Annotated in this window: 50 protein-coding genes and 1 other RNA gene; 32 read left to right on the top strand and 19 right to left on the bottom strand. The window is 67.9% G+C overall.

Annotated elements, in window-relative coordinates; translation table 11 throughout:
- Positions 1-10: 10 nt before the first annotated feature.
- A complete protein-coding gene (locus ACOGXE_RS00540) occupies positions 11-1,342 on the bottom strand; it encodes an ABC transporter ATP-binding protein (RefSeq protein WP_419933454.1) in 1,332 nt (443 codons plus the stop codon).
- A 184-nt stretch (positions 1,343-1,526) separates the two neighbouring features.
- On the opposite strand from ACOGXE_RS00540, the gene ACOGXE_RS00535 reads away from it, so the two are divergent.
- Together ACOGXE_RS00535 and ACOGXE_RS00530 are read left to right on the top strand one after the other, a co-directional pair.
- A complete protein-coding gene (locus ACOGXE_RS00535; RefSeq protein WP_419932015.1) occupies positions 1,527-1,934 on the top strand; it encodes a nuclear transport factor 2 family protein in 408 nt (135 codons plus the stop codon).
- A gap of 5 nt (positions 1,935-1,939) precedes the next feature.
- The gene (locus ACOGXE_RS00530) at positions 1,940-3,172 is read left to right on the top strand and encodes a PLP-dependent aminotransferase family protein (RefSeq protein WP_419932014.1); all 1,233 of its coding nucleotides are present in this window, start codon (positions 1,940-1,942) and stop codon (positions 3,170-3,172) included.
- A 48-nt stretch (positions 3,173-3,220) separates the two neighbouring features.
- Here ACOGXE_RS00530 and ACOGXE_RS00525 read toward each other — a convergent pair whose 3' ends face one another.
- The 3 genes from ACOGXE_RS00525 to ACOGXE_RS00515 form a co-directional block, all read right to left on the bottom strand.
- Positions 3,221-4,969, bottom strand: a complete 1,749-nt coding sequence (locus ACOGXE_RS00525; protein WP_419932013.1) for an N-acyl-D-amino-acid deacylase family protein — start codon at positions 4,967-4,969, stop codon at positions 3,221-3,223.
- 94 nt (positions 4,970-5,063) lie between these two features.
- The gene (locus ACOGXE_RS00520; protein WP_419864844.1) at positions 5,064-5,843 is read right to left on the bottom strand and encodes an SDR family NAD(P)-dependent oxidoreductase; all 780 of its coding nucleotides are present in this window, start codon (positions 5,841-5,843) and stop codon (positions 5,064-5,066) included.
- A gap of 7 nt (positions 5,844-5,850) precedes the next feature.
- Complete coding sequence (locus ACOGXE_RS00515; protein ID WP_419932012.1) at positions 5,851-6,228, bottom strand: limonene-1,2-epoxide hydrolase family protein; 378 nt, start codon at positions 6,226-6,228, stop codon at positions 5,851-5,853.
- Between the two features lie 183 nt (positions 6,229-6,411).
- Here ACOGXE_RS00515 and ACOGXE_RS00510 point away from each other — a divergent pair, with 183 nt between their 5' ends.
- The 4 genes from ACOGXE_RS00510 to ACOGXE_RS00495 all read left to right on the top strand — a co-directional run bounded on the left by ACOGXE_RS00510 (position 6,412) and on the right by ACOGXE_RS00495 (position 11,142).
- Positions 6,412-7,800, top strand: a complete 1,389-nt coding sequence (locus tag ACOGXE_RS00510; protein WP_419932011.1) for a CaiB/BaiF CoA transferase family protein — start codon at positions 6,412-6,414, stop codon at positions 7,798-7,800.
- On the top strand, positions 7,797-9,032 hold the full coding sequence (locus ACOGXE_RS00505; protein ID WP_419932010.1) for a CaiB/BaiF CoA transferase family protein: 1,236 nt from the start codon (positions 7,797-7,799) through the stop codon (positions 9,030-9,032). Before ACOGXE_RS00510 ends, ACOGXE_RS00505 begins: the two co-directional genes overlap by 4 nt.
- Positions 9,033-9,093: 61 nt before the next feature.
- On the top strand, positions 9,094-9,849 hold the full coding sequence (locus ACOGXE_RS00500) for an enoyl-CoA hydratase/isomerase family protein (protein ID WP_419932009.1): 756 nt from the start codon (positions 9,094-9,096) through the stop codon (positions 9,847-9,849).
- An 18-nt stretch (positions 9,850-9,867) separates the two neighbouring features.
- Complete coding sequence (locus tag ACOGXE_RS00495; protein ID WP_419932008.1) at positions 9,868-11,142, top strand: CaiB/BaiF CoA transferase family protein; 1,275 nt, start codon at positions 9,868-9,870, stop codon at positions 11,140-11,142.
- 9 nt (positions 11,143-11,151) lie between these two features.
- Here the strand turns inward: ACOGXE_RS00495 and ACOGXE_RS00490 are convergent, their stop codons facing one another.
- Positions 11,152-12,060 (bottom strand): MOSC domain-containing protein, encoded by a 909-nt coding sequence (locus tag ACOGXE_RS00490; RefSeq protein ID WP_419932007.1) that lies wholly within the window; start codon positions 12,058-12,060, stop codon positions 11,152-11,154.
- A gap of 78 nt (positions 12,061-12,138) precedes the next feature.
- Here ACOGXE_RS00490 and ACOGXE_RS00485 point away from each other — a divergent pair, with 78 nt between their 5' ends.
- Positions 12,139-13,461 carry a M24 family metallopeptidase gene (locus ACOGXE_RS00485; RefSeq protein ID WP_419932006.1) on the top strand — a complete coding sequence of 441 codons (1,323 nt, stop codon included), beginning with the start codon at positions 12,139-12,141 and terminating at the stop codon, positions 13,459-13,461.
- Between the two features lie 39 nt (positions 13,462-13,500).
- On the opposite strand, the gene ACOGXE_RS00480 is transcribed toward ACOGXE_RS00485, so the two are convergent.
- The 3 genes from ACOGXE_RS00480 to ACOGXE_RS00470 form a co-directional block, all read right to left on the bottom strand.
- Complete coding sequence (locus ACOGXE_RS00480; protein ID WP_419932005.1) at positions 13,501-15,408, bottom strand: acetyl/propionyl/methylcrotonyl-CoA carboxylase subunit alpha; 1,908 nt, start codon at positions 15,406-15,408, stop codon at positions 13,501-13,503.
- 18 nt (positions 15,409-15,426) lie between these two features.
- A complete protein-coding gene (locus ACOGXE_RS00475; protein WP_419932004.1) occupies positions 15,427-17,049 on the bottom strand; it encodes a carboxyl transferase domain-containing protein in 1,623 nt (540 codons plus the stop codon).
- Positions 17,050-17,126: 77 nt separating this feature from the next.
- Complete coding sequence (locus ACOGXE_RS00470; protein WP_419932003.1) at positions 17,127-18,293, bottom strand: acyl-CoA dehydrogenase family protein; 1,167 nt, start codon at positions 18,291-18,293, stop codon at positions 17,127-17,129.
- 91 nt (positions 18,294-18,384) lie between these two features.
- Here ACOGXE_RS00470 and ACOGXE_RS00465 point away from each other — a divergent pair, with 91 nt between their 5' ends.
- From ACOGXE_RS00465 to ACOGXE_RS00450, 4 genes are read left to right on the top strand one after another with little or no spacing between them, the layout of a single operon-like run.
- Positions 18,385-20,868: a CoA transferase gene (locus ACOGXE_RS00465; RefSeq protein ID WP_419932002.1), complete on the top strand. Its 2,484-nt coding sequence runs from the start codon at positions 18,385-18,387 to the stop codon at positions 20,866-20,868.
- 45 nt (positions 20,869-20,913) lie between these two features.
- Positions 20,914-22,044, top strand: a complete 1,131-nt coding sequence (locus ACOGXE_RS00460; protein WP_419932001.1) for an LLM class flavin-dependent oxidoreductase — start codon at positions 20,914-20,916, stop codon at positions 22,042-22,044.
- Positions 22,041-24,425 (top strand): molybdopterin-dependent oxidoreductase, encoded by a 2,385-nt coding sequence (locus ACOGXE_RS00455; protein WP_419932000.1) that lies wholly within the window; start codon positions 22,041-22,043, stop codon positions 24,423-24,425. The genes ACOGXE_RS00460 and ACOGXE_RS00455 overlap by 4 nt, the downstream gene beginning before the upstream one ends.
- 54 nt (positions 24,426-24,479) lie before the next feature.
- Positions 24,480-25,133: an alpha-ketoglutarate-dependent dioxygenase AlkB gene (locus ACOGXE_RS00450; protein WP_419931999.1), complete on the top strand. Its 654-nt coding sequence runs from the start codon at positions 24,480-24,482 to the stop codon at positions 25,131-25,133.
- A gap of 25 nt (positions 25,134-25,158) precedes the next feature.
- Here the strand turns inward: ACOGXE_RS00450 and ACOGXE_RS00445 are convergent, their stop codons facing one another.
- Positions 25,159-25,848, bottom strand: a complete 690-nt coding sequence (locus ACOGXE_RS00445; protein ID WP_419931998.1) for a TIGR02453 family protein — start codon at positions 25,846-25,848, stop codon at positions 25,159-25,161.
- A 109-nt stretch (positions 25,849-25,957) separates the two neighbouring features.
- On the opposite strand from ACOGXE_RS00445, the gene ACOGXE_RS00440 reads away from it, so the two are divergent.
- The 5 genes from ACOGXE_RS00440 to ACOGXE_RS00420 all read left to right on the top strand — a co-directional run bounded on the left by ACOGXE_RS00440 (position 25,958) and on the right by ACOGXE_RS00420 (position 31,831).
- Positions 25,958-26,209: a DUF6457 domain-containing protein gene (locus ACOGXE_RS00440; protein ID WP_419931997.1), complete on the top strand. Its 252-nt coding sequence runs from the start codon at positions 25,958-25,960 to the stop codon at positions 26,207-26,209.
- Positions 26,210-26,290: 81 nt separating this feature from the next.
- The gene (locus ACOGXE_RS00435) at positions 26,291-27,580 is read left to right on the top strand and encodes an O-acetylhomoserine aminocarboxypropyltransferase/cysteine synthase family protein (RefSeq protein ID WP_419931996.1); all 1,290 of its coding nucleotides are present in this window, start codon (positions 26,291-26,293) and stop codon (positions 27,578-27,580) included.
- Positions 27,577-28,086, top strand: a complete 510-nt coding sequence (locus ACOGXE_RS00430; RefSeq protein ID WP_419931995.1) for a CoA-binding protein — start codon at positions 27,577-27,579, stop codon at positions 28,084-28,086. The genes ACOGXE_RS00435 and ACOGXE_RS00430 overlap by 4 nt, the downstream gene beginning before the upstream one ends.
- 47 nt (positions 28,087-28,133) lie before the next feature.
- Positions 28,134-30,323 (top strand): thioredoxin-like domain-containing protein, encoded by a 2,190-nt coding sequence (locus ACOGXE_RS00425; RefSeq protein ID WP_419931994.1) that lies wholly within the window; start codon positions 28,134-28,136, stop codon positions 30,321-30,323.
- On the top strand, positions 30,320-31,831 hold the full coding sequence (locus ACOGXE_RS00420; RefSeq protein WP_419931993.1) for a glycoside hydrolase family 3 N-terminal domain-containing protein: 1,512 nt from the start codon (positions 30,320-30,322) through the stop codon (positions 31,829-31,831). Before ACOGXE_RS00425 ends, ACOGXE_RS00420 begins: the two co-directional genes overlap by 4 nt.
- A gap of 49 nt (positions 31,832-31,880) precedes the next feature.
- Here the strand turns inward: ACOGXE_RS00420 and ACOGXE_RS00415 are convergent, their stop codons facing one another.
- Both ACOGXE_RS00415 and ACOGXE_RS00410 read right to left on the bottom strand, forming a co-directional pair.
- Positions 31,881-32,996, bottom strand: a complete 1,116-nt coding sequence (locus ACOGXE_RS00415) for a hypothetical protein (RefSeq protein WP_419931992.1) — start codon at positions 32,994-32,996, stop codon at positions 31,881-31,883.
- A gap of 106 nt (positions 32,997-33,102) precedes the next feature.
- Entirely contained in the window at positions 33,103-33,933 is an 831-nt protein-coding gene (locus ACOGXE_RS00410) for a thiamine diphosphokinase (RefSeq protein WP_419931991.1), read from the bottom strand.
- Between ACOGXE_RS00410 and ACOGXE_RS00405 the strand changes: the two genes are divergently transcribed.
- From ACOGXE_RS00405 to ACOGXE_RS00390, 4 genes are read left to right on the top strand one after another with little or no spacing between them, the layout of a single operon-like run.
- On the top strand, positions 33,836-36,115 hold the full coding sequence (locus ACOGXE_RS00405; RefSeq protein ID WP_419931990.1) for a transglycosylase domain-containing protein: 2,280 nt from the start codon (positions 33,836-33,838) through the stop codon (positions 36,113-36,115). The genes ACOGXE_RS00410 and ACOGXE_RS00405 overlap by 98 nt on opposite strands.
- Positions 36,112-36,843: a zinc ribbon domain-containing protein gene (locus ACOGXE_RS00400; protein ID WP_419931989.1), complete on the top strand. Its 732-nt coding sequence runs from the start codon at positions 36,112-36,114 to the stop codon at positions 36,841-36,843. The genes ACOGXE_RS00405 and ACOGXE_RS00400 overlap by 4 nt, the downstream gene beginning before the upstream one ends.
- Positions 36,844-36,885: 42 nt before the next feature.
- Complete coding sequence (locus ACOGXE_RS00395) at positions 36,886-37,407, top strand: hypothetical protein (RefSeq protein WP_419931988.1); 522 nt, start codon at positions 36,886-36,888, stop codon at positions 37,405-37,407.
- A 25-nt stretch (positions 37,408-37,432) separates the two neighbouring features.
- Positions 37,433-38,029, top strand: coding sequence for a histidine phosphatase family protein (locus ACOGXE_RS00390; protein WP_419931987.1), 597 nt, complete (start codon positions 37,433-37,435; stop codon positions 38,027-38,029).
- Positions 38,030-38,062: 33 nt separating this feature from the next.
- Here ACOGXE_RS00390 and rnpB read toward each other — a convergent pair.
- Both rnpB and ACOGXE_RS00380 read right to left on the bottom strand, forming a co-directional pair.
- An RNA gene (rnpB, locus tag ACOGXE_RS00385) (RNase P RNA component class A) lies at positions 38,063-38,450 on the bottom strand.
- 15 nt (positions 38,451-38,465) lie between these two features.
- Positions 38,466-38,909, bottom strand: coding sequence for a hypothetical protein (locus ACOGXE_RS00380; RefSeq protein ID WP_419931986.1), 444 nt, complete (start codon positions 38,907-38,909; stop codon positions 38,466-38,468).
- Between the two features lie 152 nt (positions 38,910-39,061).
- On the opposite strand from ACOGXE_RS00380, the gene ACOGXE_RS00375 reads away from it, so the two are divergent.
- Genes ACOGXE_RS00375 through ACOGXE_RS00365 form a run of 3 tightly spaced genes read left to right on the top strand, consistent with a single transcriptional unit; the run spans position 39,062 to position 40,745 of the window.
- Positions 39,062-39,376: a WhiB family transcriptional regulator gene (locus ACOGXE_RS00375; RefSeq protein WP_419931985.1), complete on the top strand. Its 315-nt coding sequence runs from the start codon at positions 39,062-39,064 to the stop codon at positions 39,374-39,376.
- Between the two features lie 45 nt (positions 39,377-39,421).
- Complete coding sequence (trpD, locus tag ACOGXE_RS00370) at positions 39,422-40,507, top strand: anthranilate phosphoribosyltransferase (RefSeq protein WP_419931984.1); 1,086 nt, start codon at positions 39,422-39,424, stop codon at positions 40,505-40,507.
- A gap of 1 nt (position 40,508) precedes the next feature.
- Complete coding sequence (locus tag ACOGXE_RS00365) at positions 40,509-40,745, top strand: hypothetical protein (RefSeq protein WP_419931983.1); 237 nt, start codon at positions 40,509-40,511, stop codon at positions 40,743-40,745.
- On the opposite strand, the gene ACOGXE_RS00360 is transcribed toward ACOGXE_RS00365, so the two are convergent.
- Positions 40,738-41,631: a serine/threonine-protein kinase gene (locus tag ACOGXE_RS00360; RefSeq protein ID WP_419931982.1), complete on the bottom strand. Its 894-nt coding sequence runs from the start codon at positions 41,629-41,631 to the stop codon at positions 40,738-40,740. The genes ACOGXE_RS00365 and ACOGXE_RS00360 overlap by 8 nt on opposite strands.
- A gap of 81 nt (positions 41,632-41,712) precedes the next feature.
- Here ACOGXE_RS00360 and queG point away from each other — a divergent pair, with 81 nt between their 5' ends.
- The 4 genes from queG to ACOGXE_RS00340 all read left to right on the top strand — a co-directional run bounded on the left by queG (position 41,713) and on the right by ACOGXE_RS00340 (position 45,814).
- Complete coding sequence (queG, locus tag ACOGXE_RS00355; RefSeq protein ID WP_419931981.1) at positions 41,713-42,915, top strand: tRNA epoxyqueuosine(34) reductase QueG; 1,203 nt, start codon at positions 41,713-41,715, stop codon at positions 42,913-42,915.
- The gene (locus tag ACOGXE_RS00350; protein WP_419931980.1) at positions 42,915-44,027 is read left to right on the top strand and encodes a glycosyltransferase family 4 protein; all 1,113 of its coding nucleotides are present in this window, start codon (positions 42,915-42,917) and stop codon (positions 44,025-44,027) included. The genes queG and ACOGXE_RS00350 overlap by 1 nt, the downstream gene beginning before the upstream one ends.
- A 136-nt stretch (positions 44,028-44,163) precedes the next feature.
- Positions 44,164-44,604 carry an SRPBCC family protein gene (locus tag ACOGXE_RS00345; RefSeq protein WP_419931979.1) on the top strand — a complete coding sequence of 147 codons (441 nt, stop codon included), beginning with the start codon at positions 44,164-44,166 and terminating at the stop codon, positions 44,602-44,604.
- 25 nt (positions 44,605-44,629) lie between these two features.
- Positions 44,630-45,814, top strand: a complete 1,185-nt coding sequence (locus tag ACOGXE_RS00340; RefSeq protein WP_419931978.1) for an aminotransferase class I/II-fold pyridoxal phosphate-dependent enzyme — start codon at positions 44,630-44,632, stop codon at positions 45,812-45,814.
- A 27-nt stretch (positions 45,815-45,841) separates the two neighbouring features.
- Here ACOGXE_RS00340 and ACOGXE_RS00335 read toward each other — a convergent pair whose 3' ends face one another.
- Positions 45,842-47,335 carry an FGGY family carbohydrate kinase gene (locus tag ACOGXE_RS00335; RefSeq protein ID WP_419931977.1) on the bottom strand — a complete coding sequence of 498 codons (1,494 nt, stop codon included), beginning with the start codon at positions 47,333-47,335 and terminating at the stop codon, positions 45,842-45,844.
- An 88-nt stretch (positions 47,336-47,423) separates the two neighbouring features.
- Between ACOGXE_RS00335 and trkA the strand changes: the two genes are divergently transcribed.
- The 3 genes from trkA to ACOGXE_RS00320 are packed head-to-tail and all read left to right on the top strand — an operon-like array spanning position 47,424 to position 52,044.
- A complete protein-coding gene (gene trkA, locus ACOGXE_RS00330) occupies positions 47,424-48,767 on the top strand; it encodes a Trk system potassium transporter TrkA (protein WP_419931976.1) in 1,344 nt (447 codons plus the stop codon).
- Positions 48,764-50,479: a TrkH family potassium uptake protein gene (locus ACOGXE_RS00325; protein ID WP_419931975.1), complete on the top strand. Its 1,716-nt coding sequence runs from the start codon at positions 48,764-48,766 to the stop codon at positions 50,477-50,479. The genes trkA and ACOGXE_RS00325 overlap by 4 nt, the downstream gene beginning before the upstream one ends.
- On the top strand, positions 50,476-52,044 hold the full coding sequence (locus ACOGXE_RS00320) for a TrkH family potassium uptake protein (protein WP_419931974.1): 1,569 nt from the start codon (positions 50,476-50,478) through the stop codon (positions 52,042-52,044). The genes ACOGXE_RS00325 and ACOGXE_RS00320 overlap by 4 nt, the downstream gene beginning before the upstream one ends.
- On the opposite strand, the gene ACOGXE_RS00315 is transcribed toward ACOGXE_RS00320, so the two are convergent.
- Genes ACOGXE_RS00315 through ACOGXE_RS00300 form a run of 4 tightly spaced genes read right to left on the bottom strand, consistent with a single transcriptional unit; the run spans position 52,036 to position 55,115 of the window.
- Positions 52,036-52,635, bottom strand: coding sequence for a GerMN domain-containing protein (locus tag ACOGXE_RS00315; protein WP_419931972.1), 600 nt, complete (start codon positions 52,633-52,635; stop codon positions 52,036-52,038). The genes ACOGXE_RS00320 and ACOGXE_RS00315 overlap by 9 nt on opposite strands.
- A 53-nt stretch (positions 52,636-52,688) precedes the next feature.
- Positions 52,689-54,104, bottom strand: a complete 1,416-nt coding sequence (locus ACOGXE_RS00310) for a sensor histidine kinase (protein WP_419931971.1) — start codon at positions 54,102-54,104, stop codon at positions 52,689-52,691.
- A gap of 1 nt (position 54,105) precedes the next feature.
- Positions 54,106-54,786 (bottom strand): response regulator, encoded by a 681-nt coding sequence (locus ACOGXE_RS00305; protein WP_419931970.1) that lies wholly within the window; start codon positions 54,784-54,786, stop codon positions 54,106-54,108.
- Positions 54,783-55,115, bottom strand: coding sequence for a hypothetical protein (locus tag ACOGXE_RS00300; RefSeq protein ID WP_419931969.1), 333 nt, complete (start codon positions 55,113-55,115; stop codon positions 54,783-54,785). Before ACOGXE_RS00300 ends, ACOGXE_RS00305 begins: the two co-directional genes overlap by 4 nt.
- Positions 55,116-55,259: 144 nt before the next feature.
- Here ACOGXE_RS00300 and ACOGXE_RS00295 point away from each other — a divergent pair, with 144 nt between their 5' ends.
- Both ACOGXE_RS00295 and dinB read left to right on the top strand, forming a co-directional pair.
- Positions 55,260-55,766 carry an NUDIX hydrolase gene (locus tag ACOGXE_RS00295; RefSeq protein ID WP_419931968.1) on the top strand — a complete coding sequence of 169 codons (507 nt, stop codon included), beginning with the start codon at positions 55,260-55,262 and terminating at the stop codon, positions 55,764-55,766.
- Positions 55,767-55,780: 14 nt separating this feature from the next.
- A complete protein-coding gene (gene dinB / locus ACOGXE_RS00290) occupies positions 55,781-57,127 on the top strand; it encodes a DNA polymerase IV (RefSeq protein ID WP_419933546.1) in 1,347 nt (448 codons plus the stop codon).
- Positions 57,128-57,285: the final 158 nt, after the last annotated feature.

Here is a 57,285-nt window from a genome sequence, read left to right as displayed (position 1 = left end):
GACCGGAGGCTCAGTCGGCGAAGAGCTCCAATTCGGCAGGCGTCGCTGACCCTTCGGCCGACGTGGGGGAGCGCAACTCGGCTTGTTCCAGGGCCTCGGTGTAGACGCTATGCGCAGACGGGCCCATCGAAGCAAACGCCATGACGTCGGTGCCGATGAACTCGACGGCGACAGGGTCGCCTCGACGAACGGCGGGATCGGGACCGCAGCGCACGCGTAGCCGAGTGCCGTCAAGGTTTGCCACCACCATCGAGTCGTGGCCGTAGAACTCCACCAACTCGACCTCAGCGCCAGTCCCTGCGGCCAACCGAAGCTGCTCGGGGCGGAGCATCACATCCACGGTGCCGGACGGGGCACCTGCATCTAGCGCACCGTTGCCGCCGCTAGATGCCGTGCCGCCCACCGAGAGGCGGCCGAGCGCTGTGTGCACGACGCCGCCGGTGGCCTCGCAGCGCAGCCACGATGCGGTGCCCACGAAGTCGGCTACGAACGGATCGACCGGCCGGCGGTACAGCTCGTCGGGTGTGTCGACTTGCATGAGGCGGCCGTCGCGCAGCACGCCGACTCTGTCGCCCACCACGAAGGCCTCGTCCTGGTCGTGGGTGACGAACACCGCCGTGATGCCCAGCTCGATCAGCAATCGCCGGACCTCGCTGCGGACTTCTTCGCGCAGTGAGGCATCAAGGTTGGAGAACGGCTCGTCGAGCAGCAATACCCCTGGTCGTGGGGCCAACGCTCGGGCCAGGGCCACCCGCTGCTGCTGCCCTCCTGACAGTGTCGACGGCAGGCGGTCTTCGAACCCGGCCAGGCCCACGAGTTCAAGTGCTTCGCCGATCCGGCGCGGTGTTCGCTTGGCGCGTTCGAGCCCGTAACCGACGTTGCGGCCAACGGTGAGGTGCCCGAACAGCGCCCAGTCCTGGAACACCATCCCCACCCGGCGCGACTCCGGCGCCACCCAGGTGCCGCCGCGTCCTGGCGGGCCTGCCACGAACCTGTCGCCGAGCTGAACGGTGCCCGCGAGGGGACGTTCCAGCCCCGCGATCAGGCGAAGCAGCGTCGTCTTGCCGCAGCCGCTCGGGCCGAGCAGCGCAACCGACTCGCCGGGCTCCACCCGCAGCGACAGATCGCGCACCGAGTACGCGCTCGCAGCCGGCCCGTCCGGGGCGTCATCGTCGCCAGGTGCGTGTACGTCCTGGAGGGGTCCGTAGGAGTGCGTGACGTGTTCGAGGACGATGGATCGAGCCCCGGGCCAGTGGCGATCTCGGCTGTTGCCGAGCCGTGCGTCCGACTCGGCGGGTCCGGTACCTCGCCCGCGTCGCTGTGACCGAAATGCCCGGACCATGCGCACCGACACGAGTATATGCAACTGCGTCCCGAGGTATCCAGATAGGTGAATGCCAGCTGATGACAATGCCTGCTGCCTCTTGGTAGGCATAGCTAACGCCGCTGAACGCCGATGCCGGCTGTTCGATGCCGAAGTAGGTTCACATCGAGATGCAGGGTGAACCTTGGGGAATGCTGTGACCGTGACGAACGATGACCGGGTGGAGATCAGGGATCTGATCTCTCGCTACAACAAGGCGATCGACACCGGCGATGCTGATGGCTACGCCAACACGTTCACACCGGACGGGCAGTTCATCGGGATCGTGGGCACCTTCAACGGCCGTGACGAACTGCGTGCGTTCGCTGCCGCCTATGCCACCGAGGAGCAGTACGCCGACTTCGCCTCCGCACAGCACTGGGTGACCAACGTCGTCGTCGATGCCGTGGAAGGCGATGATGAACGAGCCACGGTGTTCAGCCACCTGCAGATGGTGAAGCCGTCGGCTGACGGCGGGCGGATCCTGCTGGTCGGCCACTACGACGACATCGTCCGCCGAGCCGACGACGGGTGGCTGTTCGAGCAGCGGATCGTGGTCTCGGACGCCTGAGTCCCATGCCCGCGTTCGACATGGCAGGCAAGTTGGCCGAAGGGCTGCCCGCACCGGCGGGCGGGTGGTCGCCGATCCCGAAGTACAGCTTTGTGGGCGGCAACAACGACTCGCCCAGTGTGCCGGTCGGCGGACTGACCGAAGCCGCCATGGCGGTGCTGGCCAAGCACGGATCGAATCTGGCTACCTACAACCTCGGCGGCAACCCGCAGGGGTACGAGGGCTTGCGGAGCTTTGTCGCCCAGTCGCTCGCGACCAACGCCCACATGCCCACCGATCCCGACCAGGTGCTGGTGGTCTCCGGCTCGCTGCAGGCACTCGACCTGGTCAACGCAGCCTTCCTGCGTCCGGGTGACATCGTGGTTGCCGAAGAGGCGACGTACGGGGGGATGATCTCGAAGGTGAAGCGCCGCGGCGCGAGCTGCGTCGGAGCCGAGCTCGACGACGACGGCATCATTCCCGAGCGTCTCGAGTCCCTGCTCGACGAGCTGGCTGCGGCCGGCACGCTGCCGCGGTTCATCTACACCATCCCGACGGTGCAGAACCCCACCGGATCAGTGATGCCGGTCGAGCGCCGGCGGCAGATCCTGGCCATCGCCCGCCAATTCGGCGTGCCGATCTTCGAGGACGAGTGCTACTCGGACCTGCAGTGGAGCGGCGAGCGCCCGCCCACGCTGCGAGCGCTGGACTGTGCCGAAGCGGAGGGACAGAGCGCCGTGATCTATTGCGGCTCGTTTTCCAAGTCGATCGCGCCTGCCCTGCGGGTCGGCTACCTAGTGGCCGATCTGCCCGTCATCCGGCAGCTCGCTGCCCTGAAGGACGATGCTGGTACCGGCGCGCTGGAGCAACTCGTGCTAGCCGAGTATGCGAGCGCCCACTTCGACGACCATGTGAGCCAGCTGCGGAACACTTTGCAAGCGAAGTGCCGAGTGATCCGTCGCGCAGTGAGCACGCACCTTGGTGCCCTCTCACCAGCGGCCATCAAGCTCGGCGGGCCGGTGCAGGTGACCGACCCCAAGGGCGGCATCTTCGTGTGGCTGACGTTCCCGCCCGGCACCGACACGGCGCGCTACCTGGCGCCCGCTGCGGAGCAGGGCATCCAGTTCAACGAGGGTGCGGCTTGGTCGGTCGATCCGGCGTGGGGTGCGTGTCGAATGCGGCTGTGCTTCGGCAGCCTGTCCGACGATGACCTACGCGAGGGCGTAGCGGCTCTCGCCGAAGTGATCGCCGCGGACTAGCCGCGCTGCGTCTGTCCGGCCGCTAGCCGCGCCGTATCTGATCGGCCGCTAGCCGCGGCCGTGACGCAGGAGCATGCCGGGGGTGGCCCCGGTGCACTCTCCGTCCTGGAAGGTCTCCACGCCGTTCACCAGGATGTGGCGGTAGCCATGCGCACGCTGCACCCGACGCCACTCGCCGCCAGGCAGGTCGTAGGTGGCTTCGCCGATCCACTCGGGGTCGATGGCCAGTTCGCCCATGTCGTATACGAGCACATCTGCCGGAGCACCTTCCCGCAGCACGCCCCGGTCCTTGAAGCCCGCAGCGTGAGCCGCCAACGCTGACATCCGGTAGTGGGCTTCCTCCACCGTGAGCTTCTGCTCGTCGCGCACCATCCATGCCAGAAAGTCGGTGGTCCAGGCGCCGCCGGTGAAGAACTTGGTGTGAGCGCCGCCGTCGGACACTCCCGGGATGGTGTAGGGCGAGTCGGTGTACACCGCCGACATGTGGTCCACGTTGAACTCGGGACCCTCGCCCAAGAACTCCGTGCGCAGGTCGGTCTCGAGCGAGAGGTCCAGCATCACGTCGATGTAGTGCTTGCCTTCCTGCTCGGCGATCTCGCCCAGCGACTTGCCCACATACTTCTGCAGGTCCTCCCGCCGGGCCACGCCCTGCACCACCAGCTTGCGAGGCGGCCCGCCCACGGCGCCCTGCGTGTTGGCGAACAGGGTCGAAGCCTCCTCGGTCTCGTGGCGCAGCCGCTCCCGCACTGCGGGGTCGGACATCTTGCGGATCTTCTCGTCGAGCGTGCCAGTGGTGGCCTCCCGCCACGCCGGGCTGGAGTCGTACAGGTTCCACTCGTCGAGCGAGAACGCGAAGCCGGTGCGGATCGACGCACCCTGCCCGAAGATGCGCAGGCCCTCGTCCTGGGCGTCTTGGAGCCACTCCAGCCGTTCCTGGTGCACCCGCGGGTTGCGCTGGCTGACCGGCACGACGTTGTCGATGATCGGCCTGCCGCTCACTTCTGCGAGCTGCCGCTTGAACGCCAGATCGTCAGGATCATTGACGTTGGCGCTGGTGGCCTGGGTGAGCTGGATGAAGCCCTCGTCCCGGTCCCGCAGCACCTCGGCCAAGTTGAAGATGTCGTCGTCGCACATGGTGTCGGTGACCATCGGGCTGCCGTCGAAGTCGGCCTGGGTCGAGTTGGGCCCCAGCCGCTGGATGGAGAAACCGCACAGGCCCGCGTCCATGCCCTCGTGCAGCAGTCGCTGCATCTCCTTGCGCTCGGCGTTTGTGGCCGGCCGGCTCTTGGCGGCTTCGAGGCCCATCACGTAGATCATCAGCGACGCTGTCGGCATGTACTGGAGCACGTTGACGCCTTTGGGCGCAGCGTCGAGCGAGTCCAGGTACTCCGGGATGGTCTCCCAGTCCCACTTCGGCAGCATGCCTTCCTGCATGGCCGCCAGCGGGATGGCCTCGGTGCGCACCATGGTCAGCATCGAGCGCTCCCGGAAGTCGGGCTTGCACGGGGCGAAGCCGAATCCGCAGTTGCCCAGCACCACCGAGGTCACGCCGTGCCAGCTCGAGATCGAGCAGTACGGGTCCCAGCGGATCTGGGCGTCGTAGTGGGTGTGCAGGTCGATGGCCCCGGGCGCCACGATGCAGCCGGCGGCGTCGATGACCTCCCGGGACGGCCTGTCGGCCCGACCGCCGATCTTGGCGATGCGACCGTCGGCGATCCACATATCGCCTTGGTAGCGAGGCACCCGCGCCCCGTCGACGATCGTGCCGTCCTTGATGTGGATGTCGTATTCCTCCACGATGTTCCCCCCTTGGCCCAGCGCTGCAAAAAACCTAACACAGCTTCGTAAATCGGCGGCCGAGCCGGGCGGGGGTGCCTGGAGCCGGCGGGCGTTAGAAGATGCTGAAACCGCCGTCGATCTTGATGACGTCGCCGGTGTGCCAGCGTGAGGCGTCGCTCATCAGGTACACCGCAATCGGGCCGAAGTCGTCAGGCACTCCCCAGCGGCGCATCGGGATGCGCGGCATCACGTTGTCGACGAACTTGTCCCAGTTGAACAGGCGCTCGGTCATCGCCGTATCGATCCAGCCGGGGATGATGGCGTTCGCAGTGATCTTGTAGCGGGCCATCTCGACCGACAGCCCCATCATCATCGCCAGCATCGCTCCCTTGGTGGCTGCGTACGCCTGGCCGCGGGCGGCGCCCTGAATGGCGGTGCCGCTGGAGGTCAGCACCAGGCTGCCGCCCTCGCCCTGGGCGATCATCTGGCGGGTGGCGGCGCGCAGGGTGAAGAACACGCCGTGCAGGTTCACGTCGATGACGCTGAACCAGTCCTCGTCGGAGTGCTCGTGGAAGCCCTGCTGGTTCTGGGTGCCGATGCCGGCGTTGGGGAAGCAGGCGTCGATGCGCCCGTAGCGCTCCACGACCGCCGCCATGGACTCCTCGACCTGCTCCTGGTCCGAGACGTCGCAGCGCAGCGCGCTCGCGGACGGGTTGATCTGCTGCAGCTCGGCCTCGGCTGCCGCGTTCTTCTCGGCGTTGGTGCCCCAGATGCTGACGTCGGCGCCGGCAGCGGCGACGCCGCGGGCGTAGCCGAGCCCGATGCCGCCGTTGCCCCCGGTGATGACTGCGACTTTGCCGGTGAGGTCGAAGCCTTCGTACTGGTACGCCACAGCGGGCTCAGCCCTTGATCTGGCGCATGAACATGCCGTTGTCGAAGTAGTCCCGCCAGAACGTGATCAGCCCGTCGTTGACCTCGAAGATGCCCATCACCGGCAGCTCGATGAGGCGGCCTGAGCCGGTGTGGAAACGGTCGACGCGCTCGTTCATGACCGTGTTGCCGGTGGCCGTCTGTCGCACGACTTCGAACTCCACGGGCCCGTCGCCCTTTGTCAGGCCGCTCAGGAATTCCTTCATGGCATCGGGACCAGTCATGTCGCCGACTGGCACATTGTCGTAGTAGACGTCGTCGGAGACATGAGCGGCTGCGCCGTCGAGGTCCTTTGCTTCGATGCAGGCGATGAACTTGCCGACGACCTCGGTTGGGGAATCTGACATGGCTGTTGTGCTCCAGTCTTGGACGGCTGGCGAGCCCAGCCGCCGGGGCCTCTGGTGTAGCACGCAGCATGATCCGATGCGCAGCCGGGACCCCGGGAGCGGTGCCTCGGCAGGAGCCGGCTCCCAGAGTGGCCGGGAGTAAGGTCAGCGGGCTATGAGACCGCAGCAGGTGAGGTGTCAACCATGACGGGCAGCACTGACCGCCGGCCGCTCGATGGCGTCCGGGTTTTCGAGATCAGCATCGCGGTGGCAGCGCCATGCTGCGGGAAGATCCTGGCCCACCATGGCGCCGAGGTGTTCAAGGTGGAGGCCCGCAGTTATCCCGATGTGGCACGGGCCTTCGGCTCGGCATGGGCACGAGATCCCGAGCTGGCCGACGTGTTCTGCGACACCAGCCCCTACGTGCCCGAGATGTCCTGCGGCAAGCGTTCGGTGGGCTTCGAGCTGAAGCAGTCGGGCGGGCTCGAGGCCGCCAAGCGCTTGCTGGCTACCTGCGATGTGTTCCTCACCAACTTTGCTGCGCCGGGCATTGCCGAGCTGGGTCTCGACTACGCATCTGTTGCCGAGCTGCGCCCCGACATCATCTACGCCGGCATGACGGGCTTCGGCGTTGATCCCGACAAGCCGTATTACCCCTTCCGAGCCTTCGGGCCCAATCAGGCCCCGCTCGTCGGCTGGGATGCCCTCACCGGGTTTCCGCACGAGGAGCCCGCAGGCATTCCGTCCATCGCACCGCCCGACTACATGGGCGGCCTGCATGCCACGCTGGCGATTCTGAGCGCACTGCACGAGCGTGACCAGACCGGCGAGGGACGCTTCATAGACATCAGCCAGCTCGAGACGACGGTGTCGTTCCTGGGCCCGTACCTGGTGGGTCAGGACCTGGGGGTGCCGGAGCCGTTCCGCAACGGCAACCGCGTGCCGTGGTCGGCACCGGCCGGCATCTACCCGTGCGCCGGCGGCGACGTGTGGGTCGCGGTGGAGGTGCAGAGCGACGAAGCGTGGCAAGCGCTCACCGGGGTGGCGGAGTGGTCGGAGATCGATGCCCACGACGGCAGCGGGCAGCCGGCGCTCTCGACATATCCCCATGCGTCCCTGGCTGAGCGACTCGCCAACCATGACGCCATCGATGCGGAACTGTCAGCGTGGACGGCACGGCGCAGCCCGCAGCAAGCGGCGGCCGAGCTGCAGGCGCTCGGCGTGGCGGCGTACGAGGTGCTGGACCACCGCGGAGTCCTCGTCGATCCGCAGGTGCACGACCGCCGGCCATACTCGATCGTCCCGTGCCCCCGCCTCGGCAGAGATCTGTTCGTACGGGACCCGCTGCAGATGAGCGAGACCCCGCCGTACGTGACACGGTCGGGCCCGAACATGGGCGGCGACACCACCGAGGTCATGGCCGAGCTGGGCTACGCCGATGACGAGGTGTCCCAGATGATCGAATCGGGCGACGTGTTCACCGATTCGCGGCCTGAGCTGGTGCTCGAACGGCCATTCGACCGCTGGTACGAGTCGGTGGGCATCGCCGAGTTCTACGACTCCGAAGGCAACGTCACGGGGGGCGGGCAATGAGCGCCGAACAGGCCGCCCCCGAGCGTCGGGGCCCATGGACGGGCACCCGGGTGCTCGACCTGACGGGCCTCTCGGGCGCCTACGGCACACGGGTATGGGCAGCGCTCGGAGCCGACGTGATCTGCGTGGAGCCTCCCCAGGGCAACCCCGTGCGGACGATGCCGCCGCTCGCCCCGGGGCACAGCGGACCCGAAGCCAGCCTGTGGTGGGCGTACTACGCAGCTTCCAAGCTCAGCGTGGTGCTGGATCTCGCCGACGCTGACGATGTCGCTGCGCTGGTGAAGCTGATCGGCTCAGCCGACGTCGTGCTCGACGACGCACCCCCGGCCACCCAGGAGACCTACGCGTGGCTCGCCGACCGCGGCGAGGGCGGCCTCGGCGTGGCGGGCATCGTCGAGCGATTCCCGCACGTCACTTGGGTGTCGATCACTCCGTTCGGCATGACCGGTCCACGGCGTGCCTGGCGCTCGTCGAACCTGATCGGCTGGGCGTCGTGCGGTCTGGCGTCCACGGTCGGCTTTCCCCACGGTCCGCCATTGACGCCCGGCGGCGAGATCGGCGTGCTGATGCACGGCGCGTCGCTGTACGGCGTGATCGGATCGATGCTCGCGTTGCGAGCCCGCGATCAGGCCGCAGCGAACGGCGGTCGTGGCGTCGGCCAGACTGTCGATCTGTCGTTGCAGGACTTCGGCCTCTGGCTGTCTCCCGAGACAGGCGTCCCGCTGTACCTCGACGATCAGGTGCCGAGACCTCGGGCCGGCAACCGGCGGCCGATCACCAGCCCGATGGGCATGTATCCAGCCTCTGACGGCTACGTGGCGATGATCGCCATCCAGCCCGCTCACTGGAACGCCGTCGCCCAGTGGGTGCACGAGCTAACCGGCAATGAAGGCATCCTCGACGACATCTTCGTGGACATCGTGGTGCGGCGCGAGGCGCTCGAAGCCGTGGACGCCTGGGTCGAAGAGCTGACGACACAGTTCACCAAGCAGGAGTTGTTCGTCGAGGGACAGCGCCGGCGGATACCGATCACCCCGGTGAACACGGTCGGCGATCTGCGTACTGATCCCCATCTCGAGGCGGTCGGCTGGTGGCGGAGCGAGGAGCATCCGCTGCTGGGCAGCTACACCGTGCCTGGTTCGCCATTCAACACCGACGGCGACTGGTGGGCCTGGGATCGCGCGCCGATGCTGGGCGAGCACACTGAGGAAGTCCTCGGCGAGCTGAGCTGAGCGACGGCGAGGCCGCGTCAATAAGACTGCGTCGGAAACTGAGCTGCGGGGAGCGGGCGCAATGATCAGGCTGGAGCACGACGGCGCGGTCGGCGTAGTGACGCTCTCGCACCCGCCGCACAATCTCATCGGCGACGAGTTCATCGAGCGCTACTGCACCGCGCAGGATGATGCCGTGGCCGCCGGCGCGCGGGCGATCCTGGTGCGCAGCGATCTGCGTCACTTCTGTGCCGGGGCTGACGTCAAGGCGCTGGGCCCTGGCGACGACGGCGCCGCCAGCGACCCTGCAGCAGTGCTCGACCGGCTCGAGTCGATCCCGGTGCCGACCGTGGCGGCGATTCATGGCGCAGTGCTGGGTGGCGGCTTTGAGCTGGCATTGGCGTGCGACATGATCGTGGCCGCCGAATCGGCGCAGGTGGGCGCCGTGGAGGTGACCTTGGGCCTGGTGCCGCTGCTGGGTGCTATCCAACGCCTAGTGGCCCGAGCCGGCCCGGCCAGGGCACGTGAGATCACCATGCTCGGGCGCCGCTACCGGCCTGCGGAACTCGAACGGCTGGGCGTGGTGAACCTGGTCGTGCCGGACGACGAACTGGAAGAGGCATCGATGTCCTTGGCGCGCCAGCTGGCGGCGGGGCCCACGGTTGCGCTGGGCGTCATCAAGCGCGTGGTCAACATCGCAGTCAACAACGGCACGAAAGCCGCCGACGAAGCATTGAGCGGTGAGCTGGCGACCATGTGGGCGTCCAACGACGTGCGACGCGGTACCAAAGCGATGTTCACCGATGGTCCCGGAACAGCGGTGTTCGAAGGCAACTGAGCGAATCGAGGCAGCGACGTGACCGACGTGACTTCCGAACCGCCCGGCAGCGCAGGTGACGCCGACCCTGCAGAGGCGCCCGCACACGCTGCACCGCTGGAGGGCATCACCGTGGTGGATTTCACGCGAGTGCTCGCCGGGCCGACAGCAACCCGGATCCTCGTCGAGATGGGTGCGTCGGTGACCAAGGTGGAGCCACCGGCGGCCGATATCGCGCGGGCCGCATCGCCTTCCGCGGGACCGACATCGGGGTACTACCTGCAGCTGAACGGCGGCAAGCGGAATCTCAGCATCGACCTGAACTACCCGGAGGGACGCGCTGCAGTCTTTGAGCTGTGCAGCAGAGCAGACGTGATCGTCGAGAACTACCGGCCGGGCACGATGGCGACCTTCGGCCTGGACTACGAGGCCGTGAGCGCGGTCAATCCGATGGTCGTGTACGTGTCGATGTCGGGCTACGGGCAGGACAACCCGTGGTCGGGCCGACCCGCGTTCGCGCCCACAGTGCAAGCCGAGAGCGGATCGACGGCGACGCATCTCGCCCACTACGGCGACCTGTTGACCCGACCCACGACGGATTCGACCAGCCAGGCCGATCTGTACACGGGCGTCCAGGGCGCACTCGCTGCCATCACCGGCCTGTACCAGCGCAGCGTGACTGGCCGGGGAACACACGCCGATGTCTCGATGATGGCCACGATGCTGTCGGTGAACGAGCGGCTGCACATGGAGGCCAACGGGCTGGATCCGCTCGGGGAGCCGACAGCGCTGAGCGCTCCCGAATCGCCGATTTTCGAGTTGGCCGACGGGTCGCTGATCACCATTGCCGCATCGCCCGTGTGGACTCCGGCATTCGGCCGGTACTGCACGATGATGGGCCGCAATGACCTCAAGGCCGATCCGCGCTACAAGACGCCGGAGCTGCGCCGGGAGCACTACGACGAGTTGATGGCCGAGGTCGCAGCGTGGATTCGCACCTTCGGGAGCATCGACGAACTAGAGCACCAGGTCTCAGGAGCCGGCGGTCTGGCTGTCGGTCGCATCCGGACGTCGGGCGAAGCGCTCGACACCGAGTGGGCCGAGGCGATCCAGCCGTACTACAGCGTCGAGGCCGATGGGCGCGAACTGCGGCTGATGCGCGGGCCATGGCGATTCGACGGCCTGTCGACGGCGCCATTGCCGCTGGCGGCAGCGCAGGGGGCGCACAATGCCGAGGTCATGGCAGAGCTCGGCGCGACCGAGGACGAAATCGCCGATCTGGCCGAGCGAGGCGTGCTCCGCTCCAGGGACTGAGGCCGCTGCTCAGCGCGGTGGGTCGAGCAGGGGCTGTCCGGTGGCCGTCACGATGACCGGGTCGCCTACAGAGACCACAGCGCCTTCGGGATCGATGGTGCAGGCGATGCCGAACATGGCATTGCCCTCAAGCATCCCTCGCATGCCTGGCGAGAATCCTTCGGCGCTGTAGCACCAGCGGTGCTCGCGCAGCACCAGGGCGGGCTCACGGTGCCGCTCGCCGGTGTCCTGGTCGATCTGGGGGACGGCACAGCGGGGCCATACCACCCGGGCGGCGAGTTGGGCGGGGCCGATCGAGAACTCCGTCCAGGTGTCCTCGGCCCACGGCTGGTCGTTGGTGACGATCAGGTTGGCACGGAACCGCTCGATGCCGAACGGTTCGGACGCCCGCGCAACGAGATCGTCGAGGGAAGCAGTGCTGGCGACCAGCACGGGCGCGGCGTCGGCGAATCCGGTGGGGCGTCCCCGGAACAGCCGCATCGGCCGTGACGACTCGGGAGTCAACGCTGCGAGCCTGGCCGGGAAACCGAGCACTTCGCTGAAGAACTCGGCGGCTTCGTCTCCCGCATCGGCGCACGCCACTTCGTCGCCGATGAGCGCAAGGACAGTGACGTCGTTGGCGTCGGGCCGCTTCACCTCGATCGTGCCCACGCCGGGTGCGCTGACGGTCAGGCCGCCTTCGATCGGCTCCGGTGTGACCGTGGCGAGCGCCGCGTTCCGGCGCTGGGTGACCGCCTCGCCGAGGGCGCCGTCTGACGCATCGTTCTGGTCGGGGTCCGTCACCACCTGCCATTGCCGGTCGCCTTCGAGCCCCGTTGCGGTCACCGTCGCCGAGTCCAGCTCGATGCGGCGGCAGCCCTTGACGGGGTGGATGGCGATACCGGTGAGCGATCCGCCGTCGTGGCTCTCCGTGGTCATGGTCAGACCCTAGGCTCGCCGCGCACCGCTGTCTCGGAGTCGCGGCGGCCTGGCTGACGTGGGGAGGGACCGGCAGGCATGTCGCGTCGGGGATTCGAAGCTCGCCACCGTCCCAAGATCGGCACCGAAAGAGCCGAACCGCCCCAGTGGCTGCTGGACCACACCGATCTCAACATGCACGCGCTCGGACCCGGCGCCGATCTGGAGGCCACGTGGGTGGCGGCCGGACTCGAACTGCCCAACCGCTCCGCCATGCGCCGGTACCGGCTGGAGCGCGTGCGCGAGCAGTTGCGGGGCGCCGGCTGCGACGCAGCGCTGCTGTATGACCCGCTCAATGTCCGGTATGCCACCGACACCACGAACATGTCGCTGTGGACCATGCACAACGCCGTCCGCTACGCGTTCGTGGCCGCCGAGGGGCCCGTGGTGGTGTTCGAGTTCTCCGACGGGGAATTCCTCGACGCCCATTCCGAGACGGTCGACGAGATCCGCCCGGGACTGTCGTACATCTACTTCAAGGCCGGGCCGCGCTCGGGCGAGACTGCAGACCGCTGGGCGGCAGAGATCACTGGGTTGGTGGACGAGCACGGCGCGGGAGCGCGACGCCTCGCTGTCGATCAGCTCGAACTGCGCGGGATCCGGGCGCTGGAGCGTCGCGGCGTCGAGCTGGTCAGCGCCGGTGAGCTGATGGAGCAGGCCCGTGCGATCAAGGGCCCCGACGACATCCGGGCCATGCGGTGCGCTGTGCACGCCTGCGAAACGGCGGTCGGCGAGATGGCCGCCGTCTTCGAGCCCGGAGTGAGCGAGCTGGATCTGTGGGCCGAGCTGTGGGCCGGCAGCCTGCGGCGCTACGGCGAGTGGATCGAGACCAGGCTGCTGTCGTCGGGACCGCGCACGAATCCCTGGTACCACGAGGCCAGCAGTCGCCGGGTGCAGGCGGGCGAGCTGATGGGTTTCGACACGGACCTGATCGGTGCGTACGGCATGTGCGTGGACTTGTCACGGACATGGCTGTGCGGCGGCGGCAGCCCTAACGGTGCCCAGAGCGACGCGTGGTCGCTCGCACTCGAACAGATCCAGCGCAACACCGAGCTGCACTGCCCCGGAGCAACGCTGCGGGAGATCACCGACAAGGCGTGGTACCCCGATCCCGAGCATTACCGCGGCTACACGGTCATCTCCCACGGCGTTGGGCTGTGCGACGAATACCCGGCCGTCTACCACCGACACAAGTGGGACTCGACCGGCTACGACGGGGTTCTGGAGCCCGGCATGGTGATGTGCGTGGAGGCGTTCATCGGGCCGAGATCAGGCGGCGAAGGCGTGAAGCTGGAAGAGCAGGTGCTGATCACCGAAACCGGCAACGAGGTGCTGACGAGCCTGCCGCTCGAACTGGTCTAGACCCCAGAGCCGTCGGGGTCGTCGGGGCCGTGGCCGCGATCAATCCGGATCGGCCGGCAGGTCGCGCTCGTGTTGTTCGAAGCTGACGAGCACCTGGTTGGCTTCGACGGCATCGCCCGGTGTGCAGCGGACTTCGGCGACGGTGCCCGCCCCGTGCGCGGCAAGCGAGTGCAGCATCTTCATCGCCTCCACCACCACGACGACGTCGCCGGCGGCAACAACATCACCCGTCACCACCGGCACTTCGACCACGACAGCAGGAAACGGCGCAGCGACCGAGTCGACGTCGCCGGTGTCGTCGGTCGCGGTAGGCGCCCAGGCTTCGGAGCGATCTGGCACATCGAACGTGATCGTGTAGCCGCGGAGATTGACGGCCGCGCCCTGCGAGGTCGCGCTGCTGGCGCTCCCGGCCCCGGCCGCAGACATCGCACCGGCGGACACCTCGTGGAGCTCGCCGATCTCATCGCGCAGCACGGCGACGGCGTCCGAGGTGTGCGGGGTGAGCCGGAAGTCGCTCAGCACGGTCCACGGCCCACTCTGGGCTGCAGCACGCTCGTCCAGCAGGCGGACCAGCCATGCGGCTGCGGCCACCGCGGCGGCATCGGCCGTCGGCGGCGGGGCCGGCAATTCGGGCGCGCCGAGCGCATCGATCACGTTCGTGGTCATCTCGCCGTCGCGCAGTTGGGGCGCGTCGACGAGCCAGCGCAGGAATCCGGCGTTGGTGGGAACCGGCCCCACCACAAGCCCGTCGAGAGCGTCTCGCAGCGCGTCGAGTGTCTCATCGCGACCCGGTCGGGTGACGATGAGCTTGGCGATCAGCGGGTCGTAGAACGGGGAGACCTCGCTGCCTGCTTCCACTGACGCATCCCAGCGAACCCCTTCGGGAACGCGTACGTAGCCAACCGGGCCCGCCCGGGGCGTGAATCCGTCCGACGGATCCTCGGCATTGATGCGGGCTTCGATGCTGTGCCCGCCGAACGTGACGGCTGATTGGTCGAGATCCAGCGGCTCGCCGGTGGCCGCTCTCAGCTGCAGCTCCACCAGGTCGAGCCCGGTGATGGCCTCGGTGACGGGGTGCTCCACCTGCAAGCGAGTGTTCATCTCCAGAAAGAAGAACTCGCCTGTGCTGGCATCGACGATGAACTCCACGGTGCCGGCGTTGTCGTAACCGATGCGATGGGCGAGCGCCACCGCCGCGTCATGCAATCGGCTGCGGGTGGCGGCATCCAGATTGGGCGCCGGCGCCTCCTCCAGCAGCTTCTGGTAGCGACGCTGCGAGGAGCAGTCGCGAGTGCCGAGATGGATGACCGTGCCGTGCCGGTCGCCGACGACCTGTACTTCGATGTGACGGGGACGCTCGATGTAACGCTCCACCAGCACCCGGTCATCGCCGAATGAGCGCAATGCCTCGGTGCGGGCCTCAGTCAGCGCGGCGTCGAACCCGTCAGCCGAGCGGACGATGCGGATGCCCTTGCCGCCCCCGCCCGCGGACGCCTTGACCAGCACCGGAAAGCGCATCCGCTCGCCTGCGGAGCTGATGTCGGCGTCGCTGAACCCGGGAATCGTCGGCACACCGGCTGATTCGGCGATAGCGCGGGCTTCGATCTTCGAGCCCATCTGGGCGATGGCGTCGGGATGCGGCCCGACCCAGGTCAGTCCCTCGTCGATGACTGCCCGGGCGAAGTCTGCATTCTCGGACAGGAAGCCATACCCGGGGTGAATCGCGTCGGCTCCGGACTCGTGTGCAGCCGCAACGATTGCTCCGGCGTCGAGGTATGAGCGCTCGAGCGAGGCCGGCCCGATGCAGTGCGCCTCGTCGGCGTCGCGCACGAATGGCGAGCGGCGATCGGGTTCGGCATAGACGGCGACGGTTCGCCAGCCCAGCCGGCGCGCGGTCGCGAACACCCGGCTTGCGATCTCGCCTCGGTTCGCGACCAGCAGCTTCACGGCGATAGATCTTCCCGGCTACATCCGGTAGACGATGCCGCTGCCCGGGGCGGGGGCATCCTGGCGGGCCGCGAGCGCCAGGCAGAGCCCGAGCGCGTCCCGCGTGTCGGCGGGGTCGATGAGACCGTCATCCCACAGACGGGCGGTGGCGTAGTAGGGGTCGCTCTGGCGTTGGTACTGGTCGGCCACTTCGGCTCGCATGGCCGCGATCTCCTCGTCGGTGGTCTCCGTTCCCCGCATGCCGGCGAGCCGGATGTCCACCAGCACGGTCTGGGCGGTCTCGGCGGACATCGTGGCGATGCGGCTGTTGGGCCAGGCGAACAGGAACCTGGGGTTGAAGCCACGCCCGCACATTCCGTAGTTGCCGGCACCGTAGGAGCCCCCGATGAGCACCGTGTAACGCGGCACAGTGGCGTTGGCCACGGCGGACACCATCTTCGCCCCGTGCTTGGCGATGCCGGCTGCCTCGGAGTCGCTGCCCACCATGTACCCGGTGGTGTTCTGCAGGAACAGCAGCGGCACCCGCCGCTGCTCGCACAGCTCGATGAAGTGAGTGGCCTTGAGAGCATCGGGGGAGAAGATGATCCCGTTGTTGGCGATGATGCCGACTTGATGGCCCCAGACCCGAGCAAAGCCGCAGGTGATGTGCTCGCCCCACTCCGGCTTGAACTCCGAGTAGCGGGAGCCGTCGACCAGACGGGCGATGACCTCTCGTGCGTCGAAGCCGATGCGGTCGTCAGCGGAGATCACGCCGTAGATCTCGGCTGGGTCGTAGTGGGGTGCTTCCGGCGCTGTCCATGACAGCCAGCCCTCGCGGTGATCCACCGGACGCTGGTTGACGGCGGCGCAGAGCTCGCGCAGCTTGCCGTAGGCCGATCGCTCGTCGGGTGTCATGTAGTCAGACACGCCCGAGATGCGGGTGTGCAGCGCAGCGCCGCCGAGGTCGTCGGGCTCGATGATCTCGCCGAGCGCGGCCTTCACGATGGGCGGGCCGCCGAGGTAGATGCGGCCGATGCCCGACACCATGATCACCTCGTCGCTCAGGGCCGGAACGTATGCCCCGCCTGCCGTGCAGCCGCCCAGCACCACCGAGATCTGGGGGAGGCCCATGGCTGAGAGCCGGGCCTGGCGGTAGAAGCTGCCGCCGAAGTGGTCCTTGTCGGGGAAGATGTCGTCCTGCAGGGGCAGGAAGGCGCCGCCGGAGTCCACCAGGTAGATGACGCCGAGGCCGTTCTCGGCGGCGATGTCCTGGGCACGCACGTGCTTCTTGATGCTGACCGGCAGCAGCGAGCCGCCCTTCACCGTGGCGTCGTTGGCGATGAACATCCACGGCACGCCGCAGACCACGCCGACACCGGTGACGATGCCCGCGCCGGGGGCGCTGTTGTCGTACATCTCCCAGCCCGCCAGCGTGGAGAGCTCCAGGAACGGCGTGCCGGCATCGCACACCAGGTCGATCCGGTCCCGCGGCAGGATCTTGCCCCGGCTGTGATGGCGCTCGATGGAGCGCTCCCTGCCAGCCCCGCCCGAGATGGCGAACTGCTGCCGCTCACGCAGCACAGCGAGCAGATCGGCATAGGCCGCCGTGTTCTTCTCGAACTCGGTGCTGCCGGTATCGATGCGGCTCTCGAACTGTCTCATGTGCGGGCGGCGTCCCTGAGCAAAGGCGTTTCCGTCGTCGAAGATCGTACGGGGCGCGCCGTTTCGCGCATTCGCTCTCAGAAGTTGCGGTCGGCGGGGTCTTGGCCGAGCAGGACCCGGCCGGCGGTGTCCATCTGGTAGCCGCCGACCATGAAGTGTCCTGCTACGGCGCGCACGTCGTTCAGCAGGGCGCCGAGCGGTGATGACGTGAAGTTGGCAGTGCTGCCCGCGGAATTGACCAGGGTCTCGACTGCGGCGATGCAGTTCTGGACGCTCCACGAGCAGGCGAGGCGGGCGCGGGCGTGCTGGGCGGGCGTGATCTCGGCGTGCGTCGCTGCGGCGTGCCAGATCTCGTCGAGCTGGTCGGCCACGTACGAGCGACCGGCACCGGCCAGCGCGGTGGCGCGGGCAATCGCTGCGTGAGCATCGGGCCGGGCAGCCAGCTCAGCGCGGGCGAACAGCGGCGTCTTGGCGGTGGCCAGGGCCGTGAACTCGTCGATGGCCCGATCTGCGATGCCTGCAGCCACCCCGGTCTTGGGGAACGGGAACCGCAGCGCCGAGGGCAAGCGGTAGAAGGGGTGCTCGTTGGGCCTGGGCAGCGAGAAGTTCTCGGCCACGCCAGCATGCTCGCTGGACACGAAGCAGTCGGTCAGCACCACGTCGTGGCTGCCGGAGCCACGCAGTCCCAGCGTGTGCCAGGTGTCGTCGATGAGCGCCGGGTCGGCGGGCACCAGAACGTGGCAGATGTCCTTGGGCCGGCTGCCCTCGACGACGTTGGCCACGACCCACCAGTCGGCCACCGAGCACCCGCTGACGAAAGTCCAGCGGCCGTTGACGATCCAGCCGCCGTCTACTGCGCGTGCGCTGCCGCGCGGCACGCCCGAGCCGGCGATCACCGCGCTGGGGTGCTCGTCATAGAACGCAGCGACTGTGGATGCTTCGAGGTGGGCGGCGAAGATCTCGGCTTCCTCGTTGCAGGTCATGGCGACCCACCCTGTCGAAGGGTGCTCATAGGCGATCCTGCGGGAGAACTCGATGAACTCTGCGGGGTGACGTCCGAGCCCGCCGAGCTCGGCCGGAACGAGCAGTTTCATGAGGCCGAGGCGTCCGAGTTCCGCGAAGGTCTCGCGATCAGGGTTGCGCTCGTCGTCGCAGCGCTCGCCGCGTGCACGCACCCGCGCCAGCATCTCGTCGCTCAGCTCGCTCGGCGGGCGAAAGCGCTGCGGCGCGTGGCTCTCGGCCATCCGGGCAAGCTAACCGCCCCTCGACTGTGGTTGCCTGCGTATCGTCGTACCGGTTCGACACGGAATCCCGGCCTGAGTTCACGGACATCGCATGAAATCACCCCATGCCACGCAGCCTTCCGCGGCGGCACCGCTCGCGGGCATGACGGTGCTCGACCTGACCGATCACCGCGGCGAGCTGGGTCCTTGGATGCTGGCCGAGTTGGGTGCCGAGGTGATCAAGGTCGAACCGCCGGGCGGCACTGCGGCCCGCGCAGCGCGGCCGGTGCGGCAGCCGGACAGTGCCGATCGGGATCTGCGCAGCTGGCAATTCTGTGCGTACAACTCCAACAAGCGCTCGATCGTGCTGGATCTGGACGACCAGGACGACCGGGACGTGTTCGAGCGTCTGGTCGGCAGCGCTGCATTCGTTTACGAGTCCGGCGTGCCGGGCACGCTGGCTGAAGCCGGCTACTCCCACGACGACCTCGTCGCGATGAACGGGCACATCGTCCATGTGCAGGTCACGCCGTTCGGCCTCGACGGCCCCCGCAGCGGTGATCCGGCGTCGGAGCTGTCGCTGGCGGCACTCGGCGGTCCGGCGAACATGCAGGGCATCTACGAACGCGCGCCGGTGAAGGTCTCGATCGCGCAGGCGTGGCGCCATGCAGGCGCCGAGGCCGCCGCCGCAGGGCTCATGGCACACGCCCGCATGCGCGTCAGCGGAGCGGCACAGCACGTCGGCGTGTCGGCTCAGGCGGCGATGACGTGGACGCTGCTGAACGCCATGGAGACCCACGCGATCTGCGGGCGCGACTTCAAGCGCTCGGGGACAGTCGCGCAGCTCGCGGTTCCCCTGCAGATGCGCTACCTCACCCAGGACGGTTGGGCGATCGGCGTCGCCCGTGGCGTGGCGACCGGCCGGCTGCTCGACTGGTACATCGAGGAGGGCTTGGCCGACGAGAGCTGGCGCACCGAGGAGTGGGACACCTACGACATGCGTGCTGCGGCGGGCGAGCCGATCAGCCGGACTTTCGATGAGCTGTACGAGGCCATGGTGGGGCTGTGTGCGAGCCATACGAACGCCCAGCTCCTGCAGCGTTCGATGGTCCTCAAGGAGACCATCGCGCCGGTCCACACGGTGGCCGACCTCGTCGAGTTCGAGCATCTGCGGGCGCGTGACTTCTGGCGTTCAGCGGAACTGCCCGGCGCTGACCCGGTAGAGATCCCCGGGGGCCCGGCGACCATCGACGGCGTGCGCATCGGCACCAGGCGGCAGCCGCCACGACTCGACGAGCACAGCGCCGAGATCCGGGCGCAGGCTGCTGAAGCCGCGAATGAGCCCGAGATGCCGGCACAGCCGCTGGCATGGGACGTGGGCAGTGCCGAGCTGCCATTGGCCGGGCTGCGGGTGGCGGACTTCAGCTGGATCGGCGTCGGGCCCATCACGGCGAAAGCGCTCGCGGACCACGGCGCGACCGTCGTGCGTATCGAATCGAGCTCACGCATCGACGGGCTGCGTGCCAACCCGCCGTTCAAGGACAACGTCGTGGACGTGGACATGGCCCACTTCTTCGGCACGTTCAACACGTCCAAGCTCAGCATCGACATAGACCTCAAGACTCCTGAGGGCGTCGAGATCGCGCGCCGGATGATCGCCTGGGCCGATGTGGTGGTGGAGGCGTGGACGCCGGGGACCTTCGCTCGCACCATCGCCGACGACGAGCTGATCGCCGAACTGAACCCGCAGGCGATCGTGGTGCACACCTCGCTGCTGGCCAGCGGCGGCCCGCTGTCGGCATTGGGCGGGTTCGGCTACCACGCTGCGGCCATCGCCGGCTTCTACCCGGTCGTGGGCTGGCCCGACCTGCCGCCCGACGGCCCGTATCTCGCCTACACCGACACCATCTCGCCGCGCATCATCACCGCCACGCTGCTCGCTGCGCTGGACCGGCGGCGCCGCACCGGAGAGGGCTGTGTCATCGAAGCCGCACAGCTCGAATGCGGCCTGCAGTTTCTCGCCCCGGAGCTGGCCGACTACGGCGAGAACGGCACGGTGGCCACCCGCATGGGCAACCGTGACCCCGAAATCGCCCCCCAAGGCGTCTACCCATGCGCGGGTGACGATCGCTGGTGCGCGATCACCATTGCCGACGATGGGGAGTGGAAGACGCTGGTGGAGCTCATGGGCTCTGCGTCGTGGGCACAGGCGCCCGATTTCGCATCGCTGGAAGGGCGCCTTGCCGCACACGATGCTCTCGATGAGCAGATCTCGGAGTGGACGGCGAATCAGGATGCCGTCACGCTGGAACGACGGCTGCTCGATGCCGGGATTGCGGCAGGCATGGTGCAGCGCAGCAGCGACCTGCTCGTGGACCCGCAGCATCTGCACAACGGCTTCCACCGGTGGCTGGAGCACCCCCGGATGGGCGCCGTGCCCTATTCCGGCCACCAGTACCAGATCGCCGGGTACGACCATGGGCCGAGGTTTGCGGCGCCCATGATCGGGCAGCACACCTACGACGTTCTGAGCTCCGAGCTCGGATTCACTGACGAGCAGATAGCTGAAGCCGCTGCGGCGGGTGCATTGGGCTGAATGCTTGCCCCTCAGCCTCTGCCCGCCAACTCTTAGCCTGACGCTGTGAGTGCTGCGCAACCCGTGCCGCTGTCGGCGCTGGACCTGGCGACCGTTTCTGAGGGCGGCACCAGCGCGCAGGCGCTGTCCGAGACCACCGAGCTGGCCCGGGCTGCGGATCGCCTGGGCTACGAGCGCTTCTGGGTGGCCGAGCATCACAACATCGACACCGTGGCGAGCACATCGCCGGCAGTGCTCATCGCTCACTTGGCCGCTCACACCCAGCGGATCAAGCTGGGTTCGGGCGGGGTGATGCTGCCCAATCACAGCCCGGCCGTGATCGCCGAGCAGTTCGCGATGCTCGAAGCACTGCACCCCGGCCGCATCGACCTCGGCGTCGGACGTGCCCCCGGCAGCGACCGCATTACTGCGGCTGCGGTGCGTCAGAGCATCACCTCCGCTCCAGGTGAGGGTGGCCGCGCACCCGACGGCGCACTTCGGCAGGGCGCAGTGCCTGATCCTTGGCAGGTGGATGACTTCCCGAGCCATCTCATCGACCTCATGGCGTACCTCGGGGACGTCCGGGCTACGGAGGGGCCTTGGGTCGACTTCCAGGCAACCCCAAAGGCGACATCGGCACCTGCGGTGCTGCTGCTGGGCTCGAGCGGCTACTCGGCACAGCTCGCCGGGTACCTCGGTTTGCCCTTCGCCTTCGCTCATCACTTCGACAGCGGGGGAGTGCTGGGGGCCCTGGACCTGTACCGCGAGCGGTTCCAGCCGTCGGCAGTGCTCGACGAGCCCTATGTGATGGTGAGCGCGGGCCTGGTCACCGCCGCTGACAGCGAGACCGCCCGCTACCACGCCGCGCCGTCGCTGTTGCGACGCTGGGGCATCCGCACCGGCCGATTCTGGCCGCTGCTGCATCCCGACGAAGCGATGACCCATCCCGAATGGCAGCGCGCGGCGACGATGCCGACCAACGCCATCGCGGGTGATCCCGACGAGGCAGTTGAGGCTCTCGAAGCGCTGGCCGCCGCGACCGGTGCCGACGAGCTGATGGTGCACACGTCGACGTTCGGGCTTGCCGAACGCATCGCCAGCCTGGAGCTGCTGGCCGCTGCTTGGAGTCAGCGGACGTCAAGCGGTGCCGCTGCCGATGCAGCAGGCACGGCAGCGGCACCGGCGGGCGCTCCGTGACGACAGCGCCGGACGCCCCGGCAACCACCGTGCGCACCACGGCGATGGCGACGCACTACGGGTCATTCCTGTTGGATTCGGCCGATGGCGAAGTGCTGGACGTGCGCCGGCACCCCGCTGACCCCGAACGGTCGCAGCTAGGGGAATCGCTGCGACACTTCGCCGAGAACCGGGTGATGCGCCCAGCAGTCCGGCAGTCGTGGTTGCGAGACGGACCGGGAGCGGCAACCCACTTGCGTGGTCATGAGCCGTTCGTCGAGGTCAGCTGGGACCACGCATTGGACCTCGTTGCCGCCGAGCTCGATCGGGTGCGCTCCCAGCACGGCCGGTCGTCGATCTTCGGGGGCTCCTACGGCTGGGGCTCAGCGGGACGCTTCGGGCTGGCGTCCAGCCAGCAGCACCGGTTCATGCGGCTTGCCGGCGGCTGCACCGACCAGAAGGGCACCTACTCGTCAGCGGCGGCCGAAGCGCTGTTTCCCTACATGGTCGGCATGGGCTACCACGCAGCGCTGGCCCGCCAGACGTCGTGGTCGGTCATCTGCGAGAGCACCGAGCTGTTCGTGTGCTTCGGCGGCATGCGCGCCACCAACAGCCACGTCACCTACGGCGGCCAGGGGCCGCATCACCACAACGATTGGCTCGGGCGTGCCCGAAAGGCGGGCGTCGAGTTCGTCAACGTGGGCCCGCTGCGGGACGACTTCGATCCTGCCGTCGGGGCGCGCTGGCTGCCGATCCGCCCGGGCACCGATGTGGCGTTGATGCTGGGAATCATCCACACGCTCGTCACCGACGGCCTCGCCGACGAGGAGTTCCTGGTCACCCATTGCCACGGCTGGGCGCAGCTGCGAGCACACGTGCTCGGCGAGGGCTTCGCAGCCGCCTGCGGTGACTGGGACAGCGCAACGCCGTGGCGCGATGCCGTTGATTACGACACGCCCAAGACGGCTGAATGGGCCGCATCAGTCACCGGCATCGAGGCTGCGGGAATCAGGTCGTTGGCGCGCGAGATGGCGGCCAAGCGCACGCTCGTCAACCTGAGCCTGTCCACCCAGCGGGCCCACCACGGCGAGCAGCCGTACTGGATGGCGCTCGCGCTGGCGTGCGTGCTGGGCCAGGTGGGGCTGCCCGGCGGCGGCTATGCCTTCAGCTTCGGCACGCAGGGCAATACGGGCGCCGGCCAAGTGCGGGTGCGGGTGCCGGGCCTGCCGGTGCCGATGCGCCAGCCTGGCCCCCCGGTCATCGCAGTCTCTCGCATCACCGAGATGCTCGAAGGCCCCGGCGAGCCGTTCGACTTCGACGGGCACCGCGGCCGGTTCCCCGACATCAAGCTCGTCTACTGGTCGGGCGGCAACCCGTTCCACCATCACCAGGACCTGAACCGGCTGGTGCGCGCCTGGCAGCGACCCGAGACGATCGTCGTCAACGAGCCCTTCTGGTCGCCGGTGGCCCGCCGGGCCGACATCGTGCTTCCGGCAACTACACCCCTGGAACGAAACGACATCGGCGGCGCCGAAACGATGATCGTGGCGATGTCGGCGGTGGCGGAGCCCGTGGGGGAGTCCCGCGACGACTACTGGATCTTCGCCCGCCTCGCCGAGCGGCTGGGCTTCGGGGAGAAGTTCACCGAGGGCCATACTGCAGACGAATGGCTCGAGGTGATCTATGAGATTCACCGGGCGGCGAATCCCGAGTCGCCGCCGTACGAGGAATTCCGCCGCGACGGCTACCTGATGGCGCCGGGCATGGCGCTCATGGGAGAGCCTCGCCAGGTGTTCCTGGAGGCCTTCCGTGCCGCTCCGGCAACCAAACCTCTGCGCACGCCGAGCGGGCGAATCGAGCTGTGGAGCGAGGCCATTGCCGGCTACGGCTACGACGACTGCCCGCCGCATCCAGCTTGGATGGAGCCGTTCGAGCGCCTGGGCGGCGCGGGCAGCGACCGGTTCCCGCTGCATCTGGTTTCGAACCAACCCGCAGCGCGCCTGCACAGCCAGTACGACCACGCCGCTCCGAGCCAGGCCACCAAGGTGGCGGGCCGCGAGCCAGTCCGCATGCATCCCGACACTGCGGCAGCGCGCGACATCTCCGACGGCGCCGTGGTGCGGCTGTTCAATGACCGGGGTGCCTGCCTGGCCGGCGCAGTGCTCGACGACGCCGTGATGCCCGAGGCCGTGCAGATCTCCACCGGCGCTTGGTACGACCCGGCCCCCGATGGCACCTGCCGAGCTGGCAACCCCAACACGCTGACCGCAGACGTCGGTACCTCTCGGCTGGCCCAGGGACCATCGGCACACACCTGTCTCGTCGAGGTTGAGCTCTTCGAGGGCGAACCGCCGCCGGTGGAGTCGTACCTGCCGCCGGAGCTGATGCGACTGGGTGATTGAGGAGCACCGCAAACATTCGTGTGCAGCGAACGCACGTTTGTTATCGTGGCGCCGATGGCGCGGAACTGGGCTACGGCTGGGTCTGGCAAGACCTGCGTGGGCACCTATCAGACCGATCTGTTCGCTGCGGGCACACCGGCGTTGAACGCAGGCGCCTGCTATGAGCGTCATGTGCTGGACAGTCGCAGTTGGCTCGATGTCTCGTCGCGCTGGCTCGGTGGCGGCGATGAGCTTCTGGTTGAGCTGGCGTGCCGGCTGCATTGGACCTCAGGACAGCGACAGATGTACGGGAAGATCGTCGACGAGCCGCGTCTCGGCGCGCAGCTGAGGTGTCCGGCCGCGAACGCACCAGCGGCTGTCAACGCGATGGCTGTGGGACTCGGTGAGCGATATGGGCAGCCGCTCAACTCGGTGTGGGTGAACTACTACCGCGACGGCCGTGATTCGGTGGCGTGGCACAGCGACCGCATCGGGGCCAACCCCGACGACTCGCTGGTGGCGATCGTGTCCCTTGGCGGCCCGCGCAGGTTCCTGTTGCGACCCAAGGGCGGGGGTCGGACCAGTTCGTTCACGCTGGCTTCGGGCGATCTGCTCGTGATGGGCGGTGCGTGCCAGCGGTCCTGGGAGCACTCGGTGCCGAAGGTTGCTTATGCACCGCCGCGCATGAGCGTCACGTTCCGGGTCGCTCGCGAGGAGTTCCGGCGTTGAGCCGGCGCTGCCGGCGCAGCGCCGCTCAGAAGTCCAGCCCGACGGCCCCGCACAGGAAGGCCATGAGCGGACGTGTCTCCGAGCACCAAGCCGTGATCGTCGACGGGAAGTCGGGCTTGAACACCGCGTCGTGGTCGAAGTCGCGTACCGCAATGAAGCTCTTGCGCTTGAGGTCCTCGATCATCGGGTGATCGACGGACCAGTCGCGGGGCGAGCGCTTGAGCCGCTCGCCCTCCATCCGCCAGCCGCCGGACTGGCAGGTGTCGCGGGCCGCAGTCCATGCATCCGGACGCTCGTCGATGGCCACGCGGTACGCGGCCAGCGCATCCCGATCAGGCATCCAGCTACCGGCGCCGAAAAAGCAGCTCCCGGTGTCGAGGTGTACGTAGTAGCCGGGAGCGTGGACGTCGCCGCCGCGCACATGCCGGAACTGGATGCCGACGTTGGTCTTGTACGGCGTCTTGTCGGAGGAGAACCGCGTGTCGCGGAACACACGCATTAGCGAGCCGCCGACCTTCGTGTCGCGTGCGGTCATGTGCGGTGAGATCTCGCCCAGCAAGGCGCCCATGGCACGGATGAAGTCGAACGCAGGCTCGCGCACTTCCTCCTCGTAGCGCTCGCGGTTCTCGTTGAACCACTCCCGGTTGTTGTTCGCTTCGAGCTCTTCGAGAAACTCGAACAACTCGGGTCCGAAAATGCCCTCGTCGTCGCTCATCGATGTCCTTTCGGCTGCGGGTGCCACCTGCCGGGTCCGCACCGTAGCGATCGCCGACGCCCACCGGCATCGAATAACGGCACACCGTGCTGGTCCGTACGCTGAGGTCATGAGCGATGAGCGGTCTGCAGGCACCTCCACCACCGCAGCCGAATGGCTGGCGGGCTTCGAGGCCGTGATCGGCACCTCTGCTCCGGGACCGGAGGTGACCGAGGCGCTGCTGAACCTGGCCGGTGTGGCAGCGCACGACTCCGAGCGGATTGCGGCACCTATCGCCTGCTGGATGGCTGGCGTCGCTGGCGTCGACCCTGCTGAGGCCTTGGAGCGGGCCAAGCAGTACGCCCAGGACCGAGCGGGCTGAGCCGCGTTGGGGCGGGCCGATTGAGCCCCACCCAGCGGGGGCGCACTCGATGGCCGGGCGCCCCGTCGTAGGCTGCGGGCGATGAGCGATCACCAGTTCGGATTCCGCACGCGTGCCCTGCACGCGGGCGGCCGGCCCGATCCGACGACGGGCGCTCGAGCAGTGCCCGTCTACCAATCGACGAGCTTCGTCTTCGAGGACGCAGCGGACGCTGCCGACCTCTTCGCCCTGCAGAAGTACGGAACCATCTACACCCGCATCTCCAACCCCACCGTCAACGCCTTCGAAGAGCGGGTAGCGAGCCTGGAAGGGGCCATTGGCGCAGTTGCGGCCGCCTCGGGCATGGCAGCGGAATTCCTCACAGCGGCTGCGCTGTGCGAAGCCGGCGACAACCTGGTCACCTCCTCGGCGCTGTACGGCGGCACCCACACCATGTTCGATGTGACTCTCGGCCGTTTCGGCGTCGAAGCCCGCTTCGTCGACGGCGACAGCACTGATGCATACGCCGCTGCTATCGATGACCGCACCAAGTTCTGCTACACCGAGATCGTCGGCAACCCGTCAGGTTCCATTCCCGATCTGGCCGGCATCGCCGAGGTGGCGCATGCCCACGGCCTCCCGCTGGTGGTCGATTCGACGTTCGCGACGCCGTACCTGTGCCGGCCCATCGAGCACGGCGCGGACATCGTCATCCACTCGGCCACGAAATTCATCGGCGGCCACGGGAACTCCATCGGCGGGGTCGTCAGCGAGTCGGGCCGCTTCGACTGGGGAAGCGGGCGATTCCCGAATATGACCGATCCGGTGGCCAGTTACAACGACCTGCGGTTCTGGGAGAACTTCGGCGAGTACGCGTTCTGCACCAAGCTGCGCGTGGAGCAGCTTCGGGACATCGGCGCTGCCATGTCGCCAATGAACGCCTTCCTGTTGCTGCAAGGCCTCGAGACGCTGCCCCAGCGCATGGACGAGCACGTCGCGAATGCGCAAGCCGTGGCCACCCATCTCGAAGCTCATCCTGCCGTGAGCTGGATCAGCTACGCGGGCCTGGAATCCTCGCCCTACCGGGAGCTCGCACGCACATACATGCCCCATGGGCCCGGCGCCATTTTCACCTTCGGCGTCAAGGGCGGCCGCCAGGCCGGTGCCGACTTCATCGAAGCGCTCCAGATGATCAGCCATCTCGCGAACGTGGGCGATGCCCGCACGCTGGTCATCCATCCGGCCTCCACCACGCACCAGCAGCTCTCTGACGAGGCACTGGCTGCGGGCGGCGTGAGCGCAGACATGATCCGGCTGTCGGTCGGTCTCGAAGACCTCGACGACATCCTCTGGGATCTCGACCAAGCCCTCGCGAAGGCGGTGCCCGCATGACGATTGCCCATGAGCCGGTCGACGGCTGGACCGAGCCCAGCGCGGCCGATCGGTTGGCGCTCATCCAGCGCACCGACACGGTGGCGATGGTGGGTGTCTCGGCCAACCCGGCGCGCCCGTCCAATTTCGTTGCGACGTACCTGCTCAGCTCGAGCACCGACTTCGACGTGTACTTCGTGAATCCGGTGGCCGACGAGATCCTGGGCAAACCCTGCTACGCGAGCCTGGCGGACCTGCCTGTTGTGCCTGACCTGGTCGACGTGTTCCGGCGTCCTGCCGATCTGCCCGGTGTCGCCGAAGAAGTCGTCGATATCGGTGCCAAGGCGTTCTGGGTGCAGCTCGGCCTGTGGAGCGCCGATGCCGCCAAGCTGGCCAACGATGCCGGGCTGGACGTGGTGATGGACCGGTGCCTCAAGATCGAGCACGCGCGTTTCCATGGCGGCTTGCATCTCGCCGGCTTCGACACCGGCGTAGTGGACTCGCGCCGTACCGTTCGCAGCCACTAGCAGTCGAGGAGGGCTGCATTCCGGTGCCGATGCAGACCCTTGATCGGGTGACCGGTCGCCGATGGCGAAGCGGACTCGTTCGATTCGCCGTCGCAACCCTGGCAGCCTCGCTGCTGCTGGTGGGCTGCGCTCCCGGCGCGACCGACGGATCGCCGACCCCGCCGGCCGACGCCGCCGGGACCTCCCTGGACGAATCACAGCCGGCATCGGAGCCGGCGGACGCTGCGTCCGCCGACGACGGCTCCACGGGTGCTGGCAGCGGCGTTGTCGACACAGCGGCGGACCCGGTTGAGCTGACGTTCGAGGGCGGCGCTGCGGCACCGGAGTTCCCGGCCGGATACGACTGGTTCAACGTCAGCCGGCCGCTGTCGATGAGCGGCGACCTGCGCGGCAAGATCGTGCTGCTCGACTTCTGGACGCAAGGCTGCATCAACTGCATTCACATCATTCCTGACCTCCACCGGCTGGAAGCCGAATTCCCCGACGAGGTCGTCGTGATCGCCGTGCACTGGGCGAAGTTTCCCAGCGAGCGCACCTCGGAGGCAGTGCGAGAGGCCTCCATCCGGTACGGCCGGCAGCATCCGATCGTCAACGACTCAGAGGACCTGCTCGCCCGTGCCTACGGAGTGCGGGCCTGGCCCACAGTGGTCGCCATCGACCCGCTTGGCCGGGTGCTGGGGCCTATCGCGGGCGAGGGCGTGTACCAACGGCTGCAGCCCGCCATCGAGATCATGGCCACCGAGTACGGTCACAACGGGCTCATCGACCCGACGCCCCTAGGCGAGCTGTTGGAGATAGCGCCCGCGCTGCCGACCGTGCTCAGCTTCCCCGGCAAGGTGCTCGCTGACGAAGCAGGCGATCGCCTGTTCATCGCCGACACGGGACGTCACCGGATTCTTGTCGCGACGCTCGACGGGGAGCTGATCGAGGTAATCGGCACCGGTGCAGAAGGGCGTGCCGACGGCGGTTTCGGCGAGGCCACGTTCAGGCGCCCGCAGGGCATGGCGCTGGACCCCGACGGGCACACGCTGTACGTCGCCGACCGGGAGAACCATCTGATCCGTGCCGCCGACCTCAGCACCCGCGAGGTCACCACGATTGCGGGCACGGGGGAGCCGGTCACGGTGTTCGCTCCCGGCCCTGCGGTGCGGACGGCCATTGCCTCGCCGTGGGATCTGCACATCGAGGGTGATCTGCTGTACATCGCCGGCGCCGGACGGCACCAGCTCTGGCTGATGAATCTGACCAGCGGAGCCATCGACTTCTTTGCCGGTACGGGCGCGGAGGGTCTCGACGACGGCCACCGCCTGGAGGCCACCCTGTCGCAGCCTTCTGGACTCGCGGCCGACGGCAGCGTGCTGTATTTCACCGACCCCGAAGCCAGCGCCGTTCGACAGGTCTCGTTCGGTCTGGACGGGCAGCTCGACACGTTGGTGGGCAAGCATCTGTTCGTGTGGGGCGACGAGGTAGGGAGCTTCTCCGACACGCTGCTGCAGCACGCCATCGGTATCGAATTCGTGCCGGATCCGCAGGGTGCAGGGTTGCTCTACGTGGCGGATACCTACAACCACAAGATCAAGGTGCTGGACCTTGACTCAGGGACGTCATGGACGCTTGCCGGCGACGGCACGCCGGGACTGCAGGACGGCTCCGGCACAGATGCCCGGCTGGCAGAGCCGAGCGGGCTCAGTGCCACCACTGACACCCTGTATGTCGCCGACACGAACAACCATCGCATCCGCACGCTGGATCTTGCCACTGGCGAGCTGACCACGCTGGCACTGTCGAATCTCGAGCTCGCCACGGTGACCATGGCGGGGGTGATCGACGACGACGTGGTGCTGTTGCCGCAGCAGGTGGCACCCGGCCCGGTCGAAATCGTGCTGGACCTGCAGGTGCCCGAGGGGTACAAGTTCAACGTCGATGGCCTCTTCGAGTTCGAGTGGTCTGCCGAGGGCGAGGTGTTGCGTCCGCAGGGCACGGCCCGCTACGAGGCCCGAGGCCCCGAAATGCCGGTCCGGCTGGCCGGCACCGTCAGCGCAGAGGGCGAGACTGCGGTGTTGACGGCCACTGCGGTGGTGTTCTACTGCCCGGCGGTCGACGAGACCTTCTGCCTGATTCGGGACGTGAATTTCACCGCGCCGATCGAGGTGCATTCGACGGGTGCAAGCAGCATCCAACTGCCGCATCAACTGCTGTCTGCCGAGGAGCTGGACCGACGCCTGGCGCCAGGGTGAGAACGATCGGCGCGTTTGCGCTGGCGGCCACCGGCTGGTTTGCGCTGCTGCCCGGCGCCGCAGCCCAAGGCTCCGGCGAGTCAGAGACCCCGCCGCTCATCACGGTTGCGCCAGACGCCGAACTCGGAGACCTCGACGGCGAGCCGCCTGCGCCGCGGATTGTGGCCGTGCTGCGCGGTCCGGGAGGGGTCGGCTACTGGGTGATCGGAGCGGACGGCTCCATCGAACCGGTGGGCACCTCGATCCTGCCGATTGTGAGCGACCCGCCCCAGCTGCACACCCAGGTTGTCGGCGCTCGTCTCGGGGCCCCAGGGGCACTCGGTGTCTGGTTGCAGCTCGCCGACGGATCCGAGGTCGCTGTCGGCGATCCCGGTCCGACGGTCTTCACCGGCGAGGAACGGCCTCTGGGCTGGCTCTCGGGCGTCGGGGTTCGGCAGTTGCTCTCGGGTGCGTGGTGGACTGATGTGGATCGCTGGTGCACCAGCGAACTGTCGTTGCCGGTGCGCATCGGGCAGACGATCATGACGGCGCTGGGCGAACGCTCGCTGGGACTCGCTGTCGAGGAGGCACGTGACCGCCGGATCGCCGGCATCCTGGTCCAAGGGCCCGTTACCGAGCATGTGTGGCGCCGCATCGCCGAGTTGCAGGACTTCGCAGGCCGTATCCCGTTGATCATTGCGGTCGACGAAGAGGGCGGGCGGGTGCAGCGACTCGCGGCGGTCGTGGGCCGGCTGCCCTCGGCGGCAGCCCAGACCGCCAAGTCGCCCGCCCAGGTGGCTGATCAGGCGGCAGGTCATGCCCGCAAGATGTTCCAGCTCGGCTTCACCATGAACTTCGCGCCGGTCGTCGATGTCGGCGCAGGGGAAGGCATCGGTGATCGGTCGTTCGGCAACGATCCGGCCACGGTCACCGAGTACGGCATGGCGACCGTGGAGGGTCTCAGCGCCGGCGGGATCATTCCGGTTGTGAAGCATTTCCCCGGCCATGGCGCGGCCAGCGCGGACACCCATGACGAGCTGGCCTTCACGGCACCCCTGGACGAGCTGCGCGAGCGGGATCTGATCCCCTTTGCGGCAGTGGTCGGAGCAACCGACGCAGCGGTCATGGTGGGGCATCTGCGGGTTCCGGGCCTGACCGGAGAGCTGCCGGCGTCGCTGTCGCCCGCCGTGATCGACGGCGTGCTGCGCAATGAGCTGGGCCACTCGGGGCTGGTGGTGACCGACTCGCTGGTCATGGGTGCCATCCGCAGCCAGTGGACGGTGAGCGAGGCGGCAGTGCTGGCAGTCATTGCCGGGGCGGATCTCGCGCTGGTCGGCGGCCTGGAGGATGCTGCAGCGGCCTTCTCCGAGATGGAGACAGCAGTTGCCGAGGGGCGACTGGGCACCGAGCGCCTCGACGATGCGGCCACCAACGTGTTCCGATCCAAGCGCGTCTACGCATGCACGCTCGTCGGCCGCGACGGCTTGGGCCGGGCCGTGCTGTTTGACCCGACCCTGGTCGGCCGATAGGCCGACGAGTGCTACAGGGGCGTTAGCCCGAGCGATGTGACAGTGGCCGTTAGGGAAGGGTCACGGTCACTTCAGGTTCCGGGGGCGGCGGACCGGTTTCGAAGTTACGCACCACCTGGCTCCAGGTGAGCTGCCACTGCTTCCAGTTGGCACCGACATAGGCGGGATCAGGCCGGTACGGGTGCACGCTCACCCCGAACTCGTTCCACTCAGGTGTGCTCACGATGTCGCTGCGGGCCGGTCTCGAGCCGAAGCGATCGCTCACGCCGAACTGGAACAGCGGTTCACCCATGGCGTCGATCAGCCGTCCGCCCAATGACGAGTTCCGGGCTCCCGCCACGACACCCGCATAGAACCCGATCCGGACGCAGTCGTCGGTCACAACGGCGATGTCCAGTGCAGCAGGCAAGCCGGGCTGGTACTGGGCGTACACCGACGGCAGCCCGGTCGTGCCCCAGGTCAGCGGCCGACGCCCGCGCAGCGACGACAGCGTCACGGGATCGGGTTCGTCCTGGCTGATCGGCCGCTCTGGCGGCGGCTCCCCGCCGGCGAAGCGCTCGAACGTCGCGATCTCCCAGCTCGGAGCGAGCTCTGTGCCCCACCTCAGCATCTGGTCGAGCACTTGGGGCCATGGTGCCGTGTCGTCGTCATCGCCCTCGGGATGCAGCCGTTCGAGCGCGACCAGCAGGTACACCCCCATCCTGCTCGTAGCGGCATCGGGAATCACCGCGGTGTCGGCATGAGCTGGGTCCCAGAGGGTGCCGAGACCGCCGGGCACCGGGGGCGGCAACAGCTCGGCGTCGGGCAGCTCGTCGATGCGCCGCTCGGGCACCACGTAGAACGACGGCAGGTAGTTCAGGCAGGCGTCGACGTAGCTGATCGGCGTGAGTGCATGGTCATCCACTGTCAGGTCTTCGACCAGCGGGCCAGGTGCCAAGGGCACGTAGGGCTGAGTGAGATCGGCGTCGATGACGTGCTGAAGATCCAACGTGTCGATGCCGACAACGACATCAGCGACCGGATGGGACCGGCTGCGCTCGAGCAGATCGATGACGTCGTCGGGCGTGTCCTCCCGGAACACCACGACTTCGATGCCCGTGTCGTCCGTGAAGGCTTCCAGGGCCTCGGCGGGCAGGTGAAAGTCACGATGGGTCAGGACGCGCACTGCGGCGGACCCCTGGCCGGTCTCGGTGCACCCGGCCGCCAGGAGCGCGACGGCGCACCCGATCGCGGCGAGCGCCCCAGCCCGCCGAGCGAGTCTGGGCGCTCCCTTACGGCAGCGGCTTGCCATGTGTCTGTATCGCCAGCACGGTGCCTGACTGGACCCTGATCTCGGCATCCGGCACAGTGAGCTCGTTGCTGAGGCCGAGCGATGCGGCGCTGGCCAGCGGCGTCGTCGGTGTCAGGTTCCACCGCAGCCCGCGCGTGTGCAGGCTTGCGGTGCCGCCCACAGCCAGCAGCGTCAGCAAGTTGCCGTCGTCGGTTGTCAGCCTCATGTCCATGCCGGCGGTTGCCGCCCGGGCGACGCTCGCATCGATATAGGCGGCGAGCGGCAGCGCCGCGTACTGGGGTCGTGCCAGCATCGTCACCGAGACCATCATGTGGTCGAGCCTGCCGCCCCCGCCGCCGAGCAACGCGATCTCGGCAGGGTCCAATCCCCAGGCGAAGCTCAGCGCCAAGTCCAGGTCGCTGTGCGCCTTGTGCCGATCATGTCGCTTGACCACCAGGTCAGGCCACTGGTCGCGTGTTCGCTCGAGCATCGCGGCGTCGATTGAGTCGAAGTCGCCGACGACAACGTGAGGGCGCAGTCCCAGCCGAAGCGTGTGCGCCAGGCCGCGGTCCACGGCGATGACGCATGACGGCTCGCCGGGCGGCAGCCGGCGCGGTGCACGAGGACCCCCATCAACAATCCAGACGCACCGAGCATCAAGCTGCCTCCCGGCGGACACATCCGCGTTCACGACACCAGTGTGATGCCCAGCGGCCGCACATGGGCGCACGGCTGTGCCCGGTACCTTGCAGATCAACGTGGACGTCGCCCGCCGGCTCGCCCGGTTGCCCCTGCTTGCCGTGATGATCGCGGTCTGCGCAGCCGTCGTCATGGTCGGCGCCCGCGCCTCTGCGCCGCACGTTGCCGGCACCCTCGACGCCGTCGAACGCGACCGCGACCACATCACCATCGATCTGCGGCCGGGCGCCCAGCGGACCCAGGTCTTCGACTCCGAGGGCAATCCGATCGGCATCCTGGTGAACGACGTCGACCGCGAGATCATCACGCTGGACCAGGTGCCCGACGACGTGGTTGCCACGATCGTGGCAGTGGAGGACAGCAAGTTCTGGCTCCACAACGGCGTGGATCTGCGGGCGACCGCACGAGCCCTGGTTTCCAACGTGTCGGCCGGCGGGATCGCATCGGGCGGCTCCACCATCACCCAGCAGATCGTCAAGCTGCGCGTGGTGGGCAGCGAGCGCAGCTTCAACCGGAAGATCCGCGAGGCGGTGATTGCGGCACGGCTCGAGGAGGACTTCTCCAAGGAGGAGATCCTTGAGTTCTACGTCAACGAGGTCTACCTCGGGAACGGGGCCTACGGCTTGCAGGCCGGAGCCGAGACGTACTTCGGCAAGGACGTTTCGGAACTCGACGTCGGTGACGCGGCATTTCTCGCGAGCCTGATTCGCAGCCCCGGCATGTTTGACGGGTTCGATCAGAACATCGACACGATGACGCGCCGCCGGAGCAGGTCGCTGCAGCAGGCAGTGGACGCAGGGATCATCACCGACATCCAGCGGGAGGCCTTTGAGCGACGGCCGCTGCCGAGCCGCAACCTGTCGCCGCGGCGCACCGATGTCGCGCTGCGGCGCGATTACTTCTTGGTGGAGGTGCGGCGGTCGCTGCTGGCAAATCCCGCGCTGGGGGACACCTACCAGACTCGCTTCAGCCAGGTGTTCGGCGGCGGTTTGAGGGTGTGGACGACGCTGCGTCCCGAATTGCAGCGAGCCATGCGCACCTCGGTAGCAGAAGTGCTGCCCGAAGGCACCGGCGAGTTCGAGGTGTCTATCGTCAGCGTCGATCCGGCGACCGGGGCGGTGCATGCGTTCATCGGCGGCCCTGCCTTCAGCGATTCCGAGTTCAATCTGGCCACCCAGGGCCGGCGCCAGCCAGGATCCTCGTTCAAGACGTACGTGCTCGCAGCGGCAATCGAACGTGCCGGTCTGTACCCGTTCGACACGATCAGCGGCCAGGGACCATGCGTGTTTCCCAACCCACCGCTCGACGACTACGAGGTGAGCAACTTCGCCAACAGCCCGGGCCGGGTGGCCACACTGGAGGAACAGACGACTGCCAGCTCCAATTGCGCGTTCGTCCGGCTCGGCTTGATCACCGGCCTGGACGAGGTGGTCGGGATGGCGAATCGGCTGGTCAACAGATCCGGCGAGAGCAGCTACCTGCCATACCCGTCCATCTCGCTGGGTGCGCAGGAGATCACCCCGCTTGAGCAGGCGGTGGCGTACGGCACGTTCGCCAACGGCGGAGTGCGGATGGAGCCGTTCTATGTGACCCGCATCGAGAACAACTTCGGCGAGGTGCTCTACGAGCACGTTCCGCACGGGCGACGGGTGGTGTCGGCGAGCACGGCCGACTGGGTGACGTCGGTGTTGGAAGAGAATGTGCGATCCGGCACCGGGACGCGATCCCAGCTTCCCAGCGGGCAGGTCTCGGCGGGCAAGACCGGAACGACCCAGTCATTCCATGACGCCTGGTTCGTGGGGTTCACGCCGCACATGTCGACCGCGGTGTGGATGGGCCATCCCGACGAGCAGATTCCGATGGGCGACATCCAGGAACGGCGGGCCACCGGCGGCTGGATCCCGGCTCGCATCTGGTCGGCCTACATGGGGCGGGCCTTGGAGGGCACGCAGTTGCGAGCATTCGCGGCCGCGCCGCCCCCGCCGCGGGCCAGCCAGTATCTGTTCCTGTCCGGGGACACCTGCTCGATCGCCGTTGCCGTGTCGCCGTCGGAGCCGCCGCTCGAGTTCGACCTGCCATGCAGCATGGTCCGCCCGACCGATGACAACGAATTCGAGCCCTTACCCGATGCGCTGTGCAAAGTTGCAGTGCCTGCAGGCGACGGCGACACGCGGTTCGAATGGCTTCGCTGCACCCAGATCGCCGCCGAGCTTGCGGCGCGGGCAACCGGGACAGTGGGCGATACTGACGGGTCAGTCGCGCCGGGCAGCACAGATGAGACCGGGACGGCCAGCACCGAAGAGGACCAGAATTGAGCGGATCGAATGTGAACCAGCTCGAGGTTCTCGCCCAGATCGGAGACCTCGACGTACGGCTCGACCAGATCAGCCATCACGTCGGGCACCTGCCCGAACGTGAGATCCGCGCCGGCATCGAGGCCGAGCTGCAGGCGCTGGCATCAGAGGCGAGAGCGCTCGACGGTCAGATCGCGGATCTGGAACGCCAGCAGCGCCGCCACGAAGACGAGGTTGCGCTCATCGAAGCGAAGCGTGCCCACAACTCCGAGCGGCTGTACGAGAGTCACCTGACATCGCCCAAGGAAGCCGAGGCCCTCACAGCCGAAGCGGCATCGCTCGGCCGTCGCCAGACCGAGATCGAGGATCAGATCCTCGATCTGATGGAGCAGTTGGAACCGCTCGGCGAGGCCCGGGCCGGTCTTGGGCAACGCCAGTCCGCGGCCGCCGAACGCATCGAAGCGGTCGACGCAGCCATCGGTGAGGCCGAGAGCGAAGCGGGTCGGGAGCGCGACGAAGTGCTCGGTCAGCGCGCAACGCTGGCGGCGATGGCCGATCCCGGGCACGTGTCGGTGTACGAGGCGCGTCGGGCCGAAGCACGAGGAGCCCCTGTGCTCGGCCGGCTCATCGGCACCACCTGCAGCGCATGTCATCTGGAGGTGCCCTCGGTCGACTACGAGCGCATCACACGTCTCGATCCCGACGAACTCGCCGAATGCCCCCAGTGCGGGGCGTTGCTCGTCCGCTGATCCAGTGGATTCGCCGCTGCGCTGGCGAGGGGAACTGGACTGATGCTGCTGTGGTTCGTGGCGACCTCGCTCGTGGCGATGCGCTGGACGTTCGGAGATCCCGCGATCGACCATCGTCTCGTCGTGGCCGGAGCACTCCTGCCAGATGTGATGCACGTCGCCAGCGGCGGGGCGCCGCTCGCTCACGCTCTGACGCTGCCCGTGTGCGGTCTCGTTGCGGTGATGCTGTTGACCGTCGGGCGCCGGCGTGCTCGGCGCCGCTGGCTGGCGCTGCCGATCGGTGTTTTCTGGCACCAGGTGTTCGATGGCGCGTGGATGCAGCCAGCCCTATTCTGGTGGCCCTTCGGAGGTACCACAGCGGACATGTCGCTGCCGCTGGCCGCCCGGGGTGCGTGGCTCATCGTGGCGATGGAGCTAGTGGGCCTGGCCGGCTGCTGGTGGATCTGGCGGGCCACCGGCATGGCGCACGACGGAACGGCTCGGGCCGACTTCGTGCGAGCTGGTCGCTTGGCGTACCGTTCAGGACCGCAGTACCGGCGCGGAGCGGACGGAGGAACATCCTGATGACCCTCGTGCGCCGCGGGCGCCCATGCTGATTCTCGTGCGCCACGGGCGCACGGGTGCCAACGCTGCGGGCCTGTTGCAAGGGCGAGTCGACAACGAACTCGACGAAGCAGGCGTGCAGCAAGCCGATGAGATCGCCGCTGCGCTGTGCGGAACCGATCAGCGGCCGGCCCGGATCATCTCCTCACCGCTGCTGCGCGCACGCCAGACAGCGCAGGCCACCGCAGACCTCGCGGGCCTCGAGATCACCATCGACGAACGCTGGGCCGAACTGGACTACGGCGAGTGGGACGGGCTGCCGATCTCGGAGATACGAGTCTCCGAATGGCAGCGCTGGCGAGCGGACACCGGCTTCGCGCCACCCGGAGGCGAATCGCTGGCACAGCTCAACGATCGGGTGGGCGCGGCCTGCGATGATCTGGCAGCGGTGGCCGCCGGTCAGCACGTCGCCGTGTTCACCCATGTTTCGCCGATCAAGTCAGCAGTCAAGTGGGCGCTCGGCACCTCCGACGAGATCTCGTGGCACCTGCACGTTTCGCAGGCTCAGATCACCCGCATCGGCTTCCGGGGGCCGCTGCCGAGGCTCGCGTCCTACAACGACACGTCCCACCTCAGCATCTGAGACAGAGAATCGACAGCAACGGAGGCGGCTGGGGCGGTGAGCCGGCCTGTAGGCGGGATTCTGTCCGTCGGCTGGTGCCGTCGGGGTGGCCATCCATCTGAGCGGCCTACCCGGGATCATGAGACGGGCCGCCTGATCCCTGCTTGGCCTTGCTCCGGGAGGGGTTTGCCGAGCCGTTGGAGTCGCCTCCAGCGCTGGTGCGCTCTTACCGCACCGTTTCACCCTTGCCTGTGACCGGACACGGGGCCCGGCCCATCGGCGGTCTGCTCTCTGCTGCACTTTCCGTCGCCTCGCGGCGCCTGGTTGCGAGCCAGCTCCCTGCCCTGTGGAGTCCCGACCTTCCTCGAGCTGCGCTGTTCGGGCTGTTCCGCATGCTGCGGACGGCCGAGGCAGCTCAGCCCGCGGCCACCCGGCCGGCTCACCGCAGTCTCGAAGGCTAGCTGCGCTTTTTGGGGCGTGGCATCTCGGTATCGAGCAGCGACCGCCGGCGCTTCCGCACGATGCCGGCCAGCACGCCGCCCAGCGTCGCGAGAGATGCCGCCAGCAGCATGACGAGAGGGAGACCGAGCGGCGCCACTGCTTCGCCCGAGCCGAATCGACGGATCAGCTGCACGACCACGGCCAGCATCATCACCGGACCTGAGCTGAGGACTGCAGCGGTCAGAGGGTGCCCGGTTGCGTGGGCTGAGGCGACCGCGCCTCCGGCGATCAATCCCGCGAACAGCAAGCCGTTGACGGCGTATGCCGCTGCGGTCCGTTCCGCCACCAGGCTCCCGGCCGCGACACCCACCACCAGCGCCGTCCCGGTGGAAACCAACGCACCGCGCAGGACTGCGCGCCGGTTGACCGTCCGACCGAATACCTGCAGCAAGCTGCGCATGACGCTCCATACTGAACGCTCAATAAGGTCTTGACAAACGGAAGCGCATCGGCAAGATTGCGCGTCAGATGCCTCCTGTCACAGCACCGGCACACTCCGCCACACGGATTGCGAGCGCACGTTCGGCAAGCCCCGACCCGATACGGGTCGTCGTGGACCAGCACGGCGGCCTCACCACCGATCTGCTCGCCTGGCAGCGTCATGCGGCGTGCCGGGGCCTCGAAGCCGAGATCTTCTACCCGCCTGACAGCGAAGATACAGGCGATGACGAGGCCGCCTTCGAGGCAAAGGCAGTCTGCGCCGCTTGTGCCGTATCGGGCGAGTGCTTGGAGTACGCCATTGCGGTGCGGGAGAAAGAGGGCGTCTGGGGCGGGCAAACAGCAGCCGAGCGCGTTCGCATCATTCGACGCCGGCGTCGCGCCGCAGCACGCGCCCGCAACGCGCAGGCGGCTGCAGCGTCCAACTGATCCTCGCGGCCAAGCGGTTGCAGGCCCATCGCTAGCCTCCACAGGGTGAACGCGGTCACCACACCTTCCCTGGATCACTTCGGCGGCTGGAAGGCCGTCTTGACCGATCTGGTGGCGGGCATCGATCTCAGCCCAGAGGTAGCGCGGGCAGCTCTCGGCAGCATCCTCACCGAGCGCGCCACCGATGCCCAGCTCGCCGGATTCATCATCGCCTTGGGCATGAAGGGCGGTTCCGTCCCCGAACTGACGGGCCTTGTCGACGCGATGCATGATGCCGCCGTACCGCTGCATGCTCCCGATGGCGCTATCGACATCGTCGGCAGCGGCGGCGCGCCCGTCAGGCAGCAGCACGCGCTCAGCGTGTCGACGATGGCGGCGTTCGTGGCCGCCGCAGCCGGAGCAGTGGTGTGCAAGCACGGTTCGGTTGCAGCCACGTCGTCGTCAGGTTCCTTCGACACCCTGGGAGCGCTCGGGGTGGCGATTGGCCTGGGCGGTCCGGCGGTCGAGCGGTGCATCTCCGAGATCGGGCTGGGATTCGCCTTCGCCAAGACCTTCCATCCGGCGATGCGCTTCGCCGGTCCGGTGCGCAGCGAGCTCGGTGTGCCCACCACCTTCAACTTCCTCGGGCCGCTGGCAAACCCCGCCAAGGTCCGGCGGCAGGTGCTGGGCGTGAGCGACCCGGTCATGGCGCCGCGCGTTGCCGGTGTGCTCGCCGCACGGGAGTCGGAGCACTGCCTGGTGGTTCACGGCGCAGACCGTCTGGACGAGATCACGCTGACCGATCTCACGCGCATCTACGAAGTTCGCGACGGCGAGATCTCCGATGAGTTCCTCTTCGACCCGCCGTCAATCGGGCTGGAACGCGTCAACCGCGCCGCACTGTGGGGAGGCAGCCCGGAGCAGAACGCCGACATCCTGCGAGCGATCGTCGCCGGCGACGAGACTGGGCCCAGAGCGCAGATCGTTCAGCTCAACGCCGGTGCCGGCTTGGTGGTCGCGGGCCTTGCCGATGGGTTCGCCGAGGGATACGAGATGGCGTGTGCCGCCGTGGCCGACGGACGTGCAGCGGCGCAGCTCGAAGCAGCCGTCAGCCTCACGAACGATCTGGCCGCCGACAGCTCAGCATCTTGACGTGGTTGTCGGCCTCTCCTTGCCGTTCGGCGTAGGCGACCTCGTGCGATTGACAGGCACCTCGGACGAGCGCCGTGCCTCGCTGGTGGGCACCACTGGCACTGTCGTCGGGGTCCGCCCGGGGGATCGGCGCGTGATGGCGATCGTCGCCTTCGATGAGGGTCCGTCTGAGACCGTTCTGGTGTACGGGATGGACGAAGCCGAGGTAGTCGAGCGCTATCGCCACGGCGTCAGCTGATCCCGCTGCGGAGGCGGCGCAGGAGGCCTCGGCGGCGTTCGCTTTCGTGGGCGGGCACTTCTACCGTCGCCAGGGCGGCGGCCAGGTCGGCACCGCTGGCGAAGCGATCGTCAGGTGCTTTTGCCATCGCGGTCAGGATGATCTCGGACAGCTCGGCACCCACACCTCGTTCGGCGGGATCCGGCGGTGGTGTGCGGACATGTGCGTGCAGCAGGTCGTTGCGCTCGCCGTAGAACGGTGCCGAGCCCACGGCGAGCACGTACAGCGTCGACCCGAGGCCGTAGATGTCAGTGCGGGCATCGCTGGGCTGCGCGAGCGCCTGCTCGGGAGAGAGATACATGGGCGACCCGTACACCCGGCCCGGCGGCGACGGCGGCCCGTCGAGGTCGTGCGCTAAACCGAAGTCGAACAGCACCGCCCGGTCGCTGCCGTCGGATTGAGCATCGAGCATGATGTTCGACGGCTTGACATCACGATGGACGATCCGGTGCGCATGCACATGATCGAGCGCAGCGCAGATCTGCTGGACAATGGCGATGCTCTCAGCGAGCGTCGGCGGGTGGCGGCTGCCGCACCGGTCGGCCAAGGTCTCGCCCTCGACGATCTCCATCTCCATGAAGTGAGCCCCGCCGATGACGCCGGCGCCGTGGACGGCGAGGACGTTCGGATGATCCAGTCGCGCCATCAGCTCGTACTCCTGCTCGAAGAGCGAGCGAATCTCCGCGCGCGCCTCGGCGAACGGTGTCAGCACCTTCAGCCCGACTTCGTCGCCTCGCAGCGTCGTTGCTCGGTAGCAGTGGGCCACGGTGCCGCGGCCCAGCAGACCGGTGATCTTGTACGGGCCGTACTGGCGGCCAACCCAGACGTCAATTTGGTCTTCGTACATTGCACCGGCCGGCCTCGAGCCATTTCCAGCATAAAACGATGCGTGGAGAGGTGAGCCTCACTGTCACGGCACACTTGAGCGATGGCCGCCGGCGCAGACAACATATTGCTCACCCAGATCCGGCAGATCGCGGCAGACGCCGGTCTCGATGCCGTCGGTGTCTCCGACGCAGCGCCGTTCACACAGGCACGTCGAGCGATCGATGAGCGCAAGGCGGCCGGTTTGCATGCCGGCATGTGGTTCACCTACGGGAGGCCCGAGCGGTCGACGACTCCCGAGAACATCCTGGCAGGAGCCCGCAGCATCGTTGTGTGCGCACGCACCTACGATCCGCCGGATACTGCTGCTGCCGCTCGAGACACAGGCAACCGAGGCCGCGGCGCCGTGGCGGCGTATGTGGCGAACGACGCCTACGGGGCGTTGCGGGACGGCCTCGACCGCATCTGCGCTGTGTTGCAGGGCAGCGGTTTCGCCGCCGTTGCGGTGTGCGATGACAATCGCCTGGTCGACCGAGCGGCTGCAGCCCGTGCCGGATTGGGATGGCTCGGCCACAACACGATGCTGCTGTCTGCCGAGCTGGGGTCGTGGACGGTGCTGGGCTCAGTGGTCACGACCGCAGCGCTGCCTGCGTCCGAGCAGACCCAGACCGATGGCTGCGGCACCTGCCACCTGTGCCAGTCCGCCTGCCCGACGGGTGCGCTGGACACGGCAGGCGTGCTCGACGCAAACCGCTGCCTGGCATGGCTCGTTCAGGCGCCGGGGACCTTCCCGCCGGAACACCGGGTCGCCCTCGGCGATCGCCTGTACGGCTGCGATGACTGCCAGACCGTCTGCCCCTTCAACGATTCCGCAGCGGCGCCTCAGCGCAGTGACGCACTTCACAGGAGCCGACCGGTTCGGCTGCGCTCACGCCGTGACGGTGCCACCCGCGGCGCCTCGGTCGACGTCATCGACCTGCTTCAGATGACCGACGACGAACTCATGGCGGCCTTCGGGCATTGGTACGTGCCGCGCCGACAGCCCTGCTACCTGCGGCGCAACGCCCTGATCGTGCTGGGGAACGTCGGCGATCCCTGCTCGACCGCCGTCGAGGGGGTACTGCAGCAATCGCTGTCGTCACCGTCGGACGTGGTCGCTGCGCACGCGGTATGGGCGGCACGCCGGCTGGGACGCGAGGATCTCGTCGCCGAAGCACGATCCGCCGGGCTCGGGGACAACGATCCGGACGGCCTCGTGGCAGCAGAGCTCGCCAGATCGGTGCCTGCGCGGCGCGCAGCCGTCTGATGCGCCCCCACCTGCTCGTCACCAACGATTTCCCGCCCAAGGTCGGCGGCATCCAGAGCTACTTGTGGGAACTGTGGCATCGCCTGCCGCCCGACCGCACCACGGTGCTCACGACACCCCACCGCGGCGCTGCGCCGTTCGACGCTGAGCAGCCGATGCGGATCGTCAGAACCCGCGATCCCGTGCTGCTGCCGCATCCGGGCTTGGCCAAACGGATCCGTGCCGTCGCCCGCCAGGTCGGCGCCGAGATCGTGCTGCTCGATCCGGCCCTGCCCCTCGGCGCGCTGGGGCCACGGCTCGGCGTGCCTTACGGCGTGGTGCTCCACGGTGCCGAGGTGACGGTGCCGGCACGCTTGCCCGGCTTGTCTGCTGTTCTGTCTGGTGTGCTCCGGGATGCCGAGATGGTGATCTCGGCAGGCGGATACGCGGCAGGCGAGGCGGAGCGATGCGCGTCGCGGTCGCTGCCGATCACCGAGGTGCCTCCCGGGGTCGACACCGACCGGTTTGTGCCTCTCGGAGCTGCAGAGCGGCTGCACGCCCGCCAGAAGTTCGGCGTGGATCCGGGCCCGCTAGTGGTCTGCCTGAGCAGGTTGGTCCCGCGCAAGGGCTTCGATGTGGTCATCGATGCCGTGTCGCAGCTGGCCTCGAAACATCCGGGTCTGCAGCTGGCGATTGCTGGTGCCGGACGCGACCGGCGACGGCTGGAACGGCTCGCCCGACGCTCCGATGCTCCGGTTGTGTTCCTGGGTCGCATCAGCGGCGACGATGTCCCGCTGTTCATGGCAATGGGCGATGTGTTCGCTGCGCCGTGTCGCAGCCGGTGGGCAGGCCTCGAGCAAGAGGGGTTCGGCATCGTGTTCGTCGAAGCTGCCGCATGCGGGTTGCCTGCGGTGGCAGGTCGATCGGGCGGCAGCCATGAAGCGGTGGCTCACGGCCGAACCGGCTTCGTGGTGGATCGGCCCGGGCACTCCGATGACGTGGCCGCCGCCATTGATGACCTGCTGTCGCGCGATGACCGCGGAGCCGCAATGGGGTGTGCGGCCCGCCGAGGGGTCGAGCAGAGATTCTCCTACGACGAGCTGGCAGCCAAGCTCGAAGCGGCGCTCTCCTGACAGAGCACCCCGCCGGCGGCAGCGGCGAGTGTCAGAACCGTGAAGATGCTGTGACTATGAGCCATTGCCGGCCGCGATCCTGAGACAATGGAAGCCCGGCAGCACACAGGACGTGGACGCGACGATGATCGACGAGATGACAATGACCACGGTCGTGACTGCATCGCCCGAAGACTGCTACGCGCTCATCTCCGACATCGAGCACTATCCCGAGTGGGCAACCGACGTCTCGTCCGCGACGGTGATCGAAAGCGATCCGGACGGCCGGGCTGCGCAGGCCGCGTTTCGCGTCGAGGCACTGGGACGGTCAGCGAGGTACACGCTCGCCTACGACCACGGCGGCGCGCCGCACCGGATCTCGTGGAAGCTGGTCGACGGCGACGTCCTCAAGCAGCTTGACGGCAGGTACGAGTTCAACCCGGCAGCCGAGCCTGGCCGCACCGAAGTGCTCTACCAGCTCGCCCTGGAGTTAGCGGTGCCGCTGCCCGGCTTTGTCAAGCGCCGCGCGGAGCGACGCATCGCACACACGGCGCTGGCCGACTTCGCGGCGCGGCTCGAATCCGGGCCTGCGAGCTAGAGCGTCCAGGGCCGCCGCCATCGCCATGGAGTTCCGCCGCATCGGTGGCCTGCCGCCGTACGTCTTCACCATCATCGACACGCTGAAGATCGAGCGCCGACGGGCCGGTGCCGACGTCATCGACCTGGGATTCGGCAATCCCGACTTGCCGTCGCCCGATCGTGCCGTGAAGAAGCTGGCGGAGGCTGCCCTCAACGCCCGCAACCACCGGTACTCGGCCAGCCGCGGCATTCCCAAGCTGCGCGCCGCTGTCGGCGACCTGTACCGGCGCAAATGGGATGTCGAGCTCGATCCCGACACCGAGATCATCAACACGATCGGTGCGAAGGAAGGCTTCTCGCATTTGATGTGGACCTTGCTGGCTCCCGGGGACGCCTGCTTGGTGCCGGCGCCCTCCTATCCGATTCACATCTTCGGACCGCTGTTCACCGGCGCGAGCGTGCGAGAAGTGCCGCTCGACGTCGGCGAGACGTTCTTCGAACGGCTGGTCGAGAGATTCGAATACTCCTGGCCGCGGCCACGGGTGATCGTGCTGTCGTTTCCGCACAACCCCACCACTGCCTGCGTCGATCTCGAGTTCATGCAGCGCATCGTGGACTTCGCGCGCGAACGGGAAGTACTGCTCGTTCACGACTTTGCCTATGCCGACCTGGGTTTCGACGGCTATGAACCGCCGTCGATCCTGCAGGCCGATGGCGCGAAGGAGGTGGCTGTCGAGTTCTACAGCCTCACCAAGTCGTTCTCGATGGCGGGCTGGCGAGTCGCGTTCTGCGTGGGCAACGCCGAGGTGATCGCAGCGCTTGCCAAGCTCAAGAGCTATCTCGACTACGGCACATTCCAGCCCATTCAGATCGCTGCGACGGTGGTCATGAATGAAGATCAGGACTTTCCCTGTGAGGTGCGGGAGACCTACCGCAATCGGCGCGATGTTCTCGTGCGTGGGCTGGGCCGCATCGGCTGGGAGCTTGCGCCGCCGAAGGGGACCATGTTCGCGTGGGCCAAGATCCCCGAGCCGTACCGCCACATGGGCTCGGTCGATTTCTGCAAGCTGCTGGTCTCGGAGGCGAACGTCGCCCTGTCTCCGGGCATCGGTTTCGGTCCTGGCGGCGAGGGCCATGTGCGCTTCGCGCTGGTCGAGAACGAGCATCGGATCCGCCAAGCGATCAGCCAACTGCGCGGCGCTCTGGATCAGTTAACGCCGCCAAGTTGACGTCCCGCTGCGGCGGCGGCAGTGCCCTCAGTCGGGGGACCAGTGCAGTGTCCGTTGGAGTGCCTGCCGCCACAGCGCATGAAGTCGATCCGCACCGGCCCGGTTGCCTGATGGCTCGAAGCGGCGGTCGAGCCGCCACACCGACGCCGCCTCGGCGGGGGACGACCAAACGCCCTCAGCGAGGCCGGCCAGCATCGCCGCCCCCAAAGCAGTGGTCTCCGTGACGATCGGCCGGCTGACGGGAGCGTCGAGTTGGTCGGCTTGGATGCTGCACAGCAGGTCGTTCACCGCCGCGCCGCCGTCGATCCTGAGCTCGGCGATGTCGCGCCCTGCGCCTGCGCTCATCGCCTGGGTGACATCACGGGTCTGCAGGGCCATGGACTCGATCGTGGCCCGCGCAATGTGCGCTGGCGTGGTGGCAAATGTCAGGCCCATGATTGCTCCACGAGCGTTCGGGTCCCACCAAGGACTGCCCAGTCCGGCGAATGCCGGCACCACCACGACCCCGGCGCTGTCGGGCACGCTGCGGGCCAGCGACTCGGTCTCGGCAGCATCGCTCGCGCCGGCGAGGACTCCCGTCAGCCAGCCCACTGCCGAGCCGGTGGCGAAGATCGAGCCTTCGAGCGCGTAGGTCGGACCTTCGCCGAAGTCCCAGGCCACGGTGGTGAGCAGCCCGTCGATGGGCGCTGGGCACGTGTCGCCGATGTTCATCAACACGAACGATCCGGTGCCGTAAGTGTTCTTGGCCATGCCGACTTCGTGGCAGCCCTGCCCGAACAGGGCGGCTTGCTGATCCCCGGCCACTCCGCTCACTGCGACGCCCGGACCCAAGGCGGTGGTGTCTGCGGTGCGGCAGAAGCGGCCGACCGATGGGCGGATCTCGGCCAAGGACGACTCAGGCACCGACAGCAAGTCGCACATGGACGCGGACCAGTCGCCCGCGACGATGTCGTACAGCAGCGTGCGCGAGGCATTCGTCGGATCCGTGGTGAAGGCAGCGCCCCCGCTCAGCTTCCACATGAGCCAGCTGTCCACTGTGCCGATGGCCAGATCCGGGTGCGGATGCACCCCCCCGTGACGCAGGAGCCATTCGGCTTTGGTGCCGCTGAAGTATGGACTGAGCACCAGGCCGGTTCGTTGCCGGACCTCAGGCAGGTGGCCGGCGGCTTCCAGTTCTTCGCAGCGTGCCGCTGTGCGGACGTCCTGCCAGACGAGCGCGCGTGCAAGCGGCTCGCCCGAGCGGCGGTCCCATGTCACGACCGTTTCCCGCTGATTGGTGATGCCGATGGCCGCCACTGCCGGCATCCGGCCATCGCCGAGCGCCCGCAGGCCGGCACAGAGATCGTCCAGCGTGGCTGCTGTGGCCTGCCAGATCTCGTTCGCATCGTGCTCGACCAGGCCCGGTCCGGGGTAGTGCTGCGCGAACGGTCGGTAGGCGTAGGCGAGCTCGCTGCCTGTCTCGTCCACCGCCATCGAGCGCACCCCGGTCGTGCCCGCGTCGATTGCCACGACAAGTGCCATTCGGTCCTCCGGTGAGGTGGTTGAGTACGACGTTGCGGCCACGCAGGATGACGGGCCGCAACGGTGCTGCTGAGTAGATTCGCAGATTGTGAGGATTCTCGTGGTGGGGGCCGGCGAGGTCGGAAGCTACATCGCCGAGCGCCTGAGCCGTGAGGGAAACGACGTCGTCGTCGTCGATCAGCATTCCGGCCGGCTCGCTGCGCTCGCCTCAGAGGTCGACTTGCTGACGGTGCACGGCAGCGGCACGAATCCTCGCGTGCTCGACGAGGCCGGTCTCGAGCGTGCCGAGGTGGTGGTGGCGGTTACCGACTCCGACGAGGTGAACCTGCTGGCGTGCATGCAGGCCAAGCAGTGTGGCGTCCCTGCCACGGTTGCCCGCCTGCAGGACAGCGACCTGCGAGGTGCGTCGGGCCGCAGCCTGCGCAACGCCATCGGCGTCGACCTGGTGCTCGATCCTGATGAGCAGACCGCCGACTCCATCATGGATCTGCTCGTGTATCACGGTGCGTCGGACATCAACGAGCTGGCCAACGGCGAGGTCCTCGTCGTCGGTGCTCGCCTCGCAGACGATGCGCCGCTGGTCGGCATGACCATGGCGGAGGTCGGCGCCTTCTATGAGCCGGAGTGGGACTTCATCTTCGGCGCGCTGTCACGTGGCGGGGAGACCACCGTGATGCGCCGCGACACGACCCTGCAGCCGAATGACCTGCTGCGAGTGGTCTGCCGGCGTCAGGGCCGGCGCGAGCTCATGAAGATCATGGGACTGCACCGCTCTGAGCTGCGCCGTGTGATGATCCTGGGCGGCGGCCGGACCGCCGGCCTGCTGGCGGGCCGTCTGCTGGAGCGCCATATCGAGGTCGTCATCATCGAACTGGTCCACGAACGCTGCCTCGAGCTCAGCGAGCGCCACGCAGGTGCGCTGGTGCTGCATGGCGACATCACCGATATCGATGTACTCGAGCGCGAGGCCATCGGCACCTTCGACGCGGTGGTCGCTGTGACCGGCGAGGACGATGCCAACGTGCTGGCCTGCCTGTACGCCAAGTCCGAGGGCGCCAGCGAGGCCATAGCCGTCGTGCACCGCCTGTCCTTGCTGCCGTTGCTGGAGCAGGTGGGCATCGATGCCGCACTGTCACCGCGTACAGCCAGCGCCAACATGGTGTTGCGAATGGTGCGCGGAGATGTCACAGCAGTGGCGACGTTCCTCCAAGGCGACGTCGAGGTGCTGGAGTTCGAGGTGGGGGCAGGTTCTCGGGCTGACGGATCGGTCGTGAGGGATCTGCACCTGCCGGGCCAGATGCTGCTCGCGGCGATCCTGCGGGACGGCAAGGCCCGTATCGCCCGAGGCCGGAGCGAGCTGAGGGCGCGGGACCACGTGGTCGCCTTTGTGACGCCTGACTGCGTGGACGAGGTCAAGCAGGCCTTTCGGTGACACCGCGTCCGGCTCGCCGGGCTTCCGAGCGCGAGCGGCTGCGTCGGCTCGTCGTGCGGGTGGTGCGGGCCGCGGATGGTGCTTTGCACCGGTGGGCACGCGGGCCATACGAGTCGACTCTGACGGTGATCGTGCTCGTGGTGCTCGCCGCCGCCCTGCCGGTGTTTGCTGCGTGTGCACTCTTCGACTGGCTTGCCGGGGGACGGGTTGCAGCGAGCGGCGAGTCCGGCACCGACGCTGTCCCGTTGCTGATCGCCGGCGTGGCGATCGCCGTGTTCGCTTTGGGGCTGCTCCGGCTGTGCAGGTTCGAACGACGCGTTACCGAGCGTCAGACGCTGACGGCGCTCGTATTGGGAGCATTTGCAGCGGTAGCTGCCGTGGCGATCGCCCACCTCGCGACCGGCGCGGTGGAACCGACTGCGTTGGCGACAGCGTTTGCCGAAGCCGCGGCGACAGTGACCGGCACCAACAGCACGTCGATCCCCGAGGCCGCGTTCGGAGAGGGCAAGCTGGACCTCGGCGGCGGGATGCTGGCCCTGCGAGCCTTCGGGCAATGGCTGGGCGGGGCAGCGTTCATCGTCGTGCTCGTGCGGGTATTGCCGCATCTCGGTGTCGGAGGCCTCGACGCCGACGGGGGGGTGGCGACCCGTTCGGCTCGCAGGCTGGCACCGCGCAGCGCGGGCACGATGGGCCGCCTGCTGCTGCTCTATGGAGCGCTGACCGTGCTGGTGGCGGTCGGTTACGCACTGGCGGGCATGCCGGTGCTGCAGGGTGGGCTGCATGCGCTGACCACCGCGTCGACCGGCGGATTCTCCACCTACGCAGACTCGCTGCGCTACTTCGATTCGGCTGCTGTCGAATGGGTGGCGATCTTCGGCATGGCAGCCGGCGGCGTGAGCCTGCCGCTCATGTTCCTGGCGATCCGGCGGCGTGACCCTGCGCGCTTCATTCGGAGCTACGAGTTCCGGCTCTACGTCACGCTGATCGTGCTGTCCGCCGTGGCGGTGGCACTGCTGCCTCGCGACGGATTCGACTGGCAGAGCACGCTCGGCGCTGACCACATTCGCGAATCGCTGTTCACCGTGGTGTCGGTGATCTCTACCACTGGCTTCGAGAGCATCACGTCGTTCGTGGATCTGTCGACCGGCAGCCAGGCGGTGCTGATGGTGTTGATGCTGGTCGGCGGCATGAGCGCATCGATGGCCGGCGGATTCAAGGTGGTCCGCCTGTTGACGTTCGCGTCGTTCATCGGGCGTGAACTGCGCCGGGCGATCTACCCGTCGCTGGCCGAGCGACTGCGCCTCGGCCGCTCGACGATTGCCGAGACCACGATCAGCCGCATCAACGGGGAACTCCTGCTGGTCGGGTTGCTGATCATTCCTGCTGCCATCGTGCTGGGCGCCTGCGGGCTCGACATCGTCGGTGCACTGACCTACGCCGTGTCGACGCTGTCGAATGTCGGCCCGGCGCTGTCGTACGTCGACCCGGCGCTGTCGAATGTCGACCCGGCGCTGGACACCGTGGGCTCGACCGGGCACCTGGCAGCGCTGAACGGGCTGGGACGCATCACTGCGGGACTGCTCATGCTGGGCGGACGCATATCGGTGACAGCGGCGGCGGTGGCGCTCAGCGTCGCGGCATACCCGGCGGTCGCCGCGGTTCGGCACGGAGGCTGGCGCCGGCGCACGCCCTCTCCAGTGAGAACGCGATGAACGGCTTGGCAGTGCGGGCAGGGCGACGCTTTGAGTCCACCCCGGTGCACATCAGCGGGGCGGCGCTGCTGTTCGTGGGTATCGGCATGGCGATCTCTGCCGGGGTGGCGCTGATCGACGGGGGCGGCGGCGCAATGGCACTGGCGGTCTCCGCAGTGATCACCGTCAGTGCCGGCGGCATCATGATGGGCAGCACGACGGCGTCGGACCGGTCAGACTCCCCGCTGGCGTTCGCTGCGGTGGCGTGGGCGTGGCTGGCGGTCTCGGTGGCCGGAACGTTGCCCTACCTGTTCAGCGGCGTGATCGGCTGGAACGAGGCCGACAACGCGCTGTTCGAATCCGTTTCCGGCTTTACCTGCACGGGTGCCACGATCCTGGCCGATATCGACGGAGTCGCCCACGGGATCCTCTTCTTCCGCAGCATGACGCAATGGTTCGGCGGCATGGGCCTGATCGTGCTGGCCGTGAGCGTGCTGCCGGCACTGAAGGTCGGCGGCCTGGAGCTGATTGCCAATGAGGCCCCGGGCCCGACGGCCGACCGCTTCACGCCCCGCATCGCCGCCACGGCCCGGCGACTGTGGCTGCTGTACGGAGGATTCACACTCGCCATGGCACTCGGCCTGTTGGCAGCCGGTCTGAGCCTGTTCGACGCCGTCGCCCACGCCTTCACCACGGTGGCCACTGGCGGCTTCTCGACTTACTCGGCATCGATCGCCGCGTTCGACTCTGTGGCAGTCGAGACAGTGGTGATTGCCGGCATGATCACGTGCGGCGCGAGCTTCTCGATCCACTGGCACGTGATCACGCGCACCAAATCGCAGCGGCGGAGCTACTCGGAGCTGCGGTGGTACCTGGGCCTCATCGTCGGTGCCGCATGTGCCTTGCTGTTGCTCAACTCAGGACGGCTCAGCATCGGCGCCAACATTCGCGAAGCGGCGTTCTACGCGGCGTCGCTGGGATCCAATACCGGTTATGGCCTCACTGACTACACCCACTCGCAGTTCTGGACCCCGTCCGCGCAGCTAGTCCTGCTGGCGCTGTTCGTGATCGGCGGCATGACTGGCTCGACGGCAGGCGGCATCAAGGTCCTGCGGCTCCAGATCATGGTCCGGTACGCGTTCCGCGAGGTAATCCGCGCTCGCCACCGCAGGGCGGTGCTGCCGATGCGGCTCGGTGACACCACCGTGCCGGAGGATATTGCGGCACGGGCCTTGGGCTTCGTCCTGCTGTATCTGGGCTTGGCCCTCGCGGGGGGCGTGTTGATGACTGCTCTGGGCAACGATCTCGAGACGGGGTTCTCCGGCGCGGTGTCGGCCATCGGCACCGTCGGGCCAGCACTGGGCGAAGCCGGGCCGACTGCGTCGGCGCTGGCGTTCGAACGCGGGTCACGACCAGTGATGATGGTGCTCATGCTGTTCGGCAGGCTCGAAGTGTTCCCCACCATGCTGATGTTCGTGGCTGCGATGCGTGCGGGTACGCGCTCGCGCTTCGTGCGGACCTCGGCGAGGCGCGGACCGCGCCGGCGGACACGCCTGCCCATGAATACGGCTGGCCCTTCAGCCTGAGGCGACCGAGCGCAGCGGGGTGAGCGGCATCAGCTCGCTGAAGTCGTCAACCCGCAGGACGCGGGGAAGCTCATCGGGCCGCACCTGGGCGATCGTCCCGGCCCCGTCGGGCAGCGACTGCGCGACCCCGTCGAGAAAGAACAGCACGCCTTGGCTGTCTCGGGCGAGCGCCGAGGCCGTGAGCACGAGTTGGGCCACGGCACGCACCCTCTGCGCGCCCTCGACTTCGAAGAAGACCTCGTTGAGGTGGATCGATACCACGTTGTTGCGCAGGAGCTGCACGTCAACGACCTCAGTGCCTGCCGGGATAGCGGACTCGAGTCCGTTCTCGGCTTCGTTCGGCGTGGGGCCGGCAAGCAGGTTGTTGAGGGGAGCATCGAGGAAGACCGGTGCAGCGAGCGGCCGCTGCAGTTCCACGAGCAGGCCGTCGCGCAGGAAGTAGACCGCGTGCAGCGATGTGGTGGGGGTATCGGTCGCTGCCCCGACCACCGGTTCGTTCTGATCGGGAAAGACGCCTGCGGGCACTTCGACACGGGTGGGAGCGTCGTCGGTCGGCAGGCCGCAGGCGGTGGCCGCCATTGCGCCGGCCACGACCGCCCAGGCGCCTCGCGATACAACCCGCCTCAGCGCGCAGCGGGGGAGTCTCACCGGTGCCCCGCAATGGGCAGCTCGACCACGAAGCGAGCACCGCGCTGGCCGTCAGCGCGGGACTCGACATGCACTGAGCCCCCGTGGCGCCGGGTGTGCTCGTACACCAGCGCCAAACCGAGGCCGGCACCGGTGCCGGCTCCCCGTTTGCGTGCCGCTGCACCCCGCGTGAAGCGCTCGAAAACCAGATCGCGCTCGGACGGCGTGACGCCCGGCCCGCCGTCCTCAACGGCGACTCTCACCGAGTTGCCGGGACGTGAGATCCCGACGCGGGTGACGCCGCCGCCGTGCTTCTCAGCGTTGCGCAGCAGGTTGTCGAAGACCTGTGCGAGCCCGCGCTTGTCGCCGATCACGACGGCGTTGGTTGCAGCCGCGGTGATGTCCAGCTCCACGTCGGGCCCGAGCGCGCTGACGCGATGCTGGACCAGCTCGGTGATGTTGACCAGGCCCCGCTCGAAGACCGATCCCTCGGCATCTGGCCGGGAGATCTCCAACAGGTCCTGGACGAGCTGCTGGAACCGGTCCACTTCGGCGGCGAGCAGATCGAGCGCGGTCGCTCCCTGAGCCGACAGCTCATCACGGTGGCCGTTCAGGTAGTCGATGGAGCTCCGCAAGGTCTGCAACGGCGACCGCAGCTCATGGCTCACATCGGACGCGAACCGCGCATCTCGCGCGATTCGACGCTCCATGGCATCGGCCATGTCGTTGAAGGACTCGACGATGACGGCGAGGTCGGGGTCGTCGCTGCGCTCCACTCGTGTGTCGAATCGGCCATGAGCGATCGAATTGGCAGCATCGGAGACGGTCGCCAGCGGCCGCAACAGCCGTCCCCCGGCCCAGGCACCGACGGCGACGCCAATCAGCACCGTCAGCGCAGCTCCGACGCCCAGGATCAGGCGCAGACTGGCGAGCGTGGCCTCGATCTCTGACAGGGGGACGACCTCGAAGTACAGCGTCTCGCTGAGTTGGGAGACCGCGGCAGGACGCAAGCGCAAACCGAGCGCGAGTTGCGGGACGCCGTCGAGCCGGTACCGCATCGCATGGGCTTGGCCGGACCCTTCGACTGCTGCGACGAGGTCGTCGGGAAGGTCGCTCGGCACCAGTGATGGGGATCGCCAGACGTCTGGTCCGGTACGGACGATGGAGCGGCTGCCGCTGAGGCTCGGCAGCGACTCGAGCAGCACGGCGAAATCTGGGCTTTCTGCGCGCAGTGAACCCTGCACCTGCGTGGCGTTCGCAAAGAACTGAGCCTCGGAGGAGTCCTGGCGCAGGCCCAGCATCGAACCGCGGGAGAGGCTGTACGTCATCACCACGAGCAGGAACGCCGCCAGCATCGCGCCGAGCGTGAAGGCACCGACGACGCGGGCGCGAAGCGGCAGCCGGCGCAGCGGCCGCGGCCAGCGCAGCCTCATGTCAAGCTCGCAGCTTGTAGCCCAAGCCGCGAGCCGTTGCCACGTAGCGCGGGTTGGCCGGGTCGTCCTCGATCTTGAGGCGCAGCCGGCGGATGTGCACGTCGACGAGTCGGCCATCGCCGAAGTAGTCGTAGCCCCAGACTCGCTCCAGCAGTTGCTCGCGGCTCAGCACTTTGCCGGGATTGTCGGACAGTTCGCAGAGCAGCCGGAATTCGGTCTTGGTGAGGTGCAGCTCATCCCCGCTCTTGGTCACGACGCCCTCGTCGGGATAGATCTCGAGGTCGCCGACCGTTCGTGGCAGCCCGCTGCCGTCCACCGTCCGGCTCCGCCGCAGCAGGGCCCTGATTCGTGCTGAGAGCTCCTTGGGAGCGAACGGCTTGGTGAGATAGTCATCGGCGCCGGCCTCGAGTCCGGCAACGACATCGTGCGTGTCGTCGCGGGCGGTCACCATGATGATGGGCACGTGGCTGATCCGCCTGATGGAGCGGCACAACTCAAACCCGTCGAGACCGGGCAGCATGATGTCGACGAGCACGACATCGGTGCTCTCGGGTGCGAAACGCTCCAGTGCTTCCTCGCAGGATTCAGCCTCGCTGACTTGCCAGCCCTCGTCCTCGAGCGCTAGGCGCAGCGCCGTGCGGATCCGCTCGTCGTCCTCGACTGCGAGAACGTTCGTCGTCATTGCCGAGCCCCCTTGCCCCTGCGCTGCTGCCCGTTCCTGCGCAGCTGCGCTGGGGCCTGATCGGCCCATTCGCTCATGGAGCGAAGCACCAAGGCTGCGAGCGCAGCCACGCCCGCCGCTGCCGCCAGGGCGCCGATGACAGCTCCGCCGAGTGTCGGGGCGACACAGCCGCCGCTGCACTGCAGGGCGGTCGTGGCGTACCCGGCCAGACCCCCGCACACCGCCGCTACGACAATGGCCGCAAACGCCAGGGCCCGCGCCAGCACCGACGGCAATGCCGTGGGCGCCGCGGTGAGCTCAATGCTGTCGCCATCGTCGTGCATGCTCACCAGCGCCATGGTACGGCCAGGCGTGAGCCAGCTCGTCACTCGCCCTGCTGTCCCTGCTCATGTTGCCCGTTCCTCTCGGAAACGGGCTCACGGGCCGCTCGGGCTCGGGGCTCAGCCTCCGGCCCTGCATGGCAGACTGCCCCAATGCCCTCTGACGTGCATCGATGGGCCGTCGCCGGCGGCATCCTCGCGCACGATGGCGCCGTGCTGATGGTCAACAACCGGAGGCGCAACGGCAGTACCGATTGGAGCACGCCTGGCGGGGTCGTCGATCCGGGCGAGACGGTGCTCGGAGCTCTGACACGCGAGGTGGCCGAGGAAACCGGATTGCAGGTCTCGGCCTGGGACGGGCCCCTGTACACCGTCGAGGCAGATGGCAGTGACGGACCCGGCTGGTTCTTGACGGTAGAGGTTCACGAAGCTCGGCACTGGAGCGGCGACCTGGACATCGCCGATCCCGACGGCATCGTCTTCGACGCCCGATGGGTGCAAGTCGGCGAACTCGAAGAGCTGCTGACCGGCCAGTACGCATGGATGGCAGAACCATTGCTGGTTTACCTGGAAGGCAGCGCTCCGCGAGGCCACGTCTTCCGGTATGCGGTGACCGGCAACCACCGAGACGGCTTGGTGGTGACGCCGGCGACGCGCTGAGGGTGACGGAGCGCATGCGCCGCGACGAGTTGCCGATTCTGCATGTCGACATGGACGCGTTCTACGTGGAAGTCGAACGCATGCGCGATCGGGCGCTGGTCGGGCGCCCGGTGATCGTCGGAGGTTCAGGAAGGAGGGGTGTTGTCGCATCTGCCAGCTACGAGGCACGTGCAGCAGGTGTGCACGCCGCCATGCCGACGGCGCAGGCGCGCCGTCTCTGTCCTTCCGCGGTGGTGGTCACCTCGGACTTCTCCGGCTACATCGAAGCCTCCGCGGCCATCGCAGAAGTCTTCGAGTCGGTCACGCCCCACGTGGAGCCGATTGCGCTGGATGAGGCATTTCTGGATGTGTCCGGCGCCCACCGGCTGTTCGGCTCATCGTCGGAGATCGCCTGGCACCTGCGCAACGCGGTCCGGGAGGCGGTAGCGCTCGACTGCTCCGTCGGCGTCGCTTCCAACAAGACGCTGGCGAAGCTCGCTTCGGTCGCGGCGAAACCGACGGTGCACGCTGATGGGCCGCAGCCAGGACTCGGTGTTCGCGTGGTCAGCGTCGCCGAAGGGCTGGCATTCCTGCAGGCGCACCGCGTGGAGGCGCTGTGGGGGGTCGGACCGGTAACGCTGCGCCGGCTCAACGAGATCGGGGTGTACACCGTGGCCGACCTGGCCGCCCTTCCGCTGGAGCGGCTGGTCTCGACCGTCGGTGCTGCGCACGGTGCGCACCTTGCCGCCCTGGCGCAAGGGATCGACGACCGGCCCGTCCATCGAGGCGGATTGCCGCGTTCGGTCAGCCACGAGCAGACGTTCGAGCACGACCTGACTGACATCGATCTCATCCGAAGCGAAGCGGTGCGACTGGCCGACGCCGTCGCATCCCGCCTGCGGTCCAACGGGCTGTCGGGGCGGACCGTGACCGTCAAGATCAAGCACCCCGACTTCTCGCTGCGGACACGAGCACACACGCTCGGCGAATCGATCCAGACCGGCCGCGCGCTGGCACACATTGCACAGCGACTGATCGCCACGCTGCCGCTCGAGCGGGGAATCCGCTTGCTGGGCGTCGCGGTATCGAGCCTGGAGGAGGCGGCATCCGCAGACTCGGCAGTCGCGACCGGGCATGTTGACGGGAGCGACGGGGATTCATCGCCGCCACGCCAACTGGAGTTGGACCTGGACGTGCCGCTCGGCGCCGGGACCTCGGATGATGTCGGGACAGCTTGGGGTCCCACGGGTGATTCCGAGCTCGATCTCAGGCTGGCAGATGCCCTTGATGCCATCCGGAACCGCTTCGGCCGCGCGGTGATCGCCCACGGCCCAGCCGCCCTGCGCGACGACGCGCCGGGGGAGCGCCGCTGGGGCCGCTGAGCGCACGCCATCACCTGGGTGCGTGGAAGTAGTGCCGGGCGCGGTCCTACACTGGCAGCAACATCGGCGATACAGCATTTGGAGCCTGTGCGTGCCGCTTTCGGAAGACGAACAACGCATCCTGCTCGAGATCGAGAAGGACTTCTACGACACTGACC

It is taken from the genome of Candidatus Poriferisodalis sp. (assembly GCF_965208555.1).
In the GTDB taxonomy this organism is placed as follows: Bacteria; Actinomycetota; Acidimicrobiia; order Acidimicrobiales; family Poriferisodalaceae; genus Poriferisodalis.
This window is presented reverse-complemented; position numbering and strand designations above follow the sequence as displayed.

Coding starts and splice junctions, on each gene's coding strand:
- ACOGXE_RS00390 (WP_419931987.1), top strand. CDS start 37,433: ATGCTGATTCTCGTGCGCCACGGGCGCACGGGTGCCAACGCTGCGGGC.
- ACOGXE_RS00530 (WP_419932014.1), top strand. CDS start 1,940: ATGCCCGCGTTCGACATGGCAGGCAAGTTGGCCGAAGGGCTGCCCGCA.
- ACOGXE_RS00490 (WP_419932007.1), bottom strand. CDS start 12,060: ATGACCACGGAGAGCCACGACGGCGGATCGCTCACCGGTATCGCCATC.
- ACOGXE_RS00485 (WP_419932006.1), top strand. CDS start 12,139: ATGTCGCGTCGGGGATTCGAAGCTCGCCACCGTCCCAAGATCGGCACC.
- ACOGXE_RS00500 (WP_419932009.1), top strand. CDS start 9,094: ATGATCAGGCTGGAGCACGACGGCGCGGTCGGCGTAGTGACGCTCTCG.
- ACOGXE_RS00340 (WP_419931978.1), top strand. CDS start 44,630: ATGGAGTTCCGCCGCATCGGTGGCCTGCCGCCGTACGTCTTCACCATC.
- ACOGXE_RS00335 (WP_419931977.1), bottom strand. CDS start 47,335: ATGGCACTTGTCGTGGCAATCGACGCGGGCACGACCGGGGTGCGCTCG.
- ACOGXE_RS00305 (WP_419931970.1), bottom strand. CDS start 54,786: ATGACGACGAACGTTCTCGCAGTCGAGGACGACGAGCGGATCCGCACG.
- ACOGXE_RS00350 (WP_419931980.1), top strand. CDS start 42,915: ATGCGCCCCCACCTGCTCGTCACCAACGATTTCCCGCCCAAGGTCGGC.
- ACOGXE_RS00445 (WP_419931998.1), bottom strand. CDS start 25,848: ATGAGCGACGACGAGGGCATTTTCGGACCCGAGTTGTTCGAGTTTCTC.
- ACOGXE_RS00345 (WP_419931979.1), top strand. CDS start 44,164: ATGACAATGACCACGGTCGTGACTGCATCGCCCGAAGACTGCTACGCG.
- ACOGXE_RS00505 (WP_419932010.1), top strand. CDS start 7,797: ATGAGCGCCGAACAGGCCGCCCCCGAGCGTCGGGGCCCATGGACGGGC.
- dinB (WP_419933546.1), top strand. CDS start 55,781: ATGCGCCGCGACGAGTTGCCGATTCTGCATGTCGACATGGACGCGTTC.
- ACOGXE_RS00430 (WP_419931995.1), top strand. CDS start 27,577: ATGACGATTGCCCATGAGCCGGTCGACGGCTGGACCGAGCCCAGCGCG.
- ACOGXE_RS00515 (WP_419932012.1), bottom strand. CDS start 6,228: ATGTCAGATTCCCCAACCGAGGTCGTCGGCAAGTTCATCGCCTGCATC.
- ACOGXE_RS00360 (WP_419931982.1), bottom strand. CDS start 41,631: ATGTACGAAGACCAAATTGACGTCTGGGTTGGCCGCCAGTACGGCCCG.
- ACOGXE_RS00320 (WP_419931974.1), top strand. CDS start 50,476: ATGAACGGCTTGGCAGTGCGGGCAGGGCGACGCTTTGAGTCCACCCCG.
- ACOGXE_RS00440 (WP_419931997.1), top strand. CDS start 25,958: ATGAGCGATGAGCGGTCTGCAGGCACCTCCACCACCGCAGCCGAATGG.
- ACOGXE_RS00380 (WP_419931986.1), bottom strand. CDS start 38,909: ATGCGCAGCTTGCTGCAGGTATTCGGTCGGACGGTCAACCGGCGCGCA.
- ACOGXE_RS00470 (WP_419932003.1), bottom strand. CDS start 18,293: ATGGCCGAGAGCCACGCGCCGCAGCGCTTTCGCCCGCCGAGCGAGCTG.
- ACOGXE_RS00450 (WP_419931999.1), top strand. CDS start 24,480: ATGGCGCGGAACTGGGCTACGGCTGGGTCTGGCAAGACCTGCGTGGGC.
- ACOGXE_RS00310 (WP_419931971.1), bottom strand. CDS start 54,104: ATGAGGCTGCGCTGGCCGCGGCCGCTGCGCCGGCTGCCGCTTCGCGCC.
- ACOGXE_RS00465 (WP_419932002.1), top strand. CDS start 18,385: ATGAAATCACCCCATGCCACGCAGCCTTCCGCGGCGGCACCGCTCGCG.
- ACOGXE_RS00435 (WP_419931996.1), top strand. CDS start 26,291: ATGAGCGATCACCAGTTCGGATTCCGCACGCGTGCCCTGCACGCGGGC.
- ACOGXE_RS00475 (WP_419932004.1), bottom strand. CDS start 17,049: ATGAGACAGTTCGAGAGCCGCATCGATACCGGCAGCACCGAGTTCGAG.
- ACOGXE_RS00395 (WP_419931988.1), top strand. CDS start 36,886: ATGCTGCTGTGGTTCGTGGCGACCTCGCTCGTGGCGATGCGCTGGACG.
- ACOGXE_RS00410 (WP_419931991.1), bottom strand. CDS start 33,933: ATGACGACGGCTGCGCAGACCGCGATCATCACGGCAAGCAGGGGCAAC.
- queG (WP_419931981.1), top strand. CDS start 41,713: ATGGCCGCCGGCGCAGACAACATATTGCTCACCCAGATCCGGCAGATC.
- ACOGXE_RS00540 (WP_419933454.1), bottom strand. CDS start 1,342: ATGGTCCGGGCATTTCGGTCACAGCGACGCGGGCGAGGTACCGGACCC.
- ACOGXE_RS00510 (WP_419932011.1), top strand. CDS start 6,412: ATGACGGGCAGCACTGACCGCCGGCCGCTCGATGGCGTCCGGGTTTTC.
- ACOGXE_RS00295 (WP_419931968.1), top strand. CDS start 55,260: ATGCCCTCTGACGTGCATCGATGGGCCGTCGCCGGCGGCATCCTCGCG.